At 57.4% G+C, this 56,118-nt stretch carries 51 protein-coding genes, 5 tRNA genes, 1 pseudogene and 1 riboswitch; of the genes and pseudogenes, 37 read left to right on the plus strand and 20 right to left on the minus strand.

What is annotated here, in order from left to right:
• Positions 1 to 68 precede the first annotated feature (68 nt).
• Together EJA71_RS13545 and EJA71_RS13550 are read right to left on the minus strand one after the other, a co-directional pair.
• Positions 69 to 1,682: an inorganic phosphate transporter gene (locus tag EJA71_RS13545; protein ID WP_158957610.1), complete on the minus strand. Its 1,614-nt coding sequence runs from the start codon at positions 1,680 to 1,682 to the stop codon at positions 69 to 71.
• 226 nt (positions 1,683 to 1,908) lie between these two features.
• Positions 1,909 to 2,931 (minus strand): transporter, encoded by a 1,023-nt coding sequence (locus EJA71_RS13550; protein ID WP_158957612.1) that lies wholly within the window; start codon positions 2,929 to 2,931, stop codon positions 1,909 to 1,911.
• 274 nt (positions 2,932 to 3,205) lie between these two features.
• Here EJA71_RS13550 and EJA71_RS13555 point away from each other — a divergent pair, with 274 nt between their 5' ends.
• Both EJA71_RS13555 and EJA71_RS13560 read left to right on the plus strand, forming a co-directional pair.
• Complete coding sequence (locus EJA71_RS13555; RefSeq protein ID WP_158957614.1) at positions 3,206 to 4,828, plus strand: methyl-accepting chemotaxis protein; 1,623 nt, start codon at positions 3,206 to 3,208, stop codon at positions 4,826 to 4,828.
• Between the two features lie 110 nt (positions 4,829 to 4,938).
• Positions 4,939 to 5,382: a hypothetical protein gene (locus tag EJA71_RS13560; RefSeq protein WP_158957616.1), complete on the plus strand. Its 444-nt coding sequence runs from the start codon at positions 4,939 to 4,941 to the stop codon at positions 5,380 to 5,382.
• Positions 5,383 to 5,600: 218 nt separating this feature from the next.
• Here EJA71_RS13560 and EJA71_RS13565 read toward each other — a convergent pair whose 3' ends face one another.
• Together EJA71_RS13565 and EJA71_RS13570 are read right to left on the minus strand one after the other, a co-directional pair.
• A complete protein-coding gene (locus EJA71_RS13565; protein WP_007917758.1) occupies positions 5,601 to 5,906 on the minus strand; it encodes a PepSY domain-containing protein in 306 nt (101 codons plus the stop codon).
• A 161-nt stretch (positions 5,907 to 6,067) separates the two neighbouring features.
• Positions 6,068 to 7,195, minus strand: coding sequence for a glycerophosphodiester phosphodiesterase (locus EJA71_RS13570; RefSeq protein WP_158957618.1), 1,128 nt, complete (start codon positions 7,193 to 7,195; stop codon positions 6,068 to 6,070).
• A 222-nt stretch (positions 7,196 to 7,417) separates the two neighbouring features.
• Here EJA71_RS13570 and EJA71_RS13575 point away from each other — a divergent pair, with 222 nt between their 5' ends.
• Positions 7,418 to 7,744: a DUF2025 family protein gene (locus EJA71_RS13575; RefSeq protein WP_158957620.1), complete on the plus strand. Its 327-nt coding sequence runs from the start codon at positions 7,418 to 7,420 to the stop codon at positions 7,742 to 7,744.
• Positions 7,745 to 7,891: 147 nt separating this feature from the next.
• Here the strand turns inward: EJA71_RS13575 and EJA71_RS13580 are convergent, their stop codons facing one another.
• The gene (locus EJA71_RS13580) at positions 7,892 to 8,197 is read right to left on the minus strand and encodes an antibiotic biosynthesis monooxygenase (RefSeq protein ID WP_158957622.1); all 306 of its coding nucleotides are present in this window, start codon (positions 8,195 to 8,197) and stop codon (positions 7,892 to 7,894) included.
• The gene (locus EJA71_RS13585; protein WP_158957624.1) at positions 8,197 to 8,901 is read right to left on the minus strand and encodes a CTP synthase; all 705 of its coding nucleotides are present in this window, start codon (positions 8,899 to 8,901) and stop codon (positions 8,197 to 8,199) included. Before EJA71_RS13585 ends, EJA71_RS13580 begins: the two co-directional genes overlap by 1 nt.
• Before the next feature lie 15 nt (positions 8,902 to 8,916).
• On the opposite strand from EJA71_RS13585, the gene EJA71_RS13590 reads away from it, so the two are divergent.
• Positions 8,917 to 9,858 (plus strand): LysR family transcriptional regulator, encoded by a 942-nt coding sequence (locus EJA71_RS13590; RefSeq protein WP_158957694.1) that lies wholly within the window; start codon positions 8,917 to 8,919, stop codon positions 9,856 to 9,858.
• Positions 9,859 to 9,995: 137 nt separating this feature from the next.
• Here the strand turns inward: EJA71_RS13590 and EJA71_RS27815 are convergent, their stop codons facing one another.
• The 4 genes and pseudogenes from EJA71_RS27815 to EJA71_RS13605 form a co-directional block, all read right to left on the minus strand.
• Positions 9,996 to 10,490: a methyl-accepting chemotaxis protein gene (locus tag EJA71_RS27815; protein ID WP_371925677.1), complete on the minus strand. Its 495-nt coding sequence runs from the start codon at positions 10,488 to 10,490 to the stop codon at positions 9,996 to 9,998.
• Between the two features lie 51 nt (positions 10,491 to 10,541).
• Positions 10,542 to 11,315 (minus strand): annotated as a pseudogene (locus EJA71_RS27820) (PAS domain-containing protein); the annotation flags it as partial.
• Positions 11,316 to 11,503: 188 nt separating this feature from the next.
• Positions 11,504 to 12,571 (minus strand): diguanylate cyclase, encoded by a 1,068-nt coding sequence (locus tag EJA71_RS13600; protein WP_158957628.1) that lies wholly within the window; start codon positions 12,569 to 12,571, stop codon positions 11,504 to 11,506.
• A gap of 158 nt (positions 12,572 to 12,729) precedes the next feature.
• Positions 12,730 to 13,338, minus strand: coding sequence for a TetR/AcrR family transcriptional regulator (locus EJA71_RS13605; protein WP_158957630.1), 609 nt, complete (start codon positions 13,336 to 13,338; stop codon positions 12,730 to 12,732).
• Positions 13,339 to 13,552: 214 nt separating this feature from the next.
• Here EJA71_RS13605 and EJA71_RS13610 point away from each other — a divergent pair, with 214 nt between their 5' ends.
• Both EJA71_RS13610 and EJA71_RS13615 read left to right on the plus strand, forming a co-directional pair.
• Positions 13,553 to 14,629, plus strand: a complete 1,077-nt coding sequence (locus tag EJA71_RS13610) for an MBL fold metallo-hydrolase (RefSeq protein ID WP_158957632.1) — start codon at positions 13,553 to 13,555, stop codon at positions 14,627 to 14,629.
• Between the two features lie 112 nt (positions 14,630 to 14,741).
• Entirely contained in the window at positions 14,742 to 16,250 is a 1,509-nt protein-coding gene (locus EJA71_RS13615; RefSeq protein ID WP_158957634.1) for an amidase family protein, read from the plus strand.
• Between the two features lie 61 nt (positions 16,251 to 16,311).
• Here EJA71_RS13615 and EJA71_RS13620 read toward each other — a convergent pair whose 3' ends face one another.
• Both EJA71_RS13620 and EJA71_RS13625 read right to left on the minus strand, forming a co-directional pair.
• Positions 16,312 to 16,629, minus strand: coding sequence for an XRE family transcriptional regulator (locus EJA71_RS13620; RefSeq protein WP_158957636.1), 318 nt, complete (start codon positions 16,627 to 16,629; stop codon positions 16,312 to 16,314).
• Between the two features lie 93 nt (positions 16,630 to 16,722).
• Positions 16,723 to 17,490 (minus strand): helix-turn-helix domain-containing protein, encoded by a 768-nt coding sequence (locus EJA71_RS13625; RefSeq protein ID WP_158957638.1) that lies wholly within the window; start codon positions 17,488 to 17,490, stop codon positions 16,723 to 16,725.
• A gap of 112 nt (positions 17,491 to 17,602) precedes the next feature.
• On the opposite strand from EJA71_RS13625, the gene EJA71_RS13630 reads away from it, so the two are divergent.
• From EJA71_RS13630 to EJA71_RS13645, 4 genes are all read left to right on the plus strand, one after another.
• A complete protein-coding gene (locus EJA71_RS13630) occupies positions 17,603 to 18,418 on the plus strand; it encodes a sulfite exporter TauE/SafE family protein (RefSeq protein WP_158957640.1) in 816 nt (271 codons plus the stop codon).
• Between the two features lie 43 nt (positions 18,419 to 18,461).
• Complete coding sequence (locus EJA71_RS13635; protein ID WP_158957642.1) at positions 18,462 to 18,827, plus strand: hypothetical protein; 366 nt, start codon at positions 18,462 to 18,464, stop codon at positions 18,825 to 18,827.
• A gap of 33 nt (positions 18,828 to 18,860) precedes the next feature.
• On the plus strand, positions 18,861 to 19,553 hold the full coding sequence (locus EJA71_RS13640; protein ID WP_158957644.1) for a hypothetical protein: 693 nt from the start codon (positions 18,861 to 18,863) through the stop codon (positions 19,551 to 19,553).
• A 112-nt stretch (positions 19,554 to 19,665) separates the two neighbouring features.
• On the plus strand, positions 19,666 to 20,862 hold the full coding sequence (locus tag EJA71_RS13645; RefSeq protein ID WP_158957646.1) for a hypothetical protein: 1,197 nt from the start codon (positions 19,666 to 19,668) through the stop codon (positions 20,860 to 20,862).
• A 3-nt stretch (positions 20,863 to 20,865) separates the two neighbouring features.
• On the opposite strand, the gene EJA71_RS13650 is transcribed toward EJA71_RS13645, so the two are convergent.
• On the minus strand, positions 20,866 to 21,855 hold the full coding sequence (locus EJA71_RS13650) for a hypothetical protein (RefSeq protein WP_158957648.1): 990 nt from the start codon (positions 21,853 to 21,855) through the stop codon (positions 20,866 to 20,868).
• 314 nt (positions 21,856 to 22,169) lie between these two features.
• Here EJA71_RS13650 and EJA71_RS13655 point away from each other — a divergent pair, with 314 nt between their 5' ends.
• The gene (locus EJA71_RS13655) at positions 22,170 to 23,792 is read left to right on the plus strand and encodes an McrB family protein (RefSeq protein ID WP_158957650.1); all 1,623 of its coding nucleotides are present in this window, start codon (positions 22,170 to 22,172) and stop codon (positions 23,790 to 23,792) included.
• Entirely contained in the window at positions 23,789 to 25,117 is a 1,329-nt protein-coding gene (locus tag EJA71_RS13660) for an McrC family protein (protein ID WP_158957652.1), read from the plus strand. Before EJA71_RS13655 ends, EJA71_RS13660 begins: the two co-directional genes overlap by 4 nt.
• A gap of 84 nt (positions 25,118 to 25,201) precedes the next feature.
• Here the strand turns inward: EJA71_RS13660 and EJA71_RS13665 are convergent, their stop codons facing one another.
• Together EJA71_RS13665 and EJA71_RS13670 are read right to left on the minus strand one after the other, a co-directional pair.
• A complete protein-coding gene (locus tag EJA71_RS13665; RefSeq protein WP_008084848.1) occupies positions 25,202 to 26,452 on the minus strand; it encodes a ribonucleotide-diphosphate reductase subunit beta in 1,251 nt (416 codons plus the stop codon).
• Positions 26,453 to 27,014: 562 nt separating this feature from the next.
• Complete coding sequence (locus tag EJA71_RS13670) at positions 27,015 to 27,275, minus strand: DUF2790 domain-containing protein (protein WP_008084846.1); 261 nt, start codon at positions 27,273 to 27,275, stop codon at positions 27,015 to 27,017.
• 383 nt (positions 27,276 to 27,658) lie between these two features.
• On the opposite strand from EJA71_RS13670, the gene acs reads away from it, so the two are divergent.
• The 14 genes from acs to astE all read left to right on the plus strand — a co-directional run bounded on the left by acs (position 27,659) and on the right by astE (position 44,020).
• Entirely contained in the window at positions 27,659 to 29,614 is a 1,956-nt protein-coding gene (acs, locus tag EJA71_RS13675; protein ID WP_034153332.1) for an acetate--CoA ligase, read from the plus strand.
• A gap of 749 nt (positions 29,615 to 30,363) precedes the next feature.
• Complete coding sequence (locus EJA71_RS13680) at positions 30,364 to 31,137, plus strand: ABC transporter substrate-binding protein (RefSeq protein WP_158957654.1); 774 nt, start codon at positions 30,364 to 30,366, stop codon at positions 31,135 to 31,137.
• 91 nt (positions 31,138 to 31,228) lie between these two features.
• Positions 31,229 to 31,918 carry an ABC transporter permease gene (locus EJA71_RS13685; RefSeq protein ID WP_158957656.1) on the plus strand — a complete coding sequence of 230 codons (690 nt, stop codon included), beginning with the start codon at positions 31,229 to 31,231 and terminating at the stop codon, positions 31,916 to 31,918.
• Positions 31,915 to 32,613: an ABC transporter permease gene (locus EJA71_RS13690; protein ID WP_105706868.1), complete on the plus strand. Its 699-nt coding sequence runs from the start codon at positions 31,915 to 31,917 to the stop codon at positions 32,611 to 32,613. The genes EJA71_RS13685 and EJA71_RS13690 overlap by 4 nt, the downstream gene beginning before the upstream one ends.
• Before the next feature lies 1 nt (position 32,614).
• Positions 32,615 to 33,727 (plus strand): M14 family metallopeptidase, encoded by a 1,113-nt coding sequence (locus EJA71_RS13695; protein WP_158957658.1) that lies wholly within the window; start codon positions 32,615 to 32,617, stop codon positions 33,725 to 33,727.
• Positions 33,728 to 33,758: 31 nt separating this feature from the next.
• Positions 33,759 to 34,523, plus strand: a complete 765-nt coding sequence (locus EJA71_RS13700; protein ID WP_003227281.1) for an ABC transporter ATP-binding protein — start codon at positions 33,759 to 33,761, stop codon at positions 34,521 to 34,523.
• 241 nt (positions 34,524 to 34,764) lie between these two features.
• Positions 34,765 to 35,745: a transcriptional regulator ArgR gene (argR, locus tag EJA71_RS13705; RefSeq protein ID WP_158957660.1), complete on the plus strand. Its 981-nt coding sequence runs from the start codon at positions 34,765 to 34,767 to the stop codon at positions 35,743 to 35,745.
• Positions 35,746 to 36,144: 399 nt separating this feature from the next.
• Entirely contained in the window at positions 36,145 to 37,365 is a 1,221-nt protein-coding gene (locus tag EJA71_RS13710; protein WP_158957662.1) for an aspartate aminotransferase family protein, read from the plus strand.
• A gap of 211 nt (positions 37,366 to 37,576) precedes the next feature.
• Complete coding sequence (gene aruF, locus EJA71_RS13715) at positions 37,577 to 38,596, plus strand: arginine/ornithine succinyltransferase subunit alpha (protein WP_158957664.1); 1,020 nt, start codon at positions 37,577 to 37,579, stop codon at positions 38,594 to 38,596.
• Between the two features lie 51 nt (positions 38,597 to 38,647).
• Positions 38,648 to 39,673 carry an arginine N-succinyltransferase gene (astA, locus tag EJA71_RS13720; protein WP_038366527.1) on the plus strand — a complete coding sequence of 342 codons (1,026 nt, stop codon included), beginning with the start codon at positions 38,648 to 38,650 and terminating at the stop codon, positions 39,671 to 39,673.
• Entirely contained in the window at positions 39,670 to 41,139 is a 1,470-nt protein-coding gene (gene astD, locus EJA71_RS13725; protein WP_178113694.1) for a succinylglutamate-semialdehyde dehydrogenase, read from the plus strand. Before astA ends, astD begins: the two co-directional genes overlap by 4 nt.
• A 163-nt stretch (positions 41,140 to 41,302) precedes the next feature.
• A complete protein-coding gene (gene astB, locus EJA71_RS13730) occupies positions 41,303 to 42,649 on the plus strand; it encodes an N-succinylarginine dihydrolase (RefSeq protein WP_158957668.1) in 1,347 nt (448 codons plus the stop codon).
• A 57-nt stretch (positions 42,650 to 42,706) separates the two neighbouring features.
• Positions 42,707 to 42,997 carry a hypothetical protein gene (locus tag EJA71_RS13735; RefSeq protein WP_016983958.1) on the plus strand — a complete coding sequence of 97 codons (291 nt, stop codon included), beginning with the start codon at positions 42,707 to 42,709 and terminating at the stop codon, positions 42,995 to 42,997.
• Between the two features lie 12 nt (positions 42,998 to 43,009).
• Positions 43,010 to 44,020, plus strand: a complete 1,011-nt coding sequence (gene astE, locus EJA71_RS13740) for a succinylglutamate desuccinylase (protein ID WP_158957670.1) — start codon at positions 43,010 to 43,012, stop codon at positions 44,018 to 44,020.
• 157 nt (positions 44,021 to 44,177) lie between these two features.
• Here astE and EJA71_RS13745 read toward each other — a convergent pair whose 3' ends face one another.
• Positions 44,178 to 44,687 (minus strand): 6,7-dimethyl-8-ribityllumazine synthase, encoded by a 510-nt coding sequence (locus EJA71_RS13745; protein ID WP_158957672.1) that lies wholly within the window; start codon positions 44,685 to 44,687, stop codon positions 44,178 to 44,180.
• A gap of 101 nt (positions 44,688 to 44,788) precedes the next feature.
• Positions 44,789 to 44,960: riboswitch (FMN riboswitch) on the minus strand.
• Between the two features lie 198 nt (positions 44,961 to 45,158).
• Between EJA71_RS13745 and ltaE the strand changes: the two genes are divergently transcribed.
• The 8 genes from ltaE (at position 45,159) to EJA71_RS13785 (ending at position 51,271) form a co-directional block, all read left to right on the plus strand.
• Positions 45,159 to 46,163, plus strand: a complete 1,005-nt coding sequence (ltaE, locus tag EJA71_RS13750) for a low-specificity L-threonine aldolase (RefSeq protein WP_158957674.1) — start codon at positions 45,159 to 45,161, stop codon at positions 46,161 to 46,163.
• A gap of 146 nt (positions 46,164 to 46,309) precedes the next feature.
• Positions 46,310 to 48,928 (plus strand): alanine--tRNA ligase, encoded by a 2,619-nt coding sequence (alaS, locus tag EJA71_RS13755; RefSeq protein WP_158957676.1) that lies wholly within the window; start codon positions 46,310 to 46,312, stop codon positions 48,926 to 48,928.
• Positions 48,929 to 49,018: 90 nt separating this feature from the next.
• Positions 49,019 to 50,260, plus strand: a complete 1,242-nt coding sequence (locus EJA71_RS13760) for an aspartate kinase (RefSeq protein WP_158957678.1) — start codon at positions 49,019 to 49,021, stop codon at positions 50,258 to 50,260.
• Positions 50,261 to 50,448: 188 nt separating this feature from the next.
• Positions 50,449 to 50,637, plus strand: coding sequence for a carbon storage regulator CsrA (gene csrA, locus EJA71_RS13765; RefSeq protein ID WP_002554426.1), 189 nt, complete (start codon positions 50,449 to 50,451; stop codon positions 50,635 to 50,637).
• 62 nt (positions 50,638 to 50,699) lie between these two features.
• Positions 50,700 to 50,790, plus strand: a tRNA-Ser gene (locus tag EJA71_RS13770).
• Between the two features lie 107 nt (positions 50,791 to 50,897).
• A tRNA-Arg gene (locus tag EJA71_RS13775) sits at positions 50,898 to 50,974 on the plus strand.
• 71 nt (positions 50,975 to 51,045) lie between these two features.
• A tRNA-Arg gene (locus tag EJA71_RS13780) sits at positions 51,046 to 51,122 on the plus strand.
• Between the two features lie 72 nt (positions 51,123 to 51,194).
• Positions 51,195 to 51,271, plus strand: a tRNA-Arg gene (locus EJA71_RS13785).
• Between the two features lie 19 nt (positions 51,272 to 51,290).
• Here EJA71_RS13785 and EJA71_RS13790 read toward each other — a convergent pair.
• Complete coding sequence (locus EJA71_RS13790) at positions 51,291 to 51,809, minus strand: cell envelope protein SmpA (protein WP_158957680.1); 519 nt, start codon at positions 51,807 to 51,809, stop codon at positions 51,291 to 51,293.
• A 321-nt stretch (positions 51,810 to 52,130) separates the two neighbouring features.
• Between EJA71_RS13790 and mgtE the strand changes: the two genes are divergently transcribed.
• The gene (gene mgtE, locus EJA71_RS13795; protein ID WP_158957682.1) at positions 52,131 to 53,573 is read left to right on the plus strand and encodes a magnesium transporter; all 1,443 of its coding nucleotides are present in this window, start codon (positions 52,131 to 52,133) and stop codon (positions 53,571 to 53,573) included.
• A 117-nt stretch (positions 53,574 to 53,690) separates the two neighbouring features.
• On the opposite strand, the gene EJA71_RS13800 is transcribed toward mgtE, so the two are convergent.
• Positions 53,691 to 54,017 carry an Arc family DNA-binding protein gene (locus EJA71_RS13800; RefSeq protein ID WP_158957685.1) on the minus strand — a complete coding sequence of 109 codons (327 nt, stop codon included), beginning with the start codon at positions 54,015 to 54,017 and terminating at the stop codon, positions 53,691 to 53,693.
• Between the two features lie 390 nt (positions 54,018 to 54,407).
• Between EJA71_RS13800 and phnN the strand changes: the two genes are divergently transcribed.
• Positions 54,408 to 54,977, plus strand: a complete 570-nt coding sequence (phnN, locus tag EJA71_RS13810; RefSeq protein WP_158957688.1) for a phosphonate metabolism protein/1,5-bisphosphokinase (PRPP-forming) PhnN — start codon at positions 54,408 to 54,410, stop codon at positions 54,975 to 54,977.
• On the opposite strand, the gene EJA71_RS13815 is transcribed toward phnN, so the two are convergent.
• Together EJA71_RS13815 and EJA71_RS13820 are read right to left on the minus strand one after the other, a co-directional pair.
• Positions 54,952 to 55,131, minus strand: a complete 180-nt coding sequence (locus EJA71_RS13815) for a PA3371 family protein (protein ID WP_158957690.1) — start codon at positions 55,129 to 55,131, stop codon at positions 54,952 to 54,954. The genes phnN and EJA71_RS13815 overlap by 26 nt on opposite strands.
• A 20-nt stretch (positions 55,132 to 55,151) precedes the next feature.
• The gene (locus tag EJA71_RS13820; RefSeq protein WP_158957692.1) at positions 55,152 to 55,385 is read right to left on the minus strand and encodes a hypothetical protein; all 234 of its coding nucleotides are present in this window, start codon (positions 55,383 to 55,385) and stop codon (positions 55,152 to 55,154) included.
• Positions 55,386 to 55,685: 300 nt separating this feature from the next.
• Here EJA71_RS13820 and EJA71_RS13825 point away from each other — a divergent pair.
• A tRNA-Arg gene (locus tag EJA71_RS13825) sits at positions 55,686 to 55,762 on the plus strand.
• Positions 55,763 to 56,118: the final 356 nt, after the last annotated feature.

Below are 56,118 nucleotides of genomic sequence, written 5' to 3' on the forward strand. Positions count from 1 at the left end.
GCGATCTTTTGATCTTTAAAAACAGGATCAAAAGATCGCAGCCTGCGGCAGCTCCTACAGGGGAATCATCAGAAGATTTGGGTGAACAGCCAGTAGAGGCTGCCCGACAACAGGATGGCGGCGGGCAATGTCAGCACCCACGCCATCAGCAGATTGCGGATGGTCTTCATCTGCAACCCACCGCCATTGGCGACCATGGTCCCGGCGACACCGGACGACAACACATGGGTCGTCGACACCGGCAAACCAAACATGTCCGCCGCGCCGATGGTCAGCATCGCCACGGTTTCTGCCGAGGCTCCTTGCGCATAAGTGAGATGCGTCTTGCCGATCTTCTCGCCCACCGTCACCACAATCCGCTTCCAGCCGACCATGGTGCCCAGGCCCAGCGCGATGGCCACGGCGATCTTCACCCACAACGGAATGAACCGCGTGGCGTTGTCGATCTGTTGTTTGAACAGTTGCAGCTTGCTGCTGGTGTCGGCGTCGAAATTACCGACCTTGTTCTTGTCCATCAAGCGAATGCTTTCGCTGGCCAGGTACATGTCGTTACGCACGTTGCCCATGGCTTCGGCCGGGACTTTCGCCAGCGAGCCGTAGCCACGGACCTCTTCGCCAATGTGTCCGGTGAGGGCGGCGAGGGCGGGGATCAGTTGCGGCGTGGCTTCCTTGCTGCGCACGTAATCGGAGAGAATCGGACGCGGATCGGCCGGCGCCGGCTGTGGTGCACTTTTCACCAGCGCTTGCTGGGTGACTTGCGCGACAGCGGCGAACTGCAGGGATTGTTCTTCCGGCATGGTGCGGTTGAGTGCGTAAGCCATCGGCAATGTGCCGACCAGAATCAACATGATCAGGCCCATGCCTTTCTGCCCGTCGTTGGAACCGTGAGCGAAGGACACACCGGTGCACGTGGCGATCAGCAAACCGCGAATCCACCATGGCGGCGGGGTGTTGCCTTCCGGCGCCTTGTACAGCGAACGATTCTTCACGAACGCACGCAGCGCCAACAGCAACAGCGCCGCACAACCGAAACCCACCAGCGGCGACAACAGCAAGGCGTAACCGATTTTGGTTGCCTGCGCCCAGTCGACACCACTGGTGCCGTCACGACCGTGCATCAAGGCGTTGGCCACGCCGACGCCGATAATCGAACCGATCAACGTGTGCGACGACGAGGCCGGCAAACCCAGCCACCAGGTGCCGAGGTTCCACAGGATCGCCGCGATCAGCAGCGCGAAGATCATCGCGAAACCGGCGGACGAGCCGACCTGCAAAATCAGCTCTACCGGTAGCAAGGCGATGATGCCGAACGCCACCGCACCGCTCGAAAGCAGCACGCCGAGAAAGTTGAAAAACCCCGACCAGACTACGGCGACGTTCGGCGGCAGCGAGTGGGTGTAAATCACCGTCGCCACGGCGTTGGCGGTGTCATGAAAACCGTTGACGAACTCAAAGCCCAGCGCAATCAACAGCGCCACGCCGAGCAGCAGGAACGGCGTCCACGTGGTGACCACCGTGCCGAGTTCGTGCATGTCGTGCATCAGGCTGTAGGCGGTGAACAGCATTCCCATCGCCAACACGGCGAAAAAAATCACGTAGGTGAACGGGCCGGTTTTCTTGTCCAGCGCCGGTCTGCCGCTGGCGGCGGAAGCGGGGCTGGCGGTCAGGGAGGGAGTAGCCATGAGCGGACAATCCTGAGCGAGGGAAGGAATGTCGCCCATGATCATTGCAGAATGTTACAGAGAGACTGCGGCAGATCAGTGTTTGGCTGAATAGCCTGACCGTCGGTCTTCTGCTCGTTCCCACGTTCTGCGTGGGAATGCCGCCCGGGACGCTCCGCGTCCCTGTGACGCAGAGCGTCACTTGATGCGTTCCCACGCAGAGCGTGGGAACGAGCGTGTGGAGCCGTCAGTAATCGCCTCTCTTGCGAAACGCCCAACGCCCGGCAATCACGGTAAACGTCGCCACCAGCGCGACCAGTATCCAGAACCCTTCCGGATCCTGCGACAACGGCACGCCGCCGACATTCATCCCGAAAAAACCGGCGATGATATTGATCGGCAGCGCCAACACCGTGACCACGGTCAGGGTAAACAGCGTGCGGTTGCTCTGTTCGTTGAGGTTGGCGGCGATCTCTTCCTGCAACAACTTGATTCGTTCACCGAGGGCAGTGAGGTCGTTGATGATCAGCGCGAACTCTTCGGTGGATTTGCGCAGTTCCTTGACGTCCTCTTTCTGCAGCCACGGTGGCGGGCGATTGAGCAGGCGCAGCAGCGAACCCGGCTCCAGCGCCAGCAACCGTTGCAAACGTACCAGCACGCGACGGTTGGCACCGAGTTCGGCGCGGTTGGTCGACAGCTGCGAGGAGAGCAATTCATCTTCGACCTGATCAACGCTCAGGCTGGTTTTGCGCACGATCTGCGTGAGCACTTCGCCCTGATCGCGCAGCAGGTGCACGAGCAATTCCGAGGGCGAACGAAAGCGCTCACCGGCCTTCACCGACGAACGCAATTTATCCACCGAATGCAGTGGTTGCAGGCGCGCACTGACGATCAGCTTGCTGCGCACGCAGACCCACAGCGTCGACACGTCCGACGAGACCATGCTGCTGAGGTTGAACACCACGTCGTTGACCACCGCCAGCAACGCCGAATCGACGTGCTCGATACGCGTCGACCGCGAGCCTTCGTGCAGCGCCTCGAAAAACTCTTCGGGCAATTGCAGATGGCTTTTCATCCAGCGTTCGCACGCCGCGTGCGCAAGATTGAGGTGCAGCCAGAGGAATTCACCGCTGTCATTGTCGTCCTGCAAACACCGCAGCGCAGTCGCCGAATCGACTTCGCGACCGCGTTCACCGGGCAGAAAACGAAAACCGTAGAGCAAGCCAAACAGGTCAGGATCACGATGGCTGATATCGAGGCTGTGGTTCATGGCGGCTCGCTGCGAGGAGGGCGTGATGCGGGGATTACAGATTCACCTGAGCGGCATCATCGCAATGTCACATGACGTTTGTGTGACAGCAAAATGACGTCAAATCATCGCATTACCGGCGGTCGGCAGATTCTCAAGAAGCGCTCTGGCGCGCCGATCACAGGTGAGTTAGCTTGCGCGCCATTGGCCTTGAGCCAAGGTTCGCCGACAGGGAAGTCCGGCCATTTTTCACGCTCGATTCGGGCGTGCCTCATCCCTGTCTTGAGTACCTGCGATGCTGCAAAAATCCCTGAGAGCGCAAATTCTCGCCCTGCTGAGCGGCAGTCTGTTGGCAATGCTATTGATCGCCCTGGCCTGTTTTCATTTCCTCTCCAACGGCGTGCAAAGCTACAGCCAGTTGATCGCCGGTCCCTTGCACACTTCGCAACTGATCGACGAAGCCAACCTGCAATTCAAGGTGCAGGTGCAGGAATGGAAAAACGTCCTGCTGCGCGGCAAGCAACCGGCGGATTTGAGCAAATACTGGGGGCAGTTCGAAGATCGCCAGCGCGATGTGCAGAATATCCTCGGAGAACTGGCCGGCCAGAAAGGCATCGAGCCGAGCCTGAAGTCGCGCATCGAACGCCTGCGTGAAGAGCACCGTCAATTGGGTAGCGCCTATCAGAAGGGCCGTGATGCCTATGTGGCTGCCGGTGGTGATCCGACGGCGGGCGACGCGGCAGTCAAAGGTGTCGACCGCGCCGCCAGCGATCAGATGAGCGAACTGGTCGCCGAACTGCGCAAACAGGGTAACGATCAGTCTTTGCTGATCAGCGCCGAGGCCGACCGCACCGTGTTGTTCGGCTTGCTGGTGATGCTCGCGTCGGGCCTGTTGATCGGGCTGTTGAGCCTGTGGCTGGTCAATCGCAACCTCGTTGAGCCTATCCGCAAACTGATTGATTACGTGACCCAATTGAGTCGCGGCAAACTGGCCGAGCGCGTGGTCAGCGAACGTCAGGATGAGCTGGGCAACCTCGCTGCAGCGGCCAACACCCTGCGCGATTTCCTCGCTGAAACCTTCACTCGATTGCAGCGCAGCGCCAGTGATCTGGACAGCGCCAGCGGCGAATTGAACGCGATTGCCACGACCATGGCCGGCGGCACTAACGAGCAGTTCAACCGCACCGATCAGGTGGCCACGGCGATGAACGAAATGTCCGCCACCGCCCAGGAAGTGGCGCGTCACGCCGCCGATGCCGCGCGAGCTGCGGACGATGCCGACCAGTCCGCCCAGCAGGGCGAGAAAGTCATGCAGAGCACCATCCACTCGATCACCCAGATGCGCGGCGAAATCGCCAACACCGCGACGGTGATTCGTCGTCTCGAAGCCGACAGTGGCCGGATCGGCAAAGTACTGGAAGTGATTCGCGGCATCGCTGAACAAACCAATCTGCTGGCGCTCAACGCCGCGATTGAAGCGGCGCGCGCCGGTGAGGCCGGGCGTGGTTTTGCCGTGGTCGCCGACGAAGTGCGCAATCTCGCACAGCGCACCGCCGAGTCGATCATCGAGATCAACCAGATCATCCAGAACGTGCAGACCGGTGCGGTCGATGCGGCGCAAGCCATCGAAAGCGGTCAGTCGCGCAGTGATGAAAGCGTCGAGCAAGTGACCCAGGCCGGCGCGATGCTGGAGCGCATCACTCACGCGGTGGAGGCGATCCGCGACATGAACCGTCAGATCGCTACCGCTGCCGAAGAGCAGACCTCGGTGGCCGAAGACATCTCGCGCAACCTGACCGAGATCACCTCGATTGCCAGCACTAACCTCGACAATGTGCAGCGCACTGAAAGCGCCAGCCAGAATTTGCACGGTTTGTCCGGGCAACTGAACGAAGTCACTGCGCGCCTAAGCGCCTGACGAGATTGAACGTGTACCGGTTCGGATACCGAGTCGGTACACAGTCGATCTCAATTACCTGCGGCCGTGGTCGATGACCGGTTATCTATAACCGGCATTGGAGCCTTTCCATGGTCAGCATCACGTCTGTTTCGATCAATCAGACCGTCACCACACCCACCAGCAAAACCGCGATCACCGACGTCGGTGACGACAACTCAACCAGCGCAACCGCCAGCACGGGTGTAGCGGCCGACACCAGCAAAGTCGCTGCGGGCGGCGGTGCGGCGCCGGCGGGTGACAGCGATTCCAGCAGTGAAGAATCGGACTCGGTGAAGGAACTGCGCAAGCAGATCGCCGAGCTGCAGAAGCAGTTGCAGGAAGAGCAGCAAGCGCTGCAGGCGGCTCAGGCCAAACAGGAAAGTTCGGATGCCAAAGCGACTGAAGTGGCTGCCGCACAAGCGCAGATCACCGCCACCTCGGCCTCCCTGTCCACCGCCACCGCCTCGCTGTTGCAGGCGTTGCAGGATTCGGACAGCAGCACCTCCGGCTCACTGGTCAGCACCTCGGTCTAAAAAACTCCCCAGTAGATTGGCCACGCTGCAAAATTTTCGACTGGCAGAAAAACCTGTGGGAGCTGGCTTGCCAGCGAATGCGTCGGCACATCCAACATGGATGTGTCAGGCCTATCGCAATCGCGGGCAAGCCCGCTCCCACAGGGTTTCAGGTTGTTCTTCAGACATGAAAAAGCCGCACGATCTTTCAATCGTGCGGCTTTTGAGGGTGCGGTCAATCAAGTGTCTTGCTTGTTGCTCAGCACTTTGCCGGTCGTGGCGTCGAAGTCGACATCGAACTCTTTGCCGTCAGCGGTTTTCAGTTCAACTTCATACTCATAACCATTGAAGTGGTTATCCAGGTCGGTGTCAGTGATGGTCGCACCCGGATGCAGTTTCAGTGCTTCGGCGTTCATCGACTCCAGCGACTTGATCTTGCCGGACTTAACCAGTTCAGGGATCTGGTCAACGCGAACATCAGCCTGGGCCAGGCCAGCGGTAAGAGTCAGGGCAGCGGCGGTAAACAGGGCAGTCAAAGTTTTCATCGGTTCATTCCTTGGTTGATTCGTTTAAGTGGCCTCAGGTTAACCAGCGCAACTTAACTCACCCTTAAAACGCCAAACCCAAACAAAACGGGCAAGCCCCGCACCTGCACAGAACCTGTGGGAGCGTGGCTTGCCCGCGATGAAGGTGCCTCGATTTCAGATCAGAAACCGTTGTTCTTCAACAACTGATCAACACTGGCGGACGCCGGGCGTTTATAGAACTTCAACAATTCGCTGGCGCGGTTGGTGAAGATGCCGTCGACACCGGCGGCCATGACTTTCTCGAAGTCCACCGGCTCGTCGGCGGTATAAACGTGAACCAGCATGCCCTGATCGTGGGTGTACTTGTTCATCCACGGTTGCACCAGATCCGAATAACTCTGATCGCCGTCATGGGTCAGCTTCGCCGAAGGGCCGGTGCCGATTGCACCCTGGGCTTTGGCGTAATCCACCCATTGCTTGAATTCAGCTTCGGACTTCGGCTCTTGTTTACCGTAGAAAACGTTCTTGTCCTTCTCGCCGGATTCGGCAAACGTCACCTTGGATTTCGGCTCGATGCTGCCGGCGCCGACCCACAGCAGCAGGATCTTCGGTACTTGCGGCATTTCCTTTTGCAGCAGTTCGAGGCTGTTTTTCTCGAAGGTCTGCAGGATCACCTTGCCTTTGCCCTGACCGACACCCAGCGCACTTTTCGCCAGCTTCGAACCGGCCGGGCTGAGCCAGCCGCGATCCTGCAGTTTTTCTTTCAGGTCATGTTCGATGCCCGGGAACAGCTGCGGCTCTTTGGTCTCGATGTACAGGCCCGGCTTGTGTTGCGGGTTGGCCTGGGCAATGTCGATGATTTCATCGAGGGTCAGAATTTTCAGCCCCGCGTAGGACGGGCGCGCGCGATCCGGGTACTTGCTGTTGAACCAGCTGCCGGCGTCGAGGGTTTTCAGTTCAGCCATGGTGAACGCGGTGGCCGGGCTGTCCTTGCGCTCAGGGAACTTGGTGGCGACGTCGGTGGTGCGTTGCAGGTTGTCGTCGTGCAGGGCGAACAGCACGCCGTCCTTGCTGCGCTGCAAATCCATTTCCAGATAGTCAGCACCCAGATCACGGGCCAGTTTGTAGGAGGCGGCGGTGGATTCCGGTGCATCGAACGACGCGCCACGGTGGGCGATCACCGCCGGGTGCGGGATGCCGTGCGCCGCGGCGACGGCTTCGGGATCGGTCTGAGTGGCGGCGTGCGCCTGACCGAGGCCGAACAGCAGGCTCAGTACCAGAGCGCTTTTGGTGAACGTGGCGGGCATGATCGAGTTCCTTTCGCAGGGCATTTTCAAAGACGTACCTTTTAACAACTGAATCGCTTGCGTGCTATCGCCAGACCGACATAAACGTATTAAAAGCGAATTTTCCTACGCTTTTGTGGCGCCGTTTGCAGTACGCTTGCCCTCGGCAGACGCCCCGGCAGAGGGCGCGCCGTTCCGTTGCCCTGCGTGTAAACCATCGATCATTTTTTCGTGAGGTTTACCATGCGCATCACCTCCCAACTCATCTGCCAGGCGGCCGACGACCTCAAGGGTTTTGTCGGTCTCAACCGCAAAACCGGCCAGTACATCGTGCGTTTCAGCGAAGATTCGTTCGGCATGGACGTGGCCGATGACGGCATTATTCCTGTGAGTGAATTTGTCTGGGCCCCGGCCACGGAACAGACCATGACGCTTAAACGCGCGTTGATTCAGTTATTGCTGGATCAGAATATCGATGAGCGGATCAACATCACCGAGCCGTTGCGCGTTTACATGAGCAAGGTTGAGGTGCCGGAGATTGAGGCGGTGCGGAGTTTGGTGCGGGGCTGACATTTTTTTGTGGTTGTACCGGCCCCATCGCTGGCAAGTCGAATCGTCGCACCGCAGCTCCCACAGGTTATGCGTTGCTCTGAAGATCACATCGTACCTGTGGGAGCTGGCTTGCCAGCGATGGGGCCGGTGAGTTCATCACCAACATCACTGCCCGAACCGATACTCCCGCTCAACCCGGCAAACCCGCGTATGAAACGCCGAATACCATTCCGAGCGCCCACGCTGTTGAATCAGCCGATGCTCAGGGTTCTGCCGCCACACCAGAATCGCCGCCTCACTTTCCCAATACGACACCGTGATCCCGATGCCATCGGCCCCGCGAACCGACTCCACACCAAGAAACCCCGGTTGCTCACTCACCAACGCGGCCATGCGCTCGGCTGCCTCGGCGTAACCGTTGTCACCTTCGGTCCGGGTCGAAGTGAAAATCACCGCATAGCAAGACGTCATCAACGTGGCTCCGCGCAAGCTTCGACAAACGCCCGAACCAGCGGCGGCATCAGCCCTTTGAGCGCGGCGCGTTCCGGCTGGAACAACGTGGCGACAAAAAACGGATGATCCTCGAGTTCGATCGCGCGCAAATCTCCGGCTGAATCATGACCTACGGCTTGTAGCCGATCATTCAAAAGCTCGGCTTCGAACAGCGGATTCACACCGAAGCGGCAGCGATAGCCTTCACGAATCTGCGACGTTTCGTACGCCTTGGCGATCAATGAGCCGGGCACCAAGTGAATGCTGTCCACGGCCTCGACCAGAGAACAGGTCAACGGTGTGAGCACTGCGCGCTCGGACTCGGGGGATGTCTCACCATGTTCAGCATCCACCCACCCCAACACGTTGCGGGAAAACTCCAGTACCGCATGCTGAAAACCGCCGCAGGTGCCGAGGAAAGGGCGCTGTTGTTCGCGGGCAAAACGAATGGCGCGCAGCGCGCCTTCTTCACTTTTGTAGGGACTGGCGGGCACACACCAGAACCCGTCGAAGTCTTTCAGCGATGTTTCCGCGTGAATCTGCTCGGTGGCCAGCCATTCGAATTGCAGCGCTTGACCGAGGTGTTCGGCGACCAGCCCGAGGGCAACAGGAATGGCCTGGTGCGCAGTGACTTGCGGGTCGTAATCGCCGATCAGGGCAATACGAATGCTGCGATTTTTCATGGCGGTTCCCTGCACTTGTTGAATGAAGGGGCTCACTATAGATTGGCGTTCACGCACTCAATATTGGCGTTTGCCCAAGTGATCAATGCAGCGACGCACTATCAGCTCGATTACCCGGACCTGGCCCTGATCCTCGCGTTGGTGCGCGGAGGCTCTCTGGCTCGGGCCGCGCAGTTGCTCAAGGTCGACGTGTCGACCGTGTTCCGCGCCGTGCGCCGGCTCGAAACCGCCCTCGGTCAGCAACTGTTCGAAAAAAGCCGTGCCGGCTACTTGCCGACGACGCTGGCGCAAACGCTGGCCGAGCAGGCCGAACGCGCTGAACAGGCATTGGAAGCGGCGCGGATTGGCGTGGAGCAGGGCGGCGAAGTGGTCAGCGGCACGGTGCGGCTGACCTGCACCGATTCGGTGTTGCAAGGTCTGCTGCTGCCGGCAATGGCGCAGTTCATGCCCAACTACCCGGCACTGACCATCGAGTTGAGCACTTCCAACGATTTCGCCAACCTCAGTCGTCGCGATGCCGACATCGCTTTACGTCTGACTCGTACACCGCCCGAGCACTTGGTCGGACGGCAACTGGCGAAGATTTCCTACCGGGTGTGCGCCAGTGCGCGTTATCTACAAAAGGTTGATCCGGCTGATCTGAGCGCACTGACCTGGATCGCCCCGGACGACTTTCTGCCGGATCACCCGACCATCGCCTGGCGCCGGCAACACTTGCCCGGCGTAACGCCAGGTTATCGCTGCAACAGCATGTTATCGGTCACGGAATTAGTGCGCGCCGGCCTCGGCGTCGCGGCATTGCCGGACTTTCTGATTACGGATGGTTTACAAGCCTTGAGCGAACCCTTGCACGGCTACGACACCGCCCTGTGGCTGCTGACTCGCCCGGATTGCCGGGCGCTGCGTTCGGTGGTGACGTTGTTCGATGAATTGGGGCGGGCGTTGCGCTTGCCGTGATCTGCGTTTTGCCGGCGGGCCGCTTCGCGGGCAAGCCCGCTCCCACAGAGATCGAGTCGGCTACACCTTTTGTGTACGACAAATAAACCTGTGGCAGCGAGCCTGTTTGCGAAGGCAACGACGCGGTCGACCTGTGTTTAACCCGGCGTCCGCTCATTGGCAAACATGCTCACCGCATCCACCGCTTCACTGGCGCCATCACGAATCTGCAGAATCACCGTCCCCGCCTGATTCGCCAACTCGACCCCTTCCGCAGCGCGCCCTCGGGTGCCTTCCATGCTCTTGATCGCCTGGCGGGTTTCGCTCTGGATCAGGCCGATCATGCTGGAAATTTCCGCCGTCGAACCGCTGGTGCGCGCCGCCAATTGCCGCACCTCGTCCGCCACCACGGCGAAGCCGCGGCCCTGTTCACCGGCGCGGGCGGCTTCAATGGCCGCGTTTAGCGCGAGCAGATTGGTCTGATCGGCAATCGCGCGGATGGTGTTGACGATGGCAGTGATCTGTTCGGAGCGTTCGCCAAGCTGTGCGATCAACGTTGAAGACTCGGCAATGTCTTCGGCGATGTCGCGCATTTCGCTGGCGGCTTGCTGAATCACCTGGGTGCCTTGTTCGGCGACTTTTCGCGTCGCCACGGAGATGTGATAAGCGGCGCTGGCACTGCGCGCATCCTGCTCATGCTGCTCGACACGAGCGGTGACATCCGAGGCGAACTTCACCACTTTGCACAAGCGTCCGGCGGCGTCATACACCGGGTTGTAGTTGGCTTCCAGCCACACCGTTTGCCCGCGTTTATCCACGCGCTCGAACTGACCTTGGAACAGCTCGCCCTGATTCAAACGCCGCCAGAAATCTTCATAAGCGCTGCTGTTAACCAAGGCTGGCGTGCAGAACAAACGGTGATGTTTTCCTTTAAGCTCGGCGAGGGTGTAGCCCATCCGCGTCAGAAAATTCTGATTCGCCGTGAGAATACTGCCGTCGAGGTTGAACTCGATGACTGCCATGGCCCGATCGATGGCCTGCAACTTGGCGTTGGCTTCACTTTCCTGTTGCACCTTGGCGGTCACGTCCATGGCGTATTTGACCACCTTCACCACGCGGCCCGAGGCATCCTTGATTGGGTTGTAACTGGCTTCAAGCCAGATTGGCTGACCCTTACCGTCGACCCGTTCAAACGTCCCGGACTGAAACTGGCCGTTTTTCAGGCGTGACCACAAGTCAGTGTATTGAGCGCTGCGTCCGAATTCCGGTGTACAGAAGCGCCGATGGGGCTGGCCGATCGCTTGTTCGGCGGTGTAGCCCATGGTCTTGAGAAAGTTGTCATTGGCGCGCAGCACCACGCCATCGAGGTCGAACTCAATCACCGCCATGGAGCGATTGATCGCGTCCAGCAGGCCGTTTTGCTCGGTAATGGTGTGCTGGAGATCGTCGAGGGCGGACTTGTGGCGATTGAAGAACATGTTCAGTGCTCGGGCAGTAGGGAAGATCGAGGATTCAGTCCCTGTTCCGGCGCTGACAAACCGAATGTGCGGATGACATTCGGCAATGACTGCTCAATACCATCATTCCCTGGGTGGCAGATGGCTACTTATACAAAACTTCAGAAACTTGTACAAGAAAGTAAATATTTGTAATTTTGTATAACTTTTCAGGCGCCGGCGTTGTCCGTCGCGGCCCGACCCAAGGCGACACTGATGGTGTTGCGGCCCGTGTGTTTGGCGGTGTAGAGCGCTTTGTCGGCATCGTCCAGCCAGTCGAGCGCATCCTTGTACGAGGTTTGATACCGCGCCAGACCAATACTCAGGCTCACTCGCAATGCGGGTACCTGCGGATGACGGTATTGCAGCAATGCTTCGCGCAATTGCTCCATCAAGGCTTCGGCCTTGTTCAGCGGCAACGTCGGCAGGATCACGCAGAACTCGTCACCGCCATAGCGGCCGGCCAATTCGTATTGATCAAGTTGATGTTTGAGGTCTGTACTCAATTGCCGCAGCACCTCATCGCCGACGATGTGCCCGAAGCTGTCGTTGATGTCCTTGAAGTGATCGATGTCGATCAACGCCAGCGTGGCCGGGGTGTTGTGCTGGCGGCACTGTTGAAACTTCAAGTGCAGCAGGTCTTTCCAGGCGCCGTGGTTGAGCAGGCCGGTCAGGCTGTCGGTTTGACTCAGCGCACTGAGGGCGCGTTTGTGTTGCGAGAGTTTGATCGCCAGGCGATAGCAGACCATGCCCAAGGCCAATGGATACAGGGTGAGCATCGGCAGACAGGCCCAGACTTGAGTCTGCGTCATGGTCAGGCTGAATTTGAAACCGAAGATCGACCAGCCCAGCAGCACGCCGGCGAGTTGGGCGAGGGCGCCGAACACGAACAATCGGTAGCCACCGGCAGCGACATTGTTCATGGTCATCATCGACAGGATGGTCACGGTGGTGAGTGGATTGAACTGAAAACACGCCGCCCAGAAACCGCCGCACAGCGAGTCGTATAAGAGGTTGCGGCGTTCCGCCTGATACGGAAAAGCCGAACGCGTCGAGATCTGATAAGCCAGATGCGGCCATGCAAAGCCGTTGAACAGCAACAGCGCCCACACCCAACCGGGCATGTTCAGCGGATACAACGCGGCGCCGACGCTGAAGAAACCAATCCCCAGACCGATGGCCCGTGGCAGGTAGATGCGTCGGGCGAATGACAAGCCTTTGCCGCGTTGGTTTTCCATGATGGCCCGCGCGAAAATTCATCCTGAAATACTTTGCAGTATTTTTCTCAGGTCGACCGTCCGTCGGTCGATTGTCGGACATTGTCATTTATTCCAACGGGAATAATCAGTGTCCTTCCGAGCCATTTAATCGATGATTCGCGCAGCAGAGAGGCGTTTTAGAGCTGGTAGTGGGCCAGAAACATCTCCAGCGCCGATTCGGCCACGGTGTTCTGCATTTCGGTATCCAAAGCGGCGCGGCCCATCGACATCTGCGGCCAGAAACCAAAGGTCTTGAGCAGTCCCTGCACCTGGTGTGCGGCGAATTCCGGATCAACCGGTTTCAGTCGACTGTCGGCCTGCGCGGCGCGAATCCACACGGTCAGGCCTTCTTCGCGCTCGCCCATACGCTCGACCATGTTTTGCGCGCGCTCAGGCGAATGAATGGTCGCGGCAATTGCCACCCGCGCCAGGGTCAGGAAGTTTTCGTCGGCCATCATCTGCACCTTGGCCTGAAGCATTTGCCGCAACTGCTCGCGCAAGGGTTGTTCCCGGTTGTAGATGACCGCCGGCTCGGCGCTGATCCGCGTCCACAATTGGTTGAGAATTTCGGCGAACAACTCTTCCTTGCTGGGAAAATGGTTGTACACCGTACGCTTCGACACACCGGCCGTCGCGGCGATCTTGTCCATGCTGGTGATCTCGAATCCGTTGGCACGAAACTCGGCAATCGCCGCCTGGATGATGGCTTCGCGTTTTCGGTCGGTGAGTCGCTGTGGAGCTGTCATAAATACGCTTCGGCAGGGAAAGGGTGAAATTACACTTGGCAGTTTACTTGTCATCCGCTTTGATGCAACCTAGAAACTACACCGCCCAGTGTAATGTTGCGTTAATCCTCACAACCTAAAAAACAGAAGTTCGGCCTGTGCGTGCAGCTTTGGCCATTTATCGTCCCACCTTGGAAAGCCGTGAATTCCCCGGTTTTCCTGGAGTCATTCAGTCATGGCCAATCCAGTCTCTCCCCCGGATAACACTTCCACGCCTGAAGCCTCTCGACAGGATCAAGGGCTGTTCCGCAATCACGCGCCGGTGCAACGCGAAGGCCTGCGCAAAATGCTGCGGATCATGTGGAACATGATTTTCCACAAACCGCGCAATACCCGGCCGACGGCGGCAATCCCGGTGCAACCGCTGACTCGTGAAGACCTGCTGGCGGCGCCAAACTTCAGCGTCTATCGCCTCGGTCACTCGACGCTGCTGCTCAAGTTGCGCGACAAATTCTTCATCACCGACCCGGTTTTCGCTGAGCGTGCTTCGCCGGTGCAATGGGCCGGGCCGAAACGCTTCCACCCGCCACCGATCAGCATCGATCAGTTGCCGCCAATTGAAGCGGTGATCCTCTCGCACAACCACTACGACCATCTCGATTACGCGGCTGTGCTCAAACTCGCGGCCAAGACCACGTACTTCCTGACCCCGCTGGGCGTCGGCGACACCCTGATCAAATGGGGCATCGACGCCAGCAAAGTCCGCCAGTACGACTGGTGGCAGGGCACTGAAATCGCCGGCATCCGTTTCATCGCTACACCGTCGCAACACTTTTCCGGTCGTGGCTTGTTCGACGGTAACAGCACGTTGTGGGCGTCGTGGGTGATGATCGACGGCGACAGCCGAATCTTCTTCAGCGGCGACAGCGGCTATTTCGACGGCTTTAAACGCATCGGCGAACAGTACGGCCCGTTTGACCTGACCCTGATGGAAACCGGTGCCTACAACGTCGAATGGCCGCACGTGCACATGCAACCGGAAGAAACCTTGCAAGCGCACATCGACCTCAAGGGGCGCTGGCTCTTCCCGATCCACAACGGCACATTCGACCTGTCGATGCATGCCTGGCATGAACCTTTCGACCGTATTCTGGCGCTGGCGTGGGAGCGCAGTGTTTCCATTACCACGCCGCAGATGGGCGAGGCGTTTAATCTGTTACAACCACAACGTGGACAGGCGTGGTGGCTGAATTTGGAACATGACGTGTCGGAAAAATCCTCTGCTGCTTGTAGCGGCTACAAGTCAGGATGACTTTTCCTACCGCTTGAGGATCATGTGGCTGACAGCTCTTTCCTTCGTTCTCGGTAGGCTTGGTCGCGAGTGAACGACTCACTCGTGACTAGCCTAAACAAGGACGATAAACATGAAGTACTGCTTTAAACGCCAGGCGAATTTGCTCGCCCGAGCCATGGTGATTTCTCTGTTGGCGCCAAACATTGCTTTCGCAACCAATGCGCTTGAATACGCCAGCGCCGATGAACTCGGCAAGATGATGAGCCGTAACGAACTGAGCGCTGTCTCGCTGGTGGAGCATTTGTCGGCTCGCATTGCGACGCTGGACAAGCAAGGGCCGTCTCTTAACGCCATCATCGAACTGAATCCTGACGCGATCGAAATCGCTGCGGTTCTGGACAAGGAGCGTGTCTCAGGGCAGATCCGTGGTCCGTTGCACGGCATTCCTGTCTTGCTCAAGGACAACATCGATACGGCTGACAAAATGCAAACCAGTGCAGGCTCTCTGGCCATGGTCGGTCAACCTGCAGCCAACGATGCGTTTATCGTTAAACAACTGCGCGAAGCCGGTGCAATCGTGTTGGGTAAAACCAACATGAGCGAATGGGCCAATGTGCGTGACATGACGTTGCCGCACGGCTGGAGTGGCCGCGGCGGGCAAAGTAAAAACCCTCATGTGCTGAGCGCCGGAGTCTGTGGTTCCAGCGCGGGATCGGCGGTTGCTGTGGCAGCGGGTTTTGCTCCACTCACGATCGGAACCGAAACCAACGGCTCGATCACCTGTCCGGCAACAGCCAACGGTGTGGTAGGCGTTAAACCGACACTGGGATTGTTTAGCCGCTCGGGAATCGTGCCGATCACTCGCCTGCAGGATACGCCAGGTACCCTGACCCGCACGGTGATGGACGCCGCGCTGATGTTCAACGCCCTCCAAGGGGCCGATGCTGCCGATGCGGCCACCTCTGACGCTCCACACGGTATCGATTACACCGGTTTGCTTGCCAAGGACGCCTTGAACGGCAAGCGCATTGGTTACCCAATCGCCTATGCGGGAACCAATGGCGTGCCGTTGACGCACAGCGGTGAATTCCTGAAGGCAATGATCACCCTGCAAGAGCAGGGCGCGACCCTGGTTCCGTTGACGATTCGCATGCCCGACATGGACGGTTACTTCGACGCACTGATGAGCGGCGTGAAGCATGAACTGCCGCAATACCTCGTCAGCCGCACTGGCGTGGCCGTTGAGTCGTTGCAGGCGTTGATTGACTTCAACCGGACTAATCCCGGCCACGAAGGCTACGGCCAGACGATGCTCGAAGCCATACAGGCTTCGACCACCACCGCGCAGGAAGCGGCCGCAATCATCGAAACCCTCCGGGCGAGTTTCCAAGAGGCCATCGACGAGCAACCGCGTGAATACAATCTCGATGCGCTGGTTTCCGAGGACGACGGCTATTCGCAATTTTCTGCCGCCGTCGCGGGCTATCCGGCGATCACCCTGCCATCAGGCATGAAGGATGACGGCATGCCGACCTCGGTGTTCTTTTTCGGCACGCGCTGGAGCGAACCGCAATTGCTGGCGATGGCTTACAGCTATGAACAAGAGTCGGCCGAGCTCAAGCACCCTGCATTCAAGTAACGCTACTCACACAGAACGGCATCGCTCCCCAACGCGATGACGTTCTGGTAAATGAGATGACTCAATCAGCCATCGCAAAATCCCCACGCCCCACCGATTCCGCCGTCGCACCCTGCACACTCGCACTGCGCCCCGGTGCAAATCCCGGAAAGAACACCAACCCCTGCGCCTCAAATCGATAAGCCAGCGCCAACCGCGCCGCATCTGCCACGTCGTGCTGCGCCTCGAACCGTTGAATGTCTTCAACCGGAACTTCGGCCTCCCGCGACAGCTGTTCCACGCTCCAGCCCAGCATCGCTCGGGCCTGGACACAATGCGTCGGGGTGAACTGGAAGAGGGCAATGCGTTCGAGGATGTGGTTCATCGCAAGAGAGGCCATGGTGTGCTCCGGGCTCAAGAGTGCTGATTGAAAATGTACTGTGTTTTTGTACAGTTGTTTTCGGCCGGGATCAAACGCAATTTTCGATTTCCCCTAGGTCGACGCCTGCAACCAGACGGACGGTGCCTGACCCAGCACTCGCCGAAACATCGTCGAGAACGCTGCCGGGCTCTCGTAACCAAAGTCCAGAGCGATCCGCGTCACCGCATCGCCCGCCGCCAGCCTGGCCAGCGCGAGCACCACACAGGCACGCTGGCGCCACTGGCTGAAACTCAGCCCGGTCTGTTGGCGGAACAGCCGATTGAAGGTACGCAAGCTTACGTGCAACTGATCCGCCCACTGTTGCGGCGTTTGATGTGCATTGGGTTGATGCAGAAAGTTCTGACACAGCGCGAGCAGTTTTCCGTCAGCCGGCAACGGAATGTGCAAGGGCAGGGGCGCACTGCGGGAGAGTTCATGCAAGAGCAAATCGATCAACACGCCATCGCGACCCGCCTCGTCGTAGAGCAACGGCAACTCCACCGCTTCCATCAACAACTGCCTCAGCAACGGCGACACACTGATCACTTGGCAATGCCCACCCAGGTCCACCGCTCCCGGTTCGATGTACACGCTGCGCGTGCTGACCCCGAGCATCAACACCTCATGCGCCACCCCCGGCGGAATCCACACCGCTCGCTGCGGCGGCACCACCCAGTTGCCGTCATGAGTGCTGACCTGCATCACTCCGGTCGCGCCGTATAACAATTGCGCCCGACGATGTGTATGAAACGGCAACAGATGTCCGTGGGAATAATCCGTCCCAATCGCTACTACCTTGCGCGGTGTGTCATCCAACAGATTGATCGAAACATTGCGCATCGAGCGATTCCCAAGGGTTGGCGTAAACGCAAATATTATTGGCTGACTTGCTGAAGCAGGCCAAGCCATGCCGCTCTATCTTCGCTCGCTTCCCACCTGCGGACGACTCGAAATGTTCTACCTCTCGCTCACACTTTTCGGTTGCATGACCGGCATCACCGCTGTGCTGTTCGGCTTCGGCGGCGGCTTCGTCGTCGTGCCGCTGCTGTATCGCCTGCTCACCGCCAGCCACGGCGCCGACGACCCTATCGGCCAATCGGCGATGCACATCGCCGTCGCTACCTCAACCTGCGTAATGATCGTCAACGCCCTCATCGCCACCGACAAACACCGTCGCGCCGGCAACCTCATCCGCCATTACCTGTGGCCATTGGGTGGATTTATTGCAGTCGGCTCAGTGATCGGCGCGATAGCGGCGGTGTGGGTCAGTGGCGAGGTGATTCGCTACGCGTTCATCGCCTACCTCGGCGTGACCATCGTCGACTGCTTGCTCAGACGCGGATTCCTCACTCAGAACGCAAACGTCATCCCACGCCGACTCGGTAATACGGAAACTTCCGCAGGCGGTGTAGGCATCGGCGCCATCGCCACGTTTCTCGGTGTAGGAGGCAGCGTCATGACCGTGCCGCTGTTGCGTCGTTGCGGACTGAGCATGTCGCAAGCGACGTCCATGGCCAATCCGCTGAGCGTGCCGGTGGCGTTGGCTGGGACGCTGACGTACATGGCGCTGGCCGGGTTCAGTCAGGCTGCGTTGGGCGCGTGGTTTATCGGGTATGTGGATTTGCTGGCGTTTGCGCTGCTGACGGTGGGGTCGTTGTTGGGGATCAGACTGGCCACGCCGTGGATCGGGCGGATTCCGGATCGGGTGCATGCTTGGGTCTATATTGGTTTGTTGATCATTGTGATGCTGAGCATTTCACTCAAGTGAGTGGGTGCTTGGCTCTGTTCGTAATCAAGCAGTGGAGGGGGATATGTCGATTTCCGAGAGTGATTGGAAAAAGTACAAGGAGCTGCGCAAGTTGGCGCTGGATCGTTTTTGCCAAGGTGTTCTGGCAGAGACCCAAATCGTCGCTAAAAACAAGACTCTCTCAGCTCACGCGCGCTACCTGACACTGTATCGCCTTGTTCGCAGTCGAGATAAAGACATGGCGGATGTATTTGATCAGCGAATGAGCCGTTCAAACGTGTGGCTGCCATTGTTTATGATGGTCGCGCGTGACTTGCTGACTGATGAGGAATTGTCCGGCCTCAGCGAAGCGCAGCGTGAGAGGATTTCGGAAGCCGTGCGTCAGCCTTACCAAATTGAATGGGCGGAAGAAATCACAAACGATGACTGAGCGTTGTCCTCCAGAATTTACTAGAGAACCAGGATGTTGATCTTCAATTGCTCCGAAGCTGCCAGCAAATTCTTCAGTCGTGTTCACAAGGGTAAAAAGATCACGCCAGTGGACGATAAGCCGCCGACCGCTGTGATCGAAAATGATGAATTGGGCAACTCCAGCGAGCAGTGGCTGGTGCACGCAATCTCCGTCCAGCGCAAACATGTGTTGCTCGTCATTCATGTGCAAACCCGTTATTGCATGATCTTGGCCAATGCCAAAAAGGCCGATGTTGAAGGGTTTGTCGCTGGACTTGTTGAACGCTGGCACGAAGGTTTGATACGCGATGCGATCAACCATGACTTCATGCAATGGGTTGATGCGGGAATTCTGTCGGATCGTTTTGAAAAAGCCTGCGCGGAACAACAGTTCTATCGTCGCAGCCATCGCGGAGCCCAAAAACACATTGAACAAATCGCCTGGTTTTTCCAGGATTGCGCTGCCGAGTGGGGCTGTTTGCCGCAGGGCGAACGTGCGGCTATCGGGTTCGATGCGCAGATGAACAGTCAACTTAGAAACAGCAAGGGGCGCAAGGATTACTTCAGGCCAGATGAAGAAATGGTCGCCCACTGGCTACGCCGATATTGCGCTGTCGATGAGATAGAAGTTCAGGCTGCGATGGTCCGACGCAAGAAGGCTGAGCGAGAGATCCGTGCTTTCGAGGGCGGACTGCAAATGAATTGATCGTGCAATGAAGCTCGATTCCGCAACAACTCCTCGCCATAATCCTCCGCGAATTTATCCGCGCCGGCCCGCAAGTGCCGGCGCGGCCTCTGCCTCTTTCAAGGAACGATCAATGCTCAAGGGACTGATGCACCTGGCACCATGCGCCGCTCTGCTGTTCTCAATGCTGTCCACCGCGCACGCCGAAGATAACCGGATGGTGTTCACTGGCACATTGGGCAAGATGCCGATCGTTTTCGAAGTCGACATCAGTGATCCGGAACAAGTCACAGGTCGCTACTGCTATGAGAAGTTTCACCGCGATCTAGAGCTAAACGGCACCTATAAAAATGACGTTTTGCTGCTCACAGAGGGCAGCAATCGGATGGACCCGGACAAGCCATTACCGACCCTCAAACTGAAACCGATTGAGGCCGGCTGGAAAGGCGAATGGCAAAACGCTAAAGGCAAAAAACTGCCCGTACTGGTCACCGATACGCCACTTCCCGAAGTGCCGGCGAATGCTCTTCCCTACATCGCCAAGTTGCCCAAGTCCGAGCCCTACGAATATCTGCGGCTTCAGGGACTCAAACTCAAACCCGGTAAAAAGCAGGACTTCATGGGCTACTCCCTGCAACGGTGGGAAGAGCCTGATACCCAGATGTCCATGTTCAGCATCGAATCCGGGATGCCACAAGAAGATCTGCAACGGGTTAACCAGCAGTTGCTCGGGCGCTTGTGGGACGAGGCCATCAGTTATTACGGTTGCCAGTTGCGAGGCGGCGAAAATGCCGAATTCCTCCAGGACGTCACCCCGACTTTTATCTCGCCTAGTGTGATCAGCCTGAACATTTCCACCAGCTACGACTGCGGCGGCGCGCACCCGGACTTCGGCGATTCACCGCTTAACATCGATGTGAAAACCGGCCATCCGTTGTCGCTCGAAGACGTCCTTTGGGTGGGCGAGGGGCAGCCAATTCTTCACGCCGATCGTTACCGAGGCGGTGACCAGCCGTTGACCGAGGTCGAAGACGCCGCGCGCTCGAAGTACCAAAGCGAAGTCTTCAAGCCGTGGCTGATCAAACAACTCACCGCGTTGTACCCGGATGAAATGAAGAAACCGGAGGAAGGTGATGAAGACAGTTGCGACTTCACCAATGAAGACAACTGGAGCTATTCCAACTGGCACTTCAGCGAAAAAGGTTTGTATGTGGGCGCGTACTTTGCCCGTGTCGAGCGAGCCTGCGATTCACCCGACTGGTCGATCCTGCCGTACTCGCTGATCAAACAACACCCCGGCGCCGTCAAACTGCAACTGCCCCAGGGTTAACCGTCACTCCAGCCCCGGCGCTTCACGAATAATGAAGTGATCCAGGTTCTCGATATTGGCATTGAAGACCTCGAAAGGCTTTTCGGGGTTCTTCTTGCCAGGCACCTGCTTCAACTCCGGCGTCACCCCATAGAAGAAACAGAACAACGCCTTGTCGCTATCCGCCGCGTGCTTGATCTCTTCCAGAAACGCCTTACGCTTGCGGTAGTTGTCGATCAGCTTCTTGTTCAGATAAACGCTGACCGGATACGGCTTCTTCTTACTGTCCTCGGGCTTCTTGAACCAGACCTTGTCTACGAAATCGATGCGAAAACTGGCACCACTGTGGAAGTCCTCGATCTTCTTGATCCGCCCCCAGTAAATCAGCCCCTTGTTGTCTGTCAGATACTCAACCTTCTTGAAGAACGAACTGTACGGCGCCGAATGCTCGCCGACCTTCAACGGCATCCGCTTAAGCAACTCCTTGTCCGCGAAGTTGGAAACAAAACACTCCACCGGATGCGCAAACACACTGGTCTTGTCCGGCGCCGACTCACGACCCGCCGACTCTTTACCACCGTCCGCCACCACCCGAACCGGATCATCGCGCAAAACATCCGCCGCCCCCGCTGGCGCGACAGGCTTGCGCACATACTCACGCCGGGTCAGCAACAACTCCGATGGGAAGTGCTCCTCACGCCCGTCATCCACCTCGCCATCCGCCGTCTCAACGCCCGACGCCGACGCCTTCAAACTCACATACGGACAACCCGCCACATGTTGGGTAGTGGGCAGATTCTTGAAGTGCGGCGTGCGCACGTAATTCACGTTCTTGGCGTTAAACGTCCCCAACTCATTGGAAGCCTCGAACGCCGAACGACAGGCATCGTTGGGGCACTGGAAGTGTTCCTTCGCAGAGTCGAACGCCACCGTCTCATCGAAATTGAGATCGCGAACATCATAGATCGACAACTTGTCGTCGAGGCTGAGGCAGTAGGCGAGATCGAATTTCATGGTGGGGCTCGGATCCTTGAGTGGGGGGAGGGGTATTAATAGCGGGAGGCGGGGCGGGTTGCACTGATTGTTTTCAGGATGATGCTGGATTCGTGGGAGGTAGCCTGTTGGCGACGGGTGGCATCAACTCTGGCGGATTCCTTGTGAGGCTCACGTGCTTTACCCGTGATAGCAATGTGGGTACCGTTGTAGGAATAGTTTCCATAAGTAGTGAGCCATTTCCTACGATGAGCGCCGCTTTTTCAAGCGGTGAGATCACCAAATGTTTTGGTTCAATCTCCACATATTCTGCTAATAGCAAGGAAAGCGCTTCGATGACTTCGCCTGCACTCAACCAAATTTTGTTCGGCCCTCCGGGAACTGGCAAAACGTACGCGACCATCGAAGCCGCGCTGGAGATTCTGGATCCAGATTTTCTGCAGTCCAATAGAGAAGACCGCGCAACCCTCAAAAAACGTTTTGATGAGCTAGCCGCAGACGGTCACGTCGAGTTTGTGACGTTTCATCAGAGCTTTAGCTACGAGGACTTTGTTGAGGGACTTCGAGCAGTGAGTGGTGAAGATGGGCAACTTCGTTATGAGGTTGCCGACGGAGTGTTCAAAAACTTGTGCTCTGATGCGAGTGCTGACTCCTCACGGGATCCATCTTCCGCTGCAAAATCACTAGGCTCACCTTTTCGAGATTCCAACGCAGACGGCGCGCTGGGCCAATGCTTTTCGAAAGGTGAGTCATTTGGCAGAGGCTACGTTGTCGAAAGTTCCTCTACTGAATTGCTAAGCTTAATAAAACCCAATGGGAAACAGCTTCCAATCGGGATGAGTATTCTCAATACCTTGGCTGAATATGTGCGTGCCGGCAGATTGACAGTTGCTGATATTAATATCAAGTCGGTATTTGATAAGATTCCCGAGACGAAACTTGAACCATATCTTGTTAACGGCTACAACAATATACTCCCTACTTTGGTCGAGCGTGTTTTGAGCAGGCCGCATAATGAAGTAAAGTCTATCGCGATGGGTCAGCATAATAGTGCGCGAGTGTTGATTATTGATGAAATAAATCGTGGAAATATTTCGCGGATTTTTGGTGAACTAATTACGCTCGTTGAACCGTCCAAGCGTATGGGCGCGGAAGAGAGTCTTGAGATTACGCTTCCCTATTCTAAAGAGAGATTCAGTGTTCCTGGTAATGTCTATTTAATAGGCACTATGAATACAACCGATCGTTCCTTGGCAGGTTTAGACATCGCTTTGCGCAGACGTTTTACATTCCGAGAAATGACACCAAAACCAGAGTTATTGAAAAATGTTGTGGTGGAAGGGATCAACGTAGGTCAGCTTCTGAACGTGATGAATCAGCGGATCGAACTGCTTCTAGATCGAGATCATTGTTTGGGACATGCGTATTTCATGTCGCTAGAAAAAGACTCGACAGTGGAACGGCTGGGGCAGATCTTTCGCGAGCAGATCGTGCCGTTGCTGCAAGAGTATTTTTTCGAAGACTGGCAGCGTATTCAGTGGGTTCTCAATGATCATCGCAAGGCTTTTGAGAATTGTTTTATCCAACAGCCATCAATCAGTTCTAATTCTATTTTTGGCGATCAAGTGACACTGAATAGCGAGAATAACCATTGGAATATTAACGAGGACGCGTTTGCTCGTATTGAGTCGTTTTGGGGAATTATCGATCACCAATCGATACCTCCTAAAATCCAGGAAGGTATCGAAGCAGAAAAAGATGATATTCTGGTTCGACAATTGGAGAGCGGGTCGATCGAGGTTTTGAAATCTGGGAAGATCGTTAGTCCATCTAAGCCCATTCTACGTGAGCTTGCTGCAGCGCATGGGTTAACAACGCACCATGTAAGTGGTCGTGAATTCAATACTCGGCATCTGGGTGTAGCCGTAATCGGAGCATTGAAAGGTGAGAGGGTGTGAAATCCGTCATCACTGTCCGTGAGTACGCGAGGCTTACAACGGATGCAATTGCTGAACCCACGTTGGATCTCGTACAAGTATCGGTATCTGCTTTTGACTGGCTGTGCAATTTGAATGCTAATTTTAGTCGCGCGGGTGCGTCACTGATTCAGCTGGAAAACCGTTGTTTACTGATGCTCGATAACTTTGTCGGAGTGTTGGAAACGCCTTGCGGGACAGTTATCGAGATACTTCCCAAACATTTTGAGAGTGAAGATTGCATCGTTCAGAGCAGAGCGTTGCTTCGTCGAATGATTCAGGCATCACTGAAATTACCAACTCGGGATGTCGGTGCGGCAGATCTACAGTATTTCGATGCGCCACTGAGTGAATGGATCATCAGCCAGTTTTTATTAGCTTTGGAACATTTAGTTAAACGAGGTTTGCGTTTTGACTATTTGCGTGTGGAGGAGGAGCAACGGTTCTTGCGTGGCCAGTTGGATTTTGTCAAACAAATGCGCCAGCCAACCGGCCGTCAACATCGATTCCAAATTCGACATGATATCTATTCACCTGATCGTCCGGAGAATAGATTGCTCAAATTTGCGTTAGATCAAGTTTGCAAGGTTACGAAGGATGCAGGTAGCTGGCGTCTGGCCCAGGAGCTAAGAAATGCTTTGTTAGAAATTCCTGCAAGTTGCGACGCTCAGCAGGATTTCAAGAAATGGAGCGGAGAACGGTTGATGGCTCACTACGTTCCAGTAAAACCATGGTGTGAGCTGATTATTAATCAACATGTACCGTTGGCGGTGGCTGGCGATTGGCATGGCATGAGCCTGTTATTTCCTATGGAAAAGCTGTTTGAACGCTATGTTGCTGCTAGCCTTCACGCTGATTTACTTCCAGGTGCCCATCTTCAGTCTCAGGCCCAAAGCGAGTCCATGTGTCAGCACAGGGGAAGGAGCTTCTTCAAACTAAAGCCAGATCTAATAGTTGGCTCTCAACAAAAAAAATGGGTACTAGATACAAAGTGGAAAAGGGTGAGCTCTTTTGCAGAAGGAAAAAACTACGGTTTGAAACAATCCGATTTTTACCAATTGTTTGCGTATGGTCATAAATACCTTGGAGGTGAGGGAGAGTTGATGCTGGTCTATCCAAGGCGTTCAGCGTTTGATGTGCCGCTAGAAGTATTTGAATTTTCTCCGCAACTTAAACTTTGGGTGTTGCCGTTTGATATGGAGCGTGGCGTACTAGTTGGCGCTCCTGAGGGGTTTCCCCTTCATTCGATGGTGCATTCTCAAAACTCAGAACCTTCAAATCACATATTACAAAAAAACACCCAATAAAAAAGCCCCGATCAGTTCGGGGCTTTTTGCTTTCTCGACTCGCCGACTCAAACCGCAATCGTCAAATCATGCCGAGCGAGACCATTAGTCCCAGCTCAGAGCACCACCAGTCTGATACTCAATAACTCTCGTCTCAAAGAAATTCTTCTCTTTCTTCAAGTCCATAATCTCGCTCATCCAAGGGAACGGGTTCGTCGTCCCTGGGTACTCTTCCTTCAAACCAATCTGCGACAAACGACGGTTAGCGATGAACTTCAGGTAGTCCTCCATCATCGCCGCGTTCATGCCCAACACCCCGCGAGGCATGGTGTCACGCGCGTATTCGATCTCCAGCTGCGTACCCTGCAGAATCATCTGGGTCGCTTCTTCCTTCATCTCGGCATCCCACAAATGTGGGTTTTCGATTTTGATCTGGTTGATCACGTCGATGCCGAAGTTCAGGTGCATGGATTCGTCGCGCAGGATGTATTGGAACTGCTCGGCGACGCCGGTCATTTTGTTGCGGCGGCCCATGGAGAGGATTTGGGTGAAGCCGCAGTAGAAGAAGATGCCTTCCAGAACGCAGTAGTAGGCGATCAGGTTGCGCAGCAGTTCTTTGTCGGTGTCCGGGGTGCCGGTTTCGAACTTCGGATCGGAGATCGAGCGGGTGTATTTCAGGCCCCAGGCTGCCTTCTTAGCAACCGATGGGATCTCGTGGTACATGTTGAAGATTTCGCCTTCATCCATGGCCAGCGATTCGATGCAGTACTGGTAGGCGTGGGTGTGGATCGCTTCTTCGAAAGCCTGGCGCAGGATGTACTGGCGGCATTCCGGGTTGGTGATCAGGCGGTACACGGCCAGTACCAGGTTGTTGGCAACCAGGGAGTCGGCGGTGGAGAAGAAGCCGAGGTTGCGCATGACGATGCGGCGCTCGTCGTCGGTCAGGCCTTCCGGGTCTTTCCAGAGGGCGATGTCGGCGGTCATGTTGACTTCTTGCGGCATCCAGTGGTTTGCGCAACCGTCCAGATACTTCTGCCAGGCCCAGTCGTACTTGAATGGCACGAGTTGGTTGAGGTCGGCGCGGCAGTTGATCATGCGCTTTTCGTCAACGGCGACACGGGCGGAGGCGCCTTCGAGTTCGGCGAGGCCTTCGGCGACGTCGAGGGAGTTCAGTGCAGCCTTGGCGCGGGCGACAGCGGCCGAGTCGTCGGCAGTCACGGCGCGAGCTTCGATCGCAGCGGCACCGCCAGCGTTGTCGAGGCGGTCCATGTTGGCTTCAGTAGCGTGGCCGGCGTTGGCGCCTTTCACGGTTGCTACTTCACTGTCTTCTTTGTCGAATTCGTCCCAGCTCAGCATGACGTGTCGTCTCCTGCGTGAGGGCCTGTCGCCCGTGTGAAACCTGATTGGTTGGTTTTTCACACGGTCGTACAGACCGCGTTGGATCTTAAGGAATCGTTTTTTGCAGCAGCTAAGGCAGGCAATAAAACAGAATTTTGTACGGGTTTCCGAGAGCCTCTGACGGGCGCAGATCACGTTGAACGCGACTGCGGGGCTTCAGAATGGCGTTGGTCCCTGTAAGGGAATATTGCTGACCCGATTAGGGCGGCATTATAGGGAAAAAAACACGTGCGTGGGGGAGGCGAATCAGCACAGGGCGGTCGATCGGGAAGGGTATTTCAGTCGGAGCGAGGGTTTACAGGGCTTTCGCGGATGTTGGCCCGTGAGAATTTTTTTTGATTAATTTTTTCGCCAGGCTTTGGTTGCTCAAGAAATGAGCAAAAAACTGCGTTTTTCACTATATCTTGTGTTTTGCAACCCTTTTGACCGACTCCAGACACAACTGAGCCCGACCGAAGTCGGGCTGGAATCGACCCTCAATGACGCGCTGAGAGATCCAATTCGGTGCAGTCTCGAATCATCAATTGGTGCAGCCGTTGCCCATCACGCTGTAGCGCAGGATGTGGCGCTGACCTTTGGAGTCGTCGTACTCCATTTTTGCCGGTACTACTTCGCAGACGTTCGGAATTTCACTCATCGATACAACATTGGCGATGTCCAGGTGAGTGGAGTAAGTGTATTCCTCGATCACCGGTTGTTGCTGTGCGACATCAGTCGGGACCTCATCTGCCATGGCGGTTGCGCACAGACTGCTGAGGGCCAGAACCAATAAAGCTTTCATTTCAAATTTACCTTTTTGAGGTCGAGTGGGGTCACGCAACCTTTTTAGGGTTGCGTGTGGAACTTCATCGTTTGCAGTTATTACTTGAGACTTGGATTAACGGCCTTCGTGGGGGCTGTATCGTTGTTAATCGCGGTTGCCTTGTTGGCGAGGTGAATTTTAGGGAGTTGGGGCGGGGGTAAACAGAGCGGGTTTTGATAAACACCTTTGGCAGATTTGGTAACAATCGCCTGAAGATCAAAAGATCGCAGCCTTCGGCAGCTCCTACACGGGCCCTCGTGGGTGGGCGAGGGCTTGTTACTACCATCGTCGAATGGTTCTATGGCCCCCGCCCCGTTACAACAGGGTCATACAAAAACAACTATTACACCGAGGTAGGAAAGATGAGTGCGGCTTCTCTGTATCCCGTTCGTCCCGAGGTTCTGGCTAACACGCTGACTGACGAGGCGACCTACAAAGCCATGTACCAGCAGTCGGTCGTCAACCCTGACGGCTTCTGGCGCGAGCAAGCTCAGCGTCTCGACTGGATCAAACCTTTCACCACGGTGAAACAGACGTCGTTCGACGATCACCATGTCGACATCAAGTGGTTTGCCGACGGCACCCTGAACGTTTCCTACAACTGCCTCGACCGTCATCTGGCCGAGCGCGGCGATCAAGTCGCGATCATCTGGGAGGGCGACGATCCTTCCGAGAGCCGCAACATCACCTACCGCGAACTGCACGAACAAGTGTGCAAACTCGCCAACGCCCTGCGTGGTCAGGACGTGCACCGCGGCGACGTGGTGACCATTTATATGCCGATGATTCCCGAAGCCGTGGTCGCCATGCTGGCCTGCACCCGGATCGGCGCGATTCACTCGGTGGTGTTCGGCGGTTTCTCGCCGGAAGCCCTGGCCGGTCGCATCATCGACTGCAAATCGAAAGTGGTGATCACCGCTGACGAAGGCATCCGCGCCGGCAAGAAGATTTCCCTCAAGGCCAACGTCGACGACGCGCTGACCAACCCGGAAACTAGCAGCATTCAGAAAGTCATCGTCTGCAAGCGCACCGGTGGCGACATCAAGTGGAACCAGCATCGCGACATCTGGTACGAAGACCTGATGAAAGTGGCGGGCACCGTTTGCGCGCCGAAAGAGATGGGCGCCGAAGAAGCGCTGTTCATCCTTTATACCTCCGGTTCGACCGGCAAGCCGAAGGGCGTGCAGCACACCACCGGCGGTTATTTGCTGTACGCGGCGATGACCCATGAGCGCGTGTTCGACTACCGTCCGGGCGAAGTTTACTGGTGCACCGCCGACGTCGGCTGGGTCACCGGCCACAGCTACATCGTCTACGGCCCGCTGGCGAATGGCGCGACCACGCTGCTGTTCGAAGGCGTGCCGAACTATCCGGACATCACCCGGGTGGCGAAAATCGTCGACAAGCACAAGGTCAACATCCTCTACACCGCGCCGACCGCGATCCGCGCGATGATGGCCTCGGGTCAGGCCGCTGTTGAAGGCGCGGATGGCAGCAGCCTGCGTCTGCTCGGTTCGGTTGGCGAGCCGATCAACCCGGAAGCCTGGGACTGGTACTACAAGAATGTCGGCAAGTCGCGTTGCCCGATCGTTGATACCTGGTGGCAGACCGAAACCGGCGGCAACATGATGAGCCCGTTGCCGGGTGCTCACGCGCTGAAACCGGGTTCGGCGGCGCGTCCGTTCTTTGGTGTGGTGCCGGCGCTGGTCGACAACCTCGGTAACATTATTGAGGGCGAGGCTGAAGGCAATCTGGTGATTCTCGATTCGTGGCCAGGTCAGGCGCGCACGCTGTATGGCGACCACGATCGTTTCGTCGATACCTACTTCAAGACCTTCCGTGGCATGTACTTCACAGGTGACGGCGCGCGTCGTGATGCCGATGGTTACTACTGGATCACCGGGCGTGTCGATGACGTGCTCAACGTGTCGGGCCACCGCATGGGTACGGCGGAGATCGAGAGCGCGATGGTTGCGCATCCTAAAGTCGCTGAGGCGGCAGTTGTGGGTGTGCCGCATGACATCAAGGGGCAGGGCATTTATGTCTATGTCACGTTGAAGAATGGCGAGGAGCCGACCGAGCAGCTGCGTCTGGAGCTGAAAAACTGGGTGCGCAAAGAGATCGGACCGATTGCTTCGCCGGATGTGATCCAGTGGGCGCCGGGGCTGCCGAAGACGCGTTCGGGCAAGATCATGCGCCGCATTCTGCGCAAGATTGCCACGGCGGAATACGATGGGTTGGGGGATATCTCGACGCTGGCGGATCCGGGTGTGGTGCAGCATTTGATTGATACGCACAAGACGATGAATGTGGCTTAACTGCTAAATCCTTAGGAGCCCTGTCCGGTTTTGCCGGGTGGGGCTTTTTTGTGTCTGGAAGTTTTGTGGTGGCTGGGCGGGCCTCATCGCGAGCAGGCTCACTCCTACAGGGATCGCATTCCACCTGAAGAAACGCGATGATCGTTCCCACGCTCTGCGTGGGAATGCCTCCCTCGACGCTCTGCGTCGGCTCCGGGGACGCGGAGCGTCCTTTGCTGCATTCCCACGCGGAGCGTGGGAACGATCGCGGTCAATAATTATCGATCTGCGCTGTAAGACATTTCCCGCTGTTACCCCGCGCCTTCCACGTAACCGAATGTGTAACCGCCCGCCCCGCGACGGGGCGAAGGGAAACGCATTGCCCCGTTTTAGAGCCTCCACACTCCCTCCGAAAAATAAGACTTAACGCTGCGCTTGCCGGATTAGAAGGGTTTGCGAATAATAGGCCCGCAATTTGCAGCATAGATCGGTTCACTGCCTTTCGCTCCTGCATGAAATCGCAGGGCTGTCAATGCGCTCAAGTCGCTTTCTCTGTGCATCTGTAATTAGTTGTCGCATTGAAGAAATATCGGCTTCGGGCCTGTCGTTAGAATGCCGATCACTCGCTCATCGTGGCTGACGTTGAAACCTCCGACGGTTCCAATGGGAAATTTCCCACCGATGCAGCAACCGATTTCCCTATTCACCCATTCGCATATTGGGCTGTCGCTCACTCTGCCGTTTTTGCCCTTTACCGATGGAGTCCCAAGATGAAGAAACTTGTGCTGCTTGGCGCCCTGGCACTGTCCGTGCTGTCGCTGAATGCGTTCGCTGACGAAAAACCTCTGAAAATCGGTATCGAAGCGGCTTACCCTCCGTTCGCTTCGAAAGCGCCGGACGGCAGCATCGTTGGTTTCGACTACGACATCGGCAACGCCCTGTGCGAGCAGATGCAGGTCAAGTGTGTGTGGGTCGAGCAAGAGTTCGACGGTCTGATCCCGGCACTGAAAGTGCGCAAGATCGACGCGATCCTGTCGTCCATGTCGATCACTGAAGATCGCAAGAAGTCGGTCGACTTCACCAACAAGTACTACAACACCCCAGCTCGTCTGGTCATGAAGGCCGGTACTCAGGTCAGCGAAGGTCTGGCTGAGCTGAAGGGCAAGAACATCGGCGTACAACGTGGTTCGATCCACGAGCGCTTCGCCCGCGAAGTCCTGGCCCCGCTGGGTGCCGAGATCAAACCGTACGGCTCGCAGAACGAAATCTACCTCGACGTGGCCGCCGGTCGCCTCGACGGCACCGTGGCTGACGCCACCCTGCTGCAAGACGGCTTCCTGAACACCGACGCCGGCAAAGGCTTCGCGTTTGCAGGCCCTGCGTTCACCGACGTCAAATACTTCGGCGACGGCGTAGGCATCGCAGTCCGTAAGGGCGATGCCCTGAAAGACAAGATCAACACTGCCATCGCGGCCATCCGCGAAAACGGCAAATACAAAGCAATCCAGGACAAGTACTTCGCCTTCGATATCTACGGCAAGTAACACGTCTCTGCGACAAGTCCGAAATGGCGCAAGCAACAGGATCTCTGCGGTTTGCGCCATTTTTTCATCCCAACTTTCGAGGACCTGAATCATGTTGAAAGGCTACGGGGCTGTCATCCTCGATGGCGCATGGCTGACGCTTCAGCTCGCCTTGTCGTCCATGGCTCTGGCCATCGTTCTCGGGCTGATCGGTGTCGCGTTGCGCCTGTCGCCAGTGCGCTGGCTGGCCTGGCTGGGCGATCTGTATTCCACGGTGATTCGCGGGATTCCCGATCTGGTGCTGATCCTGCTGATTTTCTACGGCGGTCAGGACTTGCTCAACCGCGTGGCGCCGATGCTCGGCTATGACGATTACATCGACCTGAATCCATTGGCCGCCGGTATCGGCACCCTCGGTTTCATCTTCGGTGCCTACCTGTCGGAAACCTTCCGTGGCGCGTTCATGGCGATCCCGAAAGGTCAGGCCGAAGCGGGCATGGCGTACGGCATGAGCAGTTTTCAGGTGTTCTTCCGGGTGATGGTGCCGCAGATGATTCGTCTGGCAATTCCGGGTTTCACCAACAACTGGCTGGTACTGACCAAGGCCACCGCGCTGATTTCCGTGGTCGGTCTGCAAGACATGATGTTCAAGGCCAAGCAGGCGGCAGATGCCACTCGCGAGCCTTTCACCTTCTTCCTCGCAGTGGCGGCGATGTACCTGGTGATCACCAGTGTCTCGTTGCTGGCATTGCGTCAACTCGAGAAGCGCTACTCGGTAGGCGTAAGGGCGGCTGATCTATGATCTTCGACTACAACGTCATTTGGGAGGCGATGCCGCTGTACCTCGGCGGGCTGTTGACCACCCTCAAATTGCTCGCGCTCTCGCTGTTTTTCGGTCTGCTGGCGGCCCTGCCGCTGGGGCTGATGCGCGTCTCGAAGAACCCGGTCGTCAACGGCGCCGCGTGGCTGTACACCTACGTCATTCGCGGTACGCCGATGCTGGTGCAACTGTTCCTGATCTACTACGGTCTGGCCCAGTTCGAAGCAGTACGGGAAAGTATCTTCTGGCCGTGGCTGTCCAGCGCAACGTTCTGTGCGTGCCTGGCCTTTGCAGTCAATACCAGCGCCTACACCGCAGAAATCATCGCCGGTAGCCTTAAGGCCACGCCGAACGGTGAGATCGAAGCGGCCAAGGCCATGGGCATGTCGCGCTTCAAACTGTACAAACGCATCCTGCTGCCATCGGCCCTGCGCCGCGCACTGCCGCAGTACAGCAACGAAGTGATCATGATGCTGCAGACCACCAGTCTGGCCTCCATCGTGACCTTGATCGACATCACTGGCGCAGCGCGCACCGTCAACGCGCAGTTCTATCTGCCGTTCGAGGCGTACATCACCGCTGGCGTGTTCTACCTGTGCCTGACGTTCATTCTGGTCAAACTGTTCAAACTGGCCGAGCGTCGCTGGTTGAGCTATCTGGCCCCGCGGAAGCACTGATATGGAACGCATCGATCACGTATTGCCGTGGAGCCATCTGGGCAGCGAGCGCAAGATCTCGGTGTTCCGCTTCGGTCGCGGCGAGCGCAAGGCCTACATTCAGGCCAGTCTGCACGCTGATGAATTGCCGGGCATGCGCACCGCTTGGGAACTGAAAAAGCGCCTCGGCGAACTCGAAGCCAAAGGCTTGCTCAACGGTGTCATCGAACTGGCGCCAGTCGCCAACCCGCTGGGTCTTGGGCAGTTGCTGCAAGGCAATCACCAGGGCCGTTTCGAGGCGGGCAGCGGCAAGAATTTCAACCGTGATTTCGTCGAGCTGAGCGCGCCGGTTGCGGCGGCATTGGCCGACCGTCTCGGTGATGATCCGCACGCCAATGTGCATTTGATTCGTCAGGCGATGGCCGATCACTTGGCGGCATTGCCGGAAGCGAGCAGCCAGTTGCAAGGCATGCAACGCGTGTTGCTCAGCCATGCCTGCACCGCCGATGTGGTGCTTGATCTGCATTGCGATGCCGAGGCCGCGCTGCACATGTACGCGTTGCCGCAGCATTGGCCGCAGTGGCGTTCGCTGGCGGCGCACCTGAATGTGCGCGTCGGTTTGCTCGCGGAAGATTCCGGCGGCAGCTCGTTTGACGAGGCTTGCTCGTTGCCTTGGTTGCGGCTGTCGCGGCAGTTCCCCGAGGCGCAGATTCCGCTGGCATGTCTGGCGACCACGATTGAACTCGGCGGCCAAGCCGACACCGGTCGCGCTGAAGCCGAAGCCTATGCTGAAGGTATTCTCGCGTTCCTCGCGGAGCAGGGCTTGATCACCGGCGAGTGGCCGAACCCGGCCCATGAAGCCTGTGAAGGCATGCCGTTCGAAGGCACCGAGTTGCTCCTCGCGCCGCACCCAGGCGTGGTGAGTTTTCTGCGCAAGCCCGGCGAATGGGTCGAGGCGGGCGACGAGATTTTTGAAGTGATTGATCCTCTGTCCGATCGGGTCAGCACAGTATGTGCTGGTACCTCCGGGGTGCTGTTTGCCATTGAACGGCTGCGTTATGCCCAACCCGGTTTCTGGCTGGCCAAGGTGGCGGGGCGCGAAGCGCTGCGTCACGGGCGCTTGCTCAACGACTGACTGACTGACTGTTTTTGTGAGAACCGACCGCATGTACAAACTTGAAGTCCAAGACCTGCATAAACGCTATGGCAGTCACGAAGTGCTCAAGGGCGTGTCCCTGAAAGCGGCAGCCGGCGATGTGATCAGCATCATCGGCTCCAGTGGCTCCGGCAAAAGTACTTTCCTGCGCTGCATCAACCTGCTCGAGCAGCCGCACGCGGGCAAGATTCTGCTCAACAACGAAGAGCTGAAACTGGTGGCGAACAAGGACGGCGCGCTGAAAGCCGCTGATCCGAAGCAGCTGCAACGCATGCGTTCGCGCCTGTCGATGGTGTTCCAGCATTTCAACCTGTGGTCGCACATGACTGCGCTGGAAAACATCATGGAAGCGCCGGTGCATGTACTCGGCGTGTCCAAGGCCGAAGCTCGCGAGAAAGCCGAGCACTACCTGAACAAGGTGGGCGTGGCCCATCGTAAAGACGCGTTCCCTGGGCACATGTCCGGTGGCGAGCAGCAGCGCGTGGCGATTGCCCGTGCGCTGGCGATGGAACCGGAAGTGATGCTGTTCGACGAACCGACCTCGGCGCTTGACCCTGAATTGGTGGGCGACGTGCTGAAAGTCATGCAAGCGCTGGCTCAGGAAGGTCGCACCATGGTTGTGGTGACGCACGAAATGGGCTTTGCCCGTGAGGTGTCGAATCAACTGGTGTTCCTGCACAAAGGTGTGGTTGAAGAGAGCGGCAACCCGCGTGAAGTGCTGGTCAATCCGCAATCGGAACGTTTGCAACAATTCCTCTCGGGCAGCCTCAAGTAATCGCTGCCGTTATGCACCAAATTAGGTCATGCTTCGCGACCTAGAGACCGACCAAAATCCCCTGTAGGAGCTGCCGCAGGCTGCGATCTTTTGACTTTGCTTTTAAGATCAAAAGATCGCAGCCTCGTTTCACTCGACAGCTCCTACAGTTGATCGGTGTTGGTCTCAAGATTTGTGTTCATTTACGGGCTAGCATTGGCCCACGCCTTCATCACTGTTTTTCGCTTCGGATTGCCCGCCCATGACTGCCCATCGAATTGGTTTCCTGATTTGGCCCAGCACTAAAGCGTTGACGCTGGCGCTGGCGGAGGAAGCCTTGCGTGTTGCTCAGCGTGTGCACCCGGACGTGGTCTACGAACTGTCGTTCCTCCAGGCCGAGCCGCCGACCGAAGGATCCTGGCAATTACCCGGTGAAGCCTGGACCGGCAAACTCGAAAACTTCCAGAAACTGTTCCTCCTCGCCGACGAGCCACCGACCACGTTGGCGCCTGCGCTCAGTAGCGCGCTCAAGCAATTGGTTCGCGCCGGCACGGTCATTGGCGGTCTGTCGGCCGGCGTGTATCCATTGGCACAACTCGGTTTGCTCGATGGTTATCGCGCCGCCGTGCACTGGCGCTGGCAGGACGATTTCGCTGAACGTTTCCCGAAAGTCATCGCCACCAGTCATTTGTTCGACTGGGATCGCGATCGTCTGACCGCATGCGGCGGCATGTCCGTTCTCGATTTGCTGTTGGCAGTATTGGCCCGTGATCACGGTGCCGAGTTGGCCGGTGCAGTCTCGGAAGAATTGGTGGTTGAACGTATCCGTGAAGGCGGCGAGCGCCAGCGCATTCCGTTGCAGAACCGTCTCGGTTCCAGTCATCCGAAACTCACTCAAGCGGTGTTGCTGATGGAAGCCAACATCGAAGAACCGCTGACCACCGACGAAATCGCCCAGCACGTCTGCGTATCCCGTCGTCAGCTGGAGCGGATCTTCAAGCAATACCTCAACCGTGTGCCGAGCCAGTACTACCTGGAATTGCGCCTGAACAAGGCCCGGCAAATGTTGATGCAAACCAGCAAGTCGATCATCCAGATCGGTTTGTCCTGTGGCTTCTCTTCGGGGCCGCATTTCTCCAGCGCCTATCGCAACTTCTTCGGTGCCACGCCGCGAGAAGATCGCAACCAGCGGCGCAGCAGCAGCCCGTTCGAACTGTCGTCGGTGCCGCCCGAGCGCGGTTGATCCGCGCGTTGTCCTGCGTCGACTTTGCCCTTGGCTAAAGTCGACGACTTCCTCTTCGTACTTGCACTGAATCGCCGGTGTGTTTTTGGCCATGAGCGGTCATCTGCGCTGGAAACGTCCGCCCAGTAAAAACCGTTATTCAGAACGATGTGCGATACATATATACCGCACATGAAAATTCCTGATCGGCTACAAATCAGCAAGCCTGCCGCAAACGGGCGCGGCCAGTTAAACTGCGCCTTTGCGACGCTATATGTCGCATTGCCGTAAACCCGGGAAAATCCGGGGTTTGCGCTATAAGAAGTTGTCGCTTGGCGGCAAGGCCGGGCTGAAAACTGTCCTTACAATCCCCCCATCGCTCGCCAGTTTCAGGCGAGCGTTCCTCATCAGGAGACTCCGATGTCCGTTGAGCACGCTGCGGTACAACGCGCCGATTTCGACCAGGTAATGGTTCCCAACTACGCGCCTGCCGCTTTCATTCCGGTGCGTGGCGCCGGTTCCCGCGTCTGGGATCAGGCCGGCCGCGAGCTGATCGACTTCGCCGGCGGGATTGCCGTTAACGTATTGGGCCATGCGCACCCGGCGCTGGTCGGTGCATTGACCGAACAGGCGAACAAGCTGTGGCACGTGTCCAACGTGTTCACCAATGAACCGGCCCTGCGCCTGGCGCACAAGCTGATCGACGCCACGTTCGCCGAGCGCGTGTTCTTCTGCAACTCCGGCGCCGAAGCCAACGAAGCCGCGTTCAAGCTGGCCCGTCGCGTGGCGTTCGACCGTTTCGGCACTGAGAAGTACGAAATCATCGCCGCGCTGAACAGCTTCCACGGCCGTACTTTGTTCACCGTTAACGTCGGTGGCCAGTCGAAGTACTCCGACGGTTTCGGCCCGAAAATCACCGGCATCACCCACGTGCCTTACAACGATCTGGCCGCGCTGAAAGCAGCCGTTTCCGACAAGACCTGTGCGGTCGTGCTGGAACCGATCCAGGGCGAGGGCGGCGTGCTGCCGGCTGAACTGGCTTACCTGCAAGGTGCCCGCGAACTGTGCGACGCGAACAACGCGCTGCTGGTGTTCGACGAAGTGCAAACCGGCATGGGCCGCAGCGGCAAGCTGTTCGCCTACCAGCATTACGGCGTGACCCCGGACATCCTCACCAGTGCCAAGAGCCTGGGCGGCGGTTTCCCGATCGCGGCGATGCTGACCACCGAAGCGCTGGCCAAACATCTGGTCGTCGGCACTCACGGCACCACGTACGGCGGCAACCCGCTGGCGTGCGCAGTCGCTGAAGCGGTGATCGACGTGATCAACACCCCTGAAGTGCTGGCCGGCGTTAACAGCAAGCACGACAAGTTCAAGGCGCGCCTTGAGCAGATCGGCGAGAAGTACGGCCTGTTCACTCAGGTGCGTGGTCTTGGTCTGCTGATCGGTTGCGTGCTGAACGAGACTTGGAAAGGCAAGGCCAAGGACATCTTCAACGCCGCTGAAAAAGAAGGCCTGATGATTCTGCAAGCCGGCCCGGACGTGATCCGTTTCGCCCCGAGCCTGGTGGTGGAAGACGCCGATATCGATGCCGGTCTGGACCGCTTCGAACGCGCCGCTGCAGCACTGACGCAAGCCTGATTGACCCTTCGGCGCCTGGAGTTTTTCAGGCGTCGATCAAAATTTTATGCCGGACCAGATCAACTGTAGGAGTGAGCCTGCTCGCGATTGTGGTGTGTCAGTCGACTCAGTGGTTTCTGACAGACCGCAATCGCGAGCAGGCTCACTCCTACATTGATCTCCATAGGCCCGGTTATTTCTTCTGTAAGTTCTGAGATTAAGGAGTGACACCATGCTGGTGATGCGCCCCGCGCAAATGGCTGATCTGGGCGAGGTACAGCGTCTGGCCGCGGACAGCCCGATTGGTGTCACTTCCTTGCCGGATGACGTGGAACGTCTGAGCGACAAGATCGCCGCGAGCGAAGCCTCGTTCGCCGCCGAAGTGAGCTTCAACGGCGAAGAGAGTTACTTCTTCGTCCTTGAAGATTCCACCACCGGCAAGCTGGTCGGTTGCTCGGCGATTGTCGCCTCGGCCGGTTACTCGGAGCCGTTCTACAGCTTCCGCAACGAGACCTTCGTCCACGCCTCCCGCGAGCTGAAGATCCACAACAAGATCCACGTGCTCTCGCAGTGCCACGACCTGACCGGCAACAGCTTGCTGACCAGTTTCTACGTGCAGCGCGAGTTGGTCGGTTCGCCGTGGTCCGAGCTCAACTCCCGTGGTCGTCTGTTGTTCGTTGCCAGCCACCCGGAGCGTTTCGCTGATTCGGTGGTGACCGAGATCGTTGGTTACAGCGACGAAAACGGTGATTCGCCATTCTGGGATGCGATCGGTCGCAACTTCTTCGACCTCAACTACGCCGAAGCCGAACGTCTGTGCGGGCTGAAAAGCCGTACGTTCCTCGCCGAGCTGATGCCGCATTACCCGATCTACGTGCCGCTGCTGCCTGACTCCGCTCAAGAAGCGATGGGCCAGGTCCACCCGCGTGCGCAAATCACCTTCGACATCCTGATGCGCGAAGGCTTCGAGACCGATCACTACATCGACATTTTCGACGGTGGCCCGACCCTGCATGCACGGGTTTCGGGGATCCGTTCGATCGCCCAGAGCCGCGTAGTGCCAGTGAAGATTGGCGAGACGGTGAAAGGTGCCGGGCGCCAGTATCTGGTGGCCAACGCGCAGTTGCAGGATTACCGCGCGGTGTTGCTGGAGCTGGATTACGCGCCGGGCAAACCGGTGACTCTGGATCTGGAAGCGGCCGAAGCCCTGGGCGTCGGTGAAGGTGCCAGCGTGCGCCTGGTGGCGGTTTAACGCCTTAGCGAGTTTCACGGGTGGCGCAAGCGGCCCGTTTGAGGAGATAGCATGATTGTTCGTCCCGTACGCAGCAGCGATTTATCCGCTCTGATCGACCTGGCCCGCAGCACTGGCACCGGCCTGACCACGTTGCCGGCCAACGAAGAACGTCTGGCCCATCGGGTCGGCTGGGCCGAGAAGACTTTTCGCGGCGAAGCCGGTCGTGGCGATGCGGACTACCTGTTCGTGCTCGAAGACGACGACGGTCGCGTGGTGGGGATTTCCGCCATCGCAGGCGCGGTCGGCATGCGTGAGCCCTGGTACAACTTCCGCGTTGGCCTGACGGTCAGCGCTTCGCAAGAACTGAACATCTACCGCGAAATTCCGACGCTGTTTCTGGCCAACGACCTGACCGGTAATTCCGAGCTGTGCTCGCTGTTCCTGCACGCCGATTATCGCAGCGGTCTCAACGGCCGCATGCTGTCGAAGGCGCGGATGTTGTTCATCGCTGAATTCCCTGAATTGTTCGGCAACAAGATCATCGCCGAAATGCGCGGTGTCTCCGATGACGCCGGCCGTTCGCCGTTCTGGGAAAGCCTCGGTCGTCACTTCTTCAAGATGGAGTTCAGCCAGGCCGATTACCTCACCGGTGTTGGCAACAAGGCCTTCATCGCCGAGCTGATGCCGAAATTCCCGCTGTACACCTGCTTCCTCTCGCCGGACGCACGCAGTGTGATCGGCCAGGTTCACCCGGACACCGAGCCGGCACTGTCGATGCTCAAGGGTGAAGGTTTCAGCTATCAGGGCTACGTCGACATTTTCGATGCGGGCCCGGCCATCGAGTGCGAGACCGGCAAGATCCGCGCGGTGCGTGACAGTGAAGCGCTGGTATTGGCCGTGGGCACGCCGGGCGATGACGCCACGCCGTTCATCATCCACAACCGCAAGCGCGAAGACTGCCGCATCACCGCTGCGCCGGCGCGTCTCGCTGCCGGCACGCTGGTGGTGGATCCGCAAACCGCCAAACGTCTTCAACTCAACGCTGGCGATCAAGTGCGCGCCGTGGCGTTGTCCGCTGCACGGGAGTCGAAATAATGAATTCGCTATACATCGCAGGTGAGTGGCTGGCCGGTCAAGGCGAAGCCTTTCAATCGCTGAACCCGGTGACCCAGCAAGTGCTGTGGTCGGGGGAGGGCGCCACCACTGCTCAGGTTGAATCGGCTGTGCAAGCGGCGCGTCAGGCATTTCCGGAGTGGGCACGTCGCACGCTTGAAGACCGCATCAGCGTGCTTGAGGCTTTCGCCGCTTCGCTGAAAAACCACGCTGACGAATTGGCTCGCACCATCGGTGAAGAGACCGGCAAGCCGCTGTGGGAATCCGCGACCGAAGTGACCAGCATGGTCAACAAGATCGCGATTTCGGTGCAGAGCTACCGCGAGCGTACCGGCGAGAAGAGCGGCCCGTTGGGCGACGCCACCGCCGTGTTGCGCCACAAACCACACGGCGTGGTCGCGGTGTTCGGCCCTTACAACTTCCCGGGCCACTTGCCGAACGGCCACATCGTGCCGGCGTTGCTGGCCGGTAACAGCGTGCTGTTCAAACCTAGCGAACTGACCCCGAAAGTCGCCGAGCTGACGGTCAAATGCTGGATCGAAGCCGGTCTGCCGGCAGGGGTTTTGAACCTGCTGCAAGGTGCTCGCGAAACCGGCATCGCGCTGGCGGCGAATCCTGGTATCGACGGCCTGTTCTTCACCGGTTCGAGCCGCACGGGCAATCATCTGCACCAGCAATTCGCCGGGCGCCCGGACAAGATCCTCGCGCTTGAAATGGGCGGCAACAACCCGCTGGTGGTTGATCAAGTCGCCGATCTCGACGCGGCGGTTTACACGATTATTCAATCGGCCTTTATTTCTGCCGGTCAGCGCTGCACTTGCGCACGTCGTCTGTTGGTGCCGCAAGGCGCGTGGGGCGACAGCCTGCTCAAGCGTCTGATTGAAGTGAGTTCGACTATCGAAGTCGGCGCATTCGATCAGCAACCGGCGCCGTTTATGGGCTCGGTGATTTCCCTTGGCGCGGCGAAAGCGCTGATGGACGCTCAGGAGCATCTGTTGGCCAACGGCGCGGTGTCGTTGCTGGCGATGACTCAACCACAGGCGCAAGCCGCGTTGCTGACGCCGGGTATTGTTGATGTGACGGCGGTTGCCGAGCGTCCGGACGAGGAACTGTTCGGCCCGCTGCTGCAAGTGATCCGCTACGTTGATTTTGAAGCGGCGATCGTTGAAGCCAACAACACCGCTTATGGCCTTGCTGCTGGTTTGCTGTCGGATTCCGAAGCGCGTTATCAGCAGTTCTGGCTGGAAAGCCGCGCCGGCATCGTCAACTGGAACAAACAACTGACCGGCGCTGCGAGCAGCGCGCCGTTCGGTGGCGTCGGTGCTTCGGGCAACCATCGCGCCAGTGCCTATTACGCAGCGGATTACTGCGCGTACCCGGTGGCGTCGCTGGAAACCCCGAGCCTGGTGTTGCCATCGGCCCTGACGCCCGGCGTGAAGATGGCGTGATGCCTAATCGCTGGCAAGCCAGCTCCCACAGGGTTGGAGGCGTTGACACATTTTGTGTACGACGCGATCACTGTGGGAGCTGGCTTGCCAGCGATGGCCGCACCGCGGTCTTGAAGAATAGTTACTGAAGCCTATAACAACAGATTCTCGTGGAGCCTCGCTGATGAAATCCTATGAAGTCAATTTTGACGGTCTAGTGGGGCCGACCCATAACTACGGTGGTCTGTCCTACGGCAACGTTGCCTCCCAGAGCAACAGCCAGCAATCTTCGAACCCGAAGGAAGCGGCGCTGCAAGGTCTGGCGAAGATGAAAGCGCTGATGGAAATGGGCTTTCAGCAAGGCGTACTCGCGCCGCAGGAACGTCCGGACGTGGCCGCTCTGCGCCGCCTGGGTTTCAGCGGCACCGACGCGCAAGTAATCGAGCGCGCCGCCAAAGAAGCCATGCCGCTGCTGGTTGCCAGTTGCTCGGCGTCGAGCATGTGGGTGGCCAACGCCGCCACGGTCAGCCCGAGTGCCGACACCGCTGACGGTCGCGTGCACTTCACCGCCGCCAACCTCAACTGCAAATATCACCGCAGCATCGAGCACCCGACCACCAGCCGCGTGCTCGGCGCGATGTTCGCCAATCAGCAGCACTTCGCCCATCACGCCGCATTGCCGGCCGTGGCGCAGTTCGGCGACGAAGGCGCGGCCAACCACACGCGTTTCTGCCGTGAGTATGGCGAAGCAGGTGTCGAGTTCTTCGTGTTCGGCCGCAGTGCGTTCGACAACCGTTTCCCGGCGCCGCAGAAATACCCGGCACGCCAGACCCTCGAAGCGTCGCAAGCGGTTGCCCGCTTGCATGGTCTGCGTGATGAGGGCGTGGTCTACGCCCAGCAGAACCCGAACGTGATCGATCAGGGCGTGTTCCACAACGACGTGATCGCCGTGGGCAATGGCGAGGTGCTGTTCTATCACGAGGACGCGTTCCTCGACACCGAGTCGATGCTGGCCGAACTACAAGGCAAACTGGCCAAGGTCGGCGGCAACTTCCAGTCGGTGTGTGTGCCGCGTTCGGCAGTCACCGTGGATGACGCGGTGCGTTCCTACCTGTTCAATAGCCAGTTGCTCTCACGTCCTGATGGCTCGATGCTGTTGATCGTGCCGCAAGAGTGCCAAGCCAACGAGCGTGTCTGGGCTTACCTGCAAAGCCTGACCAGCTCCGGCGGCCTGATTCGCGAGGTCAAAGTCTTCGATCTCAAGCAAAGCATGCAGAACGGCGGTGGCCCGGCGTGCCTGCGACTGCGCGTCGCCCTCAACGAAACCGAACTGGCGGCCGTCAACCCAGGGGTTATCATGACGCCACCGTTGTACGGTTCGTTGACCGCATGGGTTGAAAAGCACTACCGCGACCGCCTGAGCGAAACCGATCTGGCGGATCCGCAATTGCTGCTTGAATGCCGGACGGCACTGGATGAACTGACGCAAATCCTTAAACTGGGCGCGGTTTATCCATTCCAGATCAATTGATGGCCGGCGCGTCGCCTGAACGCGGCGCGCGGCTTGTCTCACCAAGAGAGTAAAAACATGAGCGATTCCCTGCAGCTGATCCTTGAAGACACCGACGGCACGCAACTGCAAACCTCGTGCACCCGCGTCGCGGTCATGTGGCAAGGCAAAGAGCTGTGGATCCAGCAGGACGGCCGTGGCCAACTGCTGATCGGCGTGGACGTTGAAGAAGGTGATGCCGAATACGCCAACCTGCTGCTGCGCCCATTGGCGACTAATCTGGTAAGTCTGCAACTGGAAATGGAACCGGCCGACGTCGGTGACGACGAAGACCACGTGCACGGCCCGGATTGCAACCACGACCACTAAGGAAACCGCTCTATGCTCGCCCTCGGCAAACTGCTTGAACTGACCCTCGCCGGCCGCGAACCGGCGGAGAAGACTCAACTGACTGTCGAAGGCGTGCGTATGCGCTGGTTGAGCGAAGGTGCGCTGGAAGTTCGGCCACCGCAAGCGCGCGACAATGGCCTGGACCTGCTGCTGTCGGCAGGGATTCACGGCAACGAAACAGCGCCGATCGAATTGCTCGATCGGCTGCTGCACGACATCGCCCGCGGCGATCTGAAGCCGCGCGCACGCATTCTGTTCCTGTTCGGCAACCCCGAGGCGATTCGCAAAGGCGAGCGCTTCGTCGAGCAGGACGTCAATCGGCTGTTCAACGGCCGTCATGAACAAAGCAGTGGCTCGGAAGCGCTGCGAGCCTGTGAGCTGGAGCGATTGGCAGCGAGTTTCTTCAGCCTGCCGGATCGCCAACGTCTGCATTACGACCTGCACACGGCGATTCGCGGTTCGAAGATCGAGCAGTTCGCGCTCTATCCGTGGAAGGAAGGTCGCCAGCATTCCCGTGTTGAGCTGGCGCGTTTGCGCGCTGCCGGGATGGAAGCGGTGCTTTTGCAGAACAAACCGTCGATCGTGTTCAGCTCGTACACCTACGACAAGCTCGGTGCCGAGGCTTTCACCCTGGAACTGGGCAAGGCACGGCCATTCGGGCAGAACGACGGCGTTAACGTCTCGCTGCTGGAAACGCGCCTGAAGCAAATCATCGAAGGCAACGAGCCGGAAATGGCTGAGCCAGAGCTGGACGGTTTGCAGTTGTTCAGTGTCGCCCGGGAAATCATCAAGCACAGCGATGCATTCCGCCTGAACCTGCCGCAGGACATCGAAAACTTTTCAGAATTGGAAATGGGTTATGTGCTGGCCGAAGATCTCGCCAATACCCGCTGGATCATTGAGGAGGAGGGCGCGCGGATCATCTTCCCTAATCCCAAGGTCAAAAACGGCTTGCGCGCAGGCATCCTGATCATCCCGACCACCGACGAAAATCTCGCCTGACCCCAGTTTTCGGTTTCGACATATAACCCTGTGGGAGCGAGCTTGCTCGCGAATGCAATCTGACATTCAACATTTGAGTTGGCTGTCAGTCCGCTTTCGCGAGCAAGCTCGCTCCCACAGTGGAATGAGTGAGACCCAAGGCCTCACCCATGGGCTATCAGACCGCTACCGCACGCGGCTCGGTGCGACGCAACGCACGAACCTTCTGCAACGTATCCGCGCAAGTCCGCGCCGCTTCCTGACCTTTATGCACGAAATGCTCGAAGAAGAACTTCTGATGCTCGTCGCCAGCATGGAAGTGATGCGGCGTCAGCGACACCGAGAACACCGGCACTTCGGTTTCCAGCTGAACCTGCATCAGGCCGCTGACCACCGACTGGGCAACGAACTCGTGACGGTAGATGCCACCGTCCACGACCAAGGCTGCAGCAACGATGCCGGCATAACGACCGGTCTTGGCCAACAACTTGGCGTGCAGGGGCATTTCAAAGGCACCGCCAACTTCGAAAATATCGATGTCCGATTCCTGATAACCCAAAGCAATCATCTCGGCGACGAAGCCTTTACGGCTCTGGTCGACGATTTCCTTGTGCCAGCAGGCCTGGATGAACGCAACGCGTTCGCCGTGTGGGTGTTTGCTTTTGCTGTCGAAAGCGGTGGGTTGCATGTTCTGACTCCTGTTTGTGTGAAAAACAGGGCGTTATGAATCGAAAGGGATTCAAGGGTGCGCACACGCACAACATCGTGCGGACGGCCCTTTGGCGTTAATCCCGTTCTCTCTTCATCCGGACTATGACCGTCGGCCCCGGGATCACACCGGGTCTGCTGACCTTGCCGTTGATCACAACCGAAGTCGTGTTCGCCGCCAAGCGCTCGCGGGCTATGCGCATTGCGCGCAATTACCGCCGGTGGGGAATTGCACCCCGCCCTGAGAACGTTTTTGCCGCCCTTTCTCGGGCGGCGCAGCGTTTTTAACACAGATTGTGTATCTGTGCATTGCGCCTTTCTGATGATTGCCATCGAATTTTCTGGCGGGAGAAAACGAAAATTCCTTGCACAAGGGTTGATTAATCCGCGCCATGACCGCAGTAATCCCACTTCGTTAAGGGATTTCCCCTGCTGACTTGAGGCCAGGTTCATGAGCGTTATCGATCTTCGCAGCGACACCGTCACCCAACCGACTCCCGCCATGCTTGACGCGATGACTGCGGCAGACACCGGCGATGACGTGTACGGCGAAGATCCGACGGTCAATCGTCTTGAGGCCGAGCTGGCCAAACGCCTGGGCTTCGCCGCCGCGCTGTTCGTGCCGACCGGGACCATGAGTAATCTGCTGGGGTTGATGGCGCACTGCGAGCGCGGCGACGAATACATCGTTGGTCAGCAGGCGCACACCTACAAATACGAGGGCGGCGGCGCGGCGGTGCTCGGTTCGATCCAGCCGCAGCCGCTGGAAGTGCAGGCCGATGGTTCGCTGGATCTGGATCAGGTCGCGGCGGCGATCAAGCCTGACGACTTCCATTTCGCCCGTACGCGTTTGCTGGCGCTGGAAAACACCATGCAAGGCAAAGTGCTGCCGCTGGAGTATCTGGCGCACGCTCGCCGTTTCACCCAGGACAACGGCCTGCAATTGCATCTCGACGGCGCGCGCCTTTACAACGCGGCGGTCAGGCTGGGTGTTGATGCCCGGGAAATCACCCGGTATTTCGATTCGGTGTCGGTGTGCCTGTCCAAAGGCCTCGGCGCGCCGGTGGGGTCGGTGCTGTGCGGCGCCGAACAACTGATCGGCAAGGCCCGGCGTTTGCGCAAGATGGTTGGCGGCGGCATGCGTCAGGCCGGACTGCTGGCGGCGGCGGGACTTTACGCGCTGGATCACAATGTCGAGCGTCTGGCGGATGACCACGCCAACGCGCAGTTTTTGGCCGATGGTCTGCGTGAAGCAGGTTTCATCGTCGAACCGGTGCAAACCAACATGGTTTATGTGCAAATGGGTGACAAAGCCGAGGCGATCAAGGCGTTTGCCGCTGAACGCGGGATCAAGTTGAGCGCCGCTGCGCGTCTGCGTATGGTCACGCACATGGACGTCAATCGCTCGCAAATCGAGCAAGTGATCGCGACATTCGTCGAGTTTTCGCGCAAGTGACAGCGTTAGCCGTCCAATTGACCGTTTCTATCGTATAAACACGCTGTACCCCGCGCGCAGGGCCGATATAATGCGGCCCTTTGCCGTCGCTTCGTCTGTTGACGTTTCGAACAGGCCTTTGGCCGCAGCCTCCGTGGAAGAACCTAATGAAAAGCGCAGAAATCCGTGAAGCCTTCCTTCGCTTCTTCGAAGAGCAAGGCCACACCCGTGTAGCCTCCAGCTCTTTGATTCCGGGCAACGACCCAACCCTGCTGTTCACTAACGCGGGGATGAACCAGTTCAAGGACTGCTTCCTGGGCCAGGAAAAACGTGCGTACACCCGTGCGACCAGCAGCCAGAAATGCGTGCGTGCCGGTGGCAAGAACAGCGACCTGGAAAACGTCGGTTATACCGCTCGTCACCACACGTTCTTCGAAATGCTCGGTAACTTCAGCTTCGGTGACTATTTCAAGAAGGACGCGATTACCTACGCGTGGACCTTCCTGACCGGCGTTCTGCAACTGCCGAAGGAAAAACTCTGGGTCACCGTCTACGCCTCCGACGACGAAGCGTATGACATCTGGACCAAAGAAATCGGTGTGCCGGTCGAGCGCATGATCCGCATCGGCGACAACAAAGGCGCGCCATACGCCTCCGACAACTTCTGGACCATGGGCGATACCGGCCCGTGCGGCCCGTGCACCGAGATTTTCTACGATCACGGCGACCACATCTGGGGCGGCCCACCGGGCTCGCCTGAAGAAGACGGCGACCGTTACATCGAGATCTGGAACAACGTGTTCATGCAGTTCAACCGCACCGCCGATGGCGTGTTGCATCCGTTGCCAGCACCGTCGGTCGACACCGGCATGGGCCTGGAGCGGATCAGCGCGGTGATGCAGCACGTCAATTCCAACTACGACATTGACCTGTTCAAGAACCTGCTGAAGGCCTCGGCTGAAGCTATCGGTTGCGAAAACGGCGACCAGTCTTCGCTCAAGGTTGTTTCCGACCACATTCGTTCTTGCGGTTTCCTGATCGCCGACGGCGTGCTGCCGTCCAATGAAGGCCGCGGTTATGTGCTGCGCCGGATCATCCGTCGCGCCTGCCGTCACGGTAACAAGCTGGGCGCCACTGGCAGCTTCTTCTACAAGATCGTCGCCGCACTGGTTGCCGAGATGGGCGAAGCCTTCCCGGAACTGAAGAAGCAGCAAAGCAACATCGAGCGCGTCCTGAAGGCTGAAGAAGAGCAGTTCTCCAAGACTTTGGAGCACGGCTTGAAGATTCTCGAGCAGGATCTACTGGAACTCAAAGGCACCGTGGTGCCGGGCGACGTGGTGTTCAAACTCTACGACACCTACGGTTTCCCGATGGACCTGACCGCTGACATCGCCCGTGAGCGCAGCCTGACTGTCGACGAAGCTGGCTTTGAGCGCGAGATGGAAGCCCAGCGTGTTCGTGCGCGTTCGGCCAGCTCGTTCGGTCTGGACTACAACACCTTGGTCAAGGTTGATGTGGCCACCGAGTTCACCGGCTACAAAGACACCAGCGGTTCGGCAAAAATCGTCGCTATCTATAAAGATGGCCAATCGGTCGACGTCTTGAATGAAGGCGAAGAGGCCGTGATCGTGCTGAACCAGACACCGTTCTACGCGGAGTCCGGCGGCCAGATCGGCGACTGCGGTTTCCTGCAGGCCGGCAGCGCACGTTTTGACGTGCGAGACACCACCAAGACTGGCGGCGCATTTCTGCACCACGGTGTCTTGGATTCGGGCAGCCTAACCATTGGCGCGCCGGTGGAAACTCACGTCGATGCCGAAGTGCGTCACGCCACCTCGCTGAACCACTCGGCCACGCACTTGCTGCACGCTGCACTGCGTCAGGTATTGGGCGAGCACGTTCAGCAGAAAGGTTCGTTGGTCGATAGTCAGCGCCTGCGTTTCGACTTCAGCCACTTTGAAGCGATCAAGCCAGAGCAGATCAAGGCGCTGGAAGACATTGTCAACGCCGAGATTCGCAAGAACTCCGCTGTTGAAACCGAAGAAACCGACATCGAAACCGCCAAGAACAAAGGCGCGATGGCGCTGTTCGGCGAGAAGTACGGCGACAACGTGCGCGTGTTGAGCATGGGCGGCGATTTCTCCGTCGAGCTGTGCGGCGGTATCCACGCCAACCGTACCGGCGACATCGGCCTGCTGAAAATCATCAGCGAGGGCGGTGTGGCTTCGGGCGTGCGTCGTATCGAAGCAGTGACCGGTGCTGCGGCACTGGCCTATTTGAATGCTGCAGAAGAACAACTCAAGGAAGCGGCCAGCCTGGTCAAGGGCAGCCGCGACAACCTGATCGACAAGCTGTCGGCTGTGCTCGAGCGCAACCGCCAACTGGAAAAGCAACTCGAGCAGTTGCAAGCCAAGGCGGCCAGCGCTGCGGGCGACGATCTGTCGGCCTCGGCACTCGACGTCAAAGGCGTGAAGGTTTTGGCCGCACGTCTGGATGGTCAGGACGGCAAGGCACTGCTGGCGCTCGTCGATCAGCTGAAAAACAAACTCGGCCGCGCAGTGATCCTGCTCGGCGGTGTCCATGAGGAAAAGGTCGTTCTGGTTGCAGGCGTAACCAAAGACCTGACTGGCCAACTCAAAGCCGGTGATTTGATGAAACAGGCTGCTGCGGCAGTGGGCGGGAAGGGCGGTGGTCGTCCGGACATGGCGCAGGGCGGCGGTGTCGACGCCGGCGCACTGGATGGCGCACTGGCGCTGACCGTTCCATTCGTCGAGCAGGGTTTATAAGACGGCCCGTCGGGCCCGCAGTCTAGTGGCGGGCCCGGCGGCTGTTCGAGTGATTATTGGGCGCCCTTCATGGGCAGAGGCGGCTTTGAAATGGCTTTGATCGTACAGAAATTTGGAGGCACCTCGGTCGGTACTGTCGAGAGAATCGAGCAGGTCGCCGACAAGGTTAAGAAATTCCGCGATGCCGGCGATGACCTGGTGGTTGTGCTGTCTGCAATGAGCGGCGAAACCAACCGTCTGATCGATCTGGCCAAGCAAATCAGTGGTGACGGCCAACCGGTTCCGCGTGAGCTGGATGTGATCGTTTCCACTGGTGAGCAGGTGACGATTGCCCTGTTGGCCATGGCGCTGATCAAGCGCGGTGTGCCGGCGGTGTCGTACACCGGTAATCAGGTGCGGATCCTGACGGACAGTGCGCACAATAAAGCGCGTATCTTGCAGATTGATGACCAGAAGATTCGTGGTGATCTGAAAGCAGGTCGCGTGGTGGTTGTCGCCGGTTTCCAGGGCGTCGACGAGCACGGCAACATCACCACCCTCGGTCGTGGCGGTTCCGACACTACCGGCGTGGCACTGGCTGCTGCGTTGAAGGCTGACGAGTGCCAGATCTACACCGACGTCGATGGTGTCTACACCACTGACCCGCGTGTGGTATCGGTCGCTCAGCGCCTGGACAAGATTACCTTTGAAGAGATGCTGGAAATGGCCAGCCTCGGTTCCAAGGTGTTGCAGATCCGCGCGGTGGAATTCGCCGGCAAGTACAACGTTCCGCTGCGCGTACTGCACAGCTTCAAGGAGGGTCCGGGCACCCTCATTACTATTGATGAAGAGGAAACCATGGAACAGCCGATCATTTCCGGCATCGCTTTCAACCGCGATGAAGCCAAGCTGACCATCCGTGGCGTGCCAGACACCCCGGGCGTGGCGTTCAAGATTCTCGGCCCGATCAGTGCCGCGAACATCGAAGTCGACATGATCGTGCAGAATGTCGCGCACGATAACACCACCGACTTCACCTTCACCGTGCACCGCAACGACTACCAGGCCGCACAGAACGTGCTGGAAAACACCGCTCGCGAGATCGGTGCCCGTGAAGTGGTTGGCGACACCAAGATTGCCAAGGTCTCGATCGTTGGCGTCGGCATGCGTTCCCACGCTGGCGTGGCCAGCCGCATGTTCGAATCCCTGGCAAAAGAAAGCATTAATATCCAGATGATCTCGACTTCGGAAATAAAGGTTTCCGTGGTGATTGAAGAGAAGTACCTGGAACTGGCCGTGCGCGCCCTGCACACGGCTTTCGAACTGGATGCTCCGGCCCGTCAAGGCGAGTAATTCCATTTCTTGAAGGGCGCGGTCTGACCGCGCCCTTTATTTTTTGAATGGCGCGAGCCCCTGAACTGTTCTTTTGCTCGCGCTGGTCAATACTCAGGCATGTAGGGCTACGATCGCTCCGGTTGTAGGTCGGGTGCCTTTTTTTTGCAGACTGTTGTCCCTGAACTGAATTGCGTGAGGAGAAAGGTATGCTGATTCTGACTCGTCGGTGCGCAGAAAGCCTGATTATCGGTGATGGCGAAATCACCGTGACCGTGCTCGGCGTTAAAGGAAACCAAGTGCGTATCGGTGTGAACGCACCGAAAGAGGTTGCCGTGCACCGTGAGGAAATTTACCTGCGTATAAAGAAAGAGAAGGACGAAGAACCAAGCCATTAATTTTTATCGATTTTTATGTTTGCAAACGGGGAAAAGGTTGGTTAAGATACGCCCCGTGTTGCGGAGAGCTGGCCGAGTGGCCGAAGGCGCTCCCCTGCTAAGGGAGTACACCTCAAAAGGGTGTCGGGGGTTCGAATCCCCCGTTCTCCGCCATTATTTGCTTAGTACGTCGTAATCTGGCTTTTTCTGTAAGCTGTTGAAATTAATAGAAAAAGTGGTTGGAATAGAGATTAGACGGGCTATAATGCGGCGCAACAAATGCACTCGTAGCTCAGCTGGATAGAGTACTCGGCTACGAACCGAGCGGTCACAGGTTCGAATCCTGTCGAGTGCACCATTTAAGAGTCAGTTACAGCAATGTAAATGACTTGGCTTCAACCAGATGTGATCTGGTCTAAAAACACAAATGCACTCGTAGCTCAGCTGGATAGAGTACTCGGCTACGAACCGAGCGGTCACAGGTTCGAATCCTGTCGAGTGCACCATTTAAGAGTTAGTTGCAGCAATGCAGATAACTTGGCTTCATCCAGTTGTGGTCTGGGCTAAAAACACAAAATGCACTCGTAGCTCAGCTGGATAGAGTACTCGGCTACGAACCGAGCGGTCACAGGTTCGAATCCTGTCGAGTGCACCATATACCGAAAAGCCCGCGTTTAACGCGGGCTTTTTGCTGTCCGGGTTTTGGCTTTTTCCTTCACGCATCCTCTCTGATCAAAATCGACTTGTGCAGAACGGCCTCGCTTGAGGTCATAGCGATAGGTTGTTGTCGACGTTCTGATATTTATCTTGTCCGGTTTGCCTAAAGCGCTTTCGACATCCTTTGCACTCATCCCGGCAATCACTCGCCGATTGATGATGGCTTCGCGGCGCTGCCTCGCATCTATGACGTTACCGCATAGATGTTGTGCACCGCCGACGACGCCAGGCTTTCGACCTTGATTGCGTGCACCAGATGTTTTTTCGTGATGGGCTTCCGGCATCACTGCTATGACGGAGCCGGGCGAGTAGGGGTGGACTTCCTGCTCTGAAAAGCTTTCGCCGCGTGCACAGCTCATTGAAGTGAATGTGATGCTGCCGTCCGGCGCTTCGCAACGATGCAGACTTGTCGCGTCCCCGCTAAGAGGCAGAAAAGGAAGGCAGGCGAGGAGTAAAAGATTGGCTTTCAATGGCACTTGATGTCCTCCATGACGATCTACGCTTAAGGATAGCCTCTCCATTTTCCACTGCCTGTGTGTTTTCTTTTCAGGATGAGTCGTCGCATTTACACGGATCAGGACGGCGCTCAGGTTTGTTCTGCAAGCGCTTGTTTCCGCCGCGATTTTTTAACGTTTTAAACCGTCAGGCGGTGTATCATTGCGCCCGTCAGCCCCGCCGGGGCTTATGGAAAACTTCCATGGACTTACCCAGTAGTTACTCAGTACCCCGTTTTTCCAATCATGAATTGACTGATTGATCCTTCCGGCGTGCCCCGCTGCTGGGAGTGGAGTTCGCCTATGTCTGAAATCGAAGTAAAGAAAACACAGGACAGCCTGCAGGATCGCCTGGCGCAAGTCGTCGAGCTACTGCAGCGTCAACGGGTCGTCGAAGACCTCACTCATCGCCAGGAAGGCGCGCATCATGACCGGGTCGAAAACCTGGTTCACCGGCAAAATCTTGTCGAGCTGCAGCGCAAGCTCGATGATTTGCACTCCGCCGACGTCGCCTACATCCTTGAAGCCCTGCCGCTGGACGACCGTCTGACGCTTTGGCAATTGGTCAAGGCAGATCGCGACGGCGACATTCTTCTCGAAGTATCCGACTCCGTTCGTGAAACGCTGATCGCCGACATGGACGATCACGAGCTCCTGGCTGCAGCCAAGGACATGGACGCCGACGAGCTTGCTGACCTGGCTTCCGAGCTGCCGCGAGACGTCGTCCATGAGCTGATGGAGAGTCTGGATAACCAGCAACGTGAGCGTGTGCGTTCGGCCCTGTCCTATGACGAGGAGCAGGTTGGCGCACTGATGGACTTCGAGATGGTGACCATCCGTGAGGATGTCAGTCTCGAAGTGGTTCTGCGCTACCTGCGTCGGCTCAAAGAGCTTCCTGGCCACACCGACAAACTGTTCGTGGTCGATTATGACGGCGTGCTCAAGGGTGTGTTGCCGATCAAGCGTTTGCTGGTCAATGATCCGGACAAACAGGTTGCCGAGGTGATGGCAAGCGATCCGGTCAGTTTCCATCCGGACGAGGATGCTTACGACGCCGCGCAGGCATTCGAGCGTTACGACTTGATCTCCGCCCCGGTAGTCGACAAGAACGGCAAACTGATTGGCCGTTTGACCATCGACGAAATGGTCGACCTGATTCGTGAAGAGAGTGAGACCGAAGTCCTCAACATGGCGGGTCTGCGAGAAGAGGAAGATATCTTCGCTTCGGTCTGGAAGTCGCTGCGCAACCGTTGGGCGTGGCTGGCGATCAACTTGATCACCGCGTTTGTGGCTTCGCGGGTAATCGGCCTGTTCGAAGGTTCGATCGAGAAGCTGGTAGCACTCGCGGCACTGATGCCTATTGTGGCGGGTATCGGTGGTAACTCTGGCAACCAGACGATCACCATGATCGTCCGCGCCATGGCGCTGGACCAGGTCAGCACTGGCAACACCTCTCGCCTGATGCGCAAGGAATTGGCAGTAGGTCTGATCAACGGCTTGGTCTGGGGGGGGGTGATTGGTGTAGTTGCCTATCTGCTTTACGGCAGTTGGTCGTTGGGCGTGGTCATGACCGCGGCAATGACGCTCAACCTGCTGCTGGCAGCCCTGATGGGGGTATTGATCCCGATGACGCTGGCGAAAATGGGCCGCGACCCAGCAATGGGTGCGAGTGTGATGATTACCGCAATGACCGACAGCGGTGGCTTCTTCATTTTCCTGGGGTTGGCGACAATCTTCCTGCTCTGATACTGCGGTATCGAACCAAAAGCCCGCCAATTGGCGGGCTTTTTTGTATCTTCTGAAAATCAAAATCCGGGCAAAAAAAAGCCAGCGGTTAAGCTGGCTTGAGATGTTCGGTATGGCTCAGGACGCGTCTGCTGCCATTTCGGCATCGTGGGCGATCAAGGAGACCAAGGCGTTCTGCTGGCGGTGAGACAGTTGGCGAAAACGTTGCAACAACTCGCGTTCGTGCAGCGACAGCTCAGGGCTGTCCAGGCGCATGCTCAGCTCGTCGCCCAATGCACCTTCCTGAATAAGACTCTGCTCAAGGCGCGCAATGATCTCGGAGTTCATGCTGCGATGATGATTGCGAGCCACCTCGGCAATGCGTTCACGCATTCCGTCTGGCAGACGTACGACGAACTTGTCAGCCGTACGGCTGGAATAAATTGCCTGTTTCAATGGGCGCATATATTTAACCGGTTAGTTCAGGGGAGCGGTTCTCGGGATTGGCCGCAGGATGTGTGGTAGGACAAGCATCCGCGCCAAATGGTTCAACCTGAATTGTTAAGAGGCCCGCATCATGCCTCAAAATTGCCAGATCATTGGCGTCAATTCTGTGACAAATATTGAGCCGGGTAAAGGCGTAATGCCAGCACCAATTGTCAGAAATGCGGACTGGTTTGAAAACTTCATCCAAGCACGCATCGGCTTACGCACTCCCAAGCCATATCAGTTGATGCCCGAGGGCGTCAGAACGTGCATGCTATGTGGCTTTCTATTCTCGTTCCTTGTCTTGTACAGGATAGTGGCAAATTGCCGATTTGCTAGAGGCAGGCGCGCGCCAGAGAGGTTTTCAGGATGGGTGGCAGACTTATTTATCTGATGGGGCCGTCAGGCTCCGGAAAAGACAGTCTGATCGAGGCTGCGCGACTTCCATTGCAGGCGATGAATTGCGAAATCGTGCGCCGGGTTATCACTCGATCAGCAGAATCGGTGGGGGAGGACGCCAAGGGCGTGTCGCCTGAAGAGTTCGAGCGACTTGAGCGCGCTGGCGATTTTGCCTTGGCTTGGCGAGCCAATGGTTTGTCCTACGGAATACCCGTACAAATTGACCAGTGGCTGGAAGATGGGCGAAATGTACTCGTTAACGGATCTCGCGCCAACCTGCGTCACGCGGTTGAGCGTTACCCGACGCTCACTGCGGTTCTTTTGACCGTCAAAGACGAAGTGTTGCGTAAGCGACTGCTTGTACGGGGCAGAGAGACGCTTGAGCAGATCGAGGAAAGGATCTCTCGCAATGCGTTGTTCCGAGACAGGCGATCAAGTGATGTAGCGGTACATGTAATCGACAATTCCGGTGCGATCGTCGATGCGGTCAACAATCTGCTGGGTTTGGTTCGACTCAGCGCAGCACCGGATCAAACTTGATCCTGCGTCCGGCCACCAGCGCCAGCATGAACAAAACTGCAAATACGCCGGAGGAAACAAGGGGCAGAGTCACTTCGGTTTCGCTAAACAGTGAAAAGTGTATAACGCCACTCAGTAGGGCGAGGATCAGAAATCCGGCAGCTGCCTTGGACATGTTGTGCTCCTGAAGATATTTCAAAAAACTAAGCGTTCGGTTGCCAGTGCCTGAGCTTGTTCGGGCTCACTGACCATTTGACGTGTCACATTGCTCTGATCGCTCAATACTGCCCATTGAGGCGTTCTCTGCACCTGCAAGTAGTGCGGCATGCGCTGGGCAACAGTGTCTGAAGCTCTTTCCTCGGGAAGGAGGTGGGAGCCCGCTAAAACTGCTAGAGCAATTGCATTTGCGACCAAGAGAATGCGGTTCATGGGCTGAGGCTCCGGTTGTTCTTTTATAAGAGCAAGCAAAGCAGTCCCCATGCCAACAGTCTATCCGCTGCTAAACTCTTTAAAAACAAGCGCTTGCGTTGTTATCCCGGGTGGATTGAATTGCAATCTGCAATGATGGCTTTTTGGGAGGAGTGCAAAATGCACGGTAAATCTTCCTTCAGTGCTGTGGGATGCCTGCCTACACTTAAAAAGCCCGGTGGATGACATGACAAATCAGGGTTCGCCCGTTAACATGCACGCCGTCCGTCGTACGGCATTCCTTGTCCGCGACAACCGTGTGTCTCAGTAGCTCAATTGGATAGAGCATCCCCCTCCTAAGGGGAAGGTTGGCAGTTCGAACCTGCCCTGGGACACCATCTATTGTTTGATCCTCTTTTTTACCTCTCACCTGCTTTAGAGCGATCAGTATCTCCTGAGTGTTTTAGTGCGCCTTTCATTTGGGTAGCTGTGCCTGGCGGCTTTTTCATTGAATTTCATCGACATCCCCTGCTGCAGCTATATAGAAGCAAGCATTTCAGATGTCTCGATAGAAAAGCGAAATTAAAGGTTGACGGCAGATTTGAGATGTCTATAATTCGCCCCACGTCCGGCGCAGTCGAAACGGAAAACTCCTTGAGATTCAATGAGTTATGCAGGTTTCGGCAGTAGGTTGCTTCAGTTCATCGAGGCCAGAAGGGAGTTGAAAAAGAGGTGTTGACAGCAGCGTGTAACG

Source organism: Pseudomonas sp. PB106 (genome assembly GCF_009764645.1).
Lineage (GTDB): Bacteria > Pseudomonadota > Gammaproteobacteria > Pseudomonadales > Pseudomonadaceae > Aquipseudomonas.

What these genes read in the sequence shown, in the direction of transcription:
- EJA71_RS13545 (WP_158957610.1), bottom strand. Translation starts at nt 1,682, where the DNA reads ATGGCTACTCCCTCCCTGACCGCCAGCCCCGCTTCCGCCGCCAGCGGC.
- EJA71_RS13745 (WP_158957672.1), bottom strand. Translation starts at nt 44,687, where the DNA reads ATGCAACCCACCGCTTTCGACAGCAAAAGCAAACACCCACACGGCGAA.
- acs (WP_034153332.1), top strand. Translation starts at nt 27,659, where the DNA reads ATGAGTGCGGCTTCTCTGTATCCCGTTCGTCCCGAGGTTCTGGCTAAC.
- alaS (WP_158957676.1), top strand. Translation starts at nt 46,310, where the DNA reads ATGAAAAGCGCAGAAATCCGTGAAGCCTTCCTTCGCTTCTTCGAAGAG.
- EJA71_RS13670 (WP_008084846.1), bottom strand. Translation starts at nt 27,275, where the DNA reads ATGAAAGCTTTATTGGTTCTGGCCCTCAGCAGTCTGTGCGCAACCGCC.
- EJA71_RS13615 (WP_158957634.1), top strand. Translation starts at nt 14,742, where the DNA reads ATGAAGTACTGCTTTAAACGCCAGGCGAATTTGCTCGCCCGAGCCATG.
- EJA71_RS13800 (WP_158957685.1), bottom strand. Translation starts at nt 54,017, where the DNA reads ATGCGCCCATTGAAACAGGCAATTTATTCCAGCCGTACGGCTGACAAG.
- EJA71_RS13560 (WP_158957616.1), top strand. Translation starts at nt 4,939, where the DNA reads ATGGTCAGCATCACGTCTGTTTCGATCAATCAGACCGTCACCACACCC.
- EJA71_RS13575 (WP_158957620.1), top strand. Translation starts at nt 7,418, where the DNA reads ATGCGCATCACCTCCCAACTCATCTGCCAGGCGGCCGACGACCTCAAG.
- EJA71_RS13620 (WP_158957636.1), bottom strand. Translation starts at nt 16,629, where the DNA reads ATGGCCTCTCTTGCGATGAACCACATCCTCGAACGCATTGCCCTCTTC.
- EJA71_RS13625 (WP_158957638.1), bottom strand. Translation starts at nt 17,490, where the DNA reads ATGCGCAATGTTTCGATCAATCTGTTGGATGACACACCGCGCAAGGTA.
- EJA71_RS13585 (WP_158957624.1), bottom strand. Translation starts at nt 8,901, where the DNA reads ATGAAAAATCGCAGCATTCGTATTGCCCTGATCGGCGATTACGACCCG.
- EJA71_RS13600 (WP_158957628.1), bottom strand. Translation starts at nt 12,571, where the DNA reads ATGGAAAACCAACGCGGCAAAGGCTTGTCATTCGCCCGACGCATCTAC.
- EJA71_RS13605 (WP_158957630.1), bottom strand. Translation starts at nt 13,338, where the DNA reads ATGACAGCTCCACAGCGACTCACCGACCGAAAACGCGAAGCCATCATC.
- csrA (WP_002554426.1), top strand. Translation starts at nt 50,449, where the DNA reads ATGCTGATTCTGACTCGTCGGTGCGCAGAAAGCCTGATTATCGGTGAT.
- EJA71_RS13555 (WP_158957614.1), top strand. Translation starts at nt 3,206, where the DNA reads ATGCTGCAAAAATCCCTGAGAGCGCAAATTCTCGCCCTGCTGAGCGGC.
- EJA71_RS13645 (WP_158957646.1), top strand. Translation starts at nt 19,666, where the DNA reads ATGCTCAAGGGACTGATGCACCTGGCACCATGCGCCGCTCTGCTGTTC.
- EJA71_RS13690 (WP_105706868.1), top strand. Translation starts at nt 31,915, where the DNA reads ATGATCTTCGACTACAACGTCATTTGGGAGGCGATGCCGCTGTACCTC.
- EJA71_RS13550 (WP_158957612.1), bottom strand. Translation starts at nt 2,931, where the DNA reads ATGAACCACAGCCTCGATATCAGCCATCGTGATCCTGACCTGTTTGGC.
- EJA71_RS13820 (WP_158957692.1), bottom strand. Translation starts at nt 55,385, where the DNA reads ATGAACCGCATTCTCTTGGTCGCAAATGCAATTGCTCTAGCAGTTTTA.
- EJA71_RS13580 (WP_158957622.1), bottom strand. Translation starts at nt 8,197, where the DNA reads ATGACGTCTTGCTATGCGGTGATTTTCACTTCGACCCGGACCGAAGGT.
- EJA71_RS13565 (WP_007917758.1), bottom strand. Translation starts at nt 5,906, where the DNA reads ATGAAAACTTTGACTGCCCTGTTTACCGCCGCTGCCCTGACTCTTACC.
- EJA71_RS13610 (WP_158957632.1), top strand. Translation starts at nt 13,553, where the DNA reads ATGGCCAATCCAGTCTCTCCCCCGGATAACACTTCCACGCCTGAAGCC.
- EJA71_RS13640 (WP_158957644.1), top strand. Translation starts at nt 18,861, where the DNA reads ATGTTGATCTTCAATTGCTCCGAAGCTGCCAGCAAATTCTTCAGTCGT.
- EJA71_RS13680 (WP_158957654.1), top strand. Translation starts at nt 30,364, where the DNA reads ATGAAGAAACTTGTGCTGCTTGGCGCCCTGGCACTGTCCGTGCTGTCG.
- EJA71_RS13630 (WP_158957640.1), top strand. Translation starts at nt 17,603, where the DNA reads ATGTTCTACCTCTCGCTCACACTTTTCGGTTGCATGACCGGCATCACC.
- EJA71_RS13700 (WP_003227281.1), top strand. Translation starts at nt 33,759, where the DNA reads ATGTACAAACTTGAAGTCCAAGACCTGCATAAACGCTATGGCAGTCAC.
- ltaE (WP_158957674.1), top strand. Translation starts at nt 45,159, where the DNA reads ATGAGCGTTATCGATCTTCGCAGCGACACCGTCACCCAACCGACTCCC.
- EJA71_RS13815 (WP_158957690.1), bottom strand. Translation starts at nt 55,131, where the DNA reads ATGTCCAAGGCAGCTGCCGGATTTCTGATCCTCGCCCTACTGAGTGGC.
- astB (WP_158957668.1), top strand. Translation starts at nt 41,303, where the DNA reads ATGAAATCCTATGAAGTCAATTTTGACGGTCTAGTGGGGCCGACCCAT.
- EJA71_RS13570 (WP_158957618.1), bottom strand. Translation starts at nt 7,195, where the DNA reads ATGCCCGCCACGTTCACCAAAAGCGCTCTGGTACTGAGCCTGCTGTTC.
- EJA71_RS13655 (WP_158957650.1), top strand. Translation starts at nt 22,170, where the DNA reads ATGACTTCGCCTGCACTCAACCAAATTTTGTTCGGCCCTCCGGGAACT.
- aruF (WP_158957664.1), top strand. Translation starts at nt 37,577, where the DNA reads ATGCTGGTGATGCGCCCCGCGCAAATGGCTGATCTGGGCGAGGTACAG.
- EJA71_RS13760 (WP_158957678.1), top strand. Translation starts at nt 49,019, where the DNA reads ATGGCTTTGATCGTACAGAAATTTGGAGGCACCTCGGTCGGTACTGTC.
- astA (WP_038366527.1), top strand. Translation starts at nt 38,648, where the DNA reads ATGATTGTTCGTCCCGTACGCAGCAGCGATTTATCCGCTCTGATCGAC.
- mgtE (WP_158957682.1), top strand. Translation starts at nt 52,131, where the DNA reads ATGTCTGAAATCGAAGTAAAGAAAACACAGGACAGCCTGCAGGATCGC.
- EJA71_RS13735 (WP_016983958.1), top strand. Translation starts at nt 42,707, where the DNA reads ATGAGCGATTCCCTGCAGCTGATCCTTGAAGACACCGACGGCACGCAA.
- EJA71_RS13665 (WP_008084848.1), bottom strand. Translation starts at nt 26,452, where the DNA reads ATGCTGAGCTGGGACGAATTCGACAAAGAAGACAGTGAAGTAGCAACC.
- EJA71_RS13710 (WP_158957662.1), top strand. Translation starts at nt 36,145, where the DNA reads ATGTCCGTTGAGCACGCTGCGGTACAACGCGCCGATTTCGACCAGGTA.
- phnN (WP_158957688.1), top strand. Translation starts at nt 54,408, where the DNA reads ATGGGTGGCAGACTTATTTATCTGATGGGGCCGTCAGGCTCCGGAAAA.
- EJA71_RS13635 (WP_158957642.1), top strand. Translation starts at nt 18,462, where the DNA reads ATGTCGATTTCCGAGAGTGATTGGAAAAAGTACAAGGAGCTGCGCAAG.
- EJA71_RS13695 (WP_158957658.1), top strand. Translation starts at nt 32,615, where the DNA reads ATGGAACGCATCGATCACGTATTGCCGTGGAGCCATCTGGGCAGCGAG.
- argR (WP_158957660.1), top strand. Translation starts at nt 34,765, where the DNA reads ATGACTGCCCATCGAATTGGTTTCCTGATTTGGCCCAGCACTAAAGCG.
- EJA71_RS13650 (WP_158957648.1), bottom strand. Translation starts at nt 21,855, where the DNA reads ATGAAATTCGATCTCGCCTACTGCCTCAGCCTCGACGACAAGTTGTCG.
- EJA71_RS13685 (WP_158957656.1), top strand. Translation starts at nt 31,229, where the DNA reads ATGTTGAAAGGCTACGGGGCTGTCATCCTCGATGGCGCATGGCTGACG.
- astE (WP_158957670.1), top strand. Translation starts at nt 43,010, where the DNA reads ATGCTCGCCCTCGGCAAACTGCTTGAACTGACCCTCGCCGGCCGCGAA.